This is a genomic window from Sphingobacterium sp. (assembly GCF_032065005.1).
In the GTDB taxonomy this organism is placed as follows: Bacteria; Bacteroidota; Bacteroidia; order Sphingobacteriales; family Sphingobacteriaceae; genus Sphingobacterium.
In genome coordinates, this window is sequence record NZ_DAMBMM010000003.1 from 428,813 (window position 1) to 486,483 (window position 57,671).

The following is a 57,671-nucleotide window of genomic DNA, read 5'->3' on the forward strand; positions in this document are numbered from 1 at the left end:
AACCAGTTTAGGAACTCTGACCCATTGAGAAATTTTTCGAAAACATTTCCCATCTTTAGGTATTCCAACATCTTTTCCAAGAGAAAGGATGAGATTTTGTCGTCATCAACCAAAATGATCCTAAACATCTTTCTCTCCTTTTTGCTCTTCTCGATCAACTATCTGACGTATTATCCTATCCAGTTCATTTGCTGAATCTAATAAAGCCTCAAGTAAAAATTCGGATCGCTGATCATGGCTACCTTCTCTCCTGAGGTGTTCAGCCAGGCCGATGATGCGGGCAAGGGGAGCCCTAAGTTCATGGTTATGGAGAAAGTACATTTCCTTTAGTATATTTTGGTCCTCATGCTGCTTGGTAACATCTATTGCAGTACCATGGATACCGATGCACGCGTCACCCAAATGATCTGGTTTTCCCACCACCTTAAGCCGCCTCAATTTTCCACTCCGGGTCCTTACGGAAACAAAAGTCTTAAGTATCCTCTTGTTTCTAATTGCTTCAAAGAGCTGTGCCATGAATAAAACTTCATCGTCAGCATGGAGATAAAATTGTTTCACGTTTTCAAAATTTGGCAGAAACTCTTTTCCTGTCTCAAACAGCTCATTCATACCAACCGACCATTTGATTGTTCGTTTCTCGATATTGATCCACCAATTTCCAAACCTTACGTCAAACTGCGCCTCGCTCAGGAGTCTCCTGTCTATAATATAGTCAGTTACATCAATTAATGAACGAACAATAACCAATACTTCTCCATCCTGATCAAAAACAGGGAAATGGGTTATTTCGAAGTATTTCACATTTTCAATTGATGTCTTCTTTTCATGGGGATCTAACCAGGTCTTAATTCCCCTGGAAACAAACCGTTTCTCCTTGAGGACTTCATCAAAAAGTGTTTCCCATTCCAATTCGTCTATAAATTCTGAAATAGGGAATACAGAAAAAAAACCTTTTGAAATCACATGCTCACTATTAAGATCGACCAAGTCGAGGTACGCCTCATTGGCGTCAATGATGGTGAATTCAGGTACATTGGGAAGAATGATCACGCAGGGCACTCCCAGCCATTTGAACAAATTCGAATACTCAAAATTCAATATATTGCTTAGTTATGTTAATGGATATATATCTTAAAAAATCATTAGAAAGCATATCTTCTAAAACTAAGGAAAACAATTCCTAAGGAAGTTCCTCCAAGCCTTATTTGTAAATTAATATTGATAAAATCACTAATTGAACGCGACAAAAAAATATTTACAAATAATAATCAACAAAAATTAAACCTCTGTGGTTAAAAAGGCAAAGCAGCCATAAAATCGCAGATATCAAAGGGTTTTTCAATAAATGCATTGGCTCCCGCTAACATGGATGCTTCTTTTCCATTGTGCGATGCCGAAATACCGAGAACAAATACATTGTTTAAAATTTCAGATTTCCGGATTAATCTTATTAATTCAGAACCCGAGACAATTGGCATCTCAATGTCACAAATTAGAACATCAGGACGGATAGTAAGCATTCTCTCCAATGCCCTTGTACTATCCAATTCAGCGATTAACTCAGCTCCTGTCACCGAAAGAACATCCATAATAGCATTAAGGACATGAATATTGTCCTCACAGATAAATATTTTCTTGTTCATATCCGTATGAATAATAAAAAATAAAATGACGCATGGCGATTATTTGTTATCATATATGCACCTAATAATTAATTATAGTCTTTGAAGTATTTATCAATTTTACTTTTCTAAACCATCAATCGCGTAAATTAGTTAAATCGCAAATTAACCATTACCTAATAACTATTGATAATAACAAATTGCTTAAATCAAAATCTGCGTCAAAAATTACTTTTCAAGTAAACAAAATTAAATTGCTTATCAATGTATTTATATTCAATTTTCCAGAATAGTTAATTGATTTTCCGAAATCTGTACGCCCTAAGAGTCTTTTCATGAGCTCGGGAATTCAATTTGAGATTTTTTGTAAGATCCGCAATATAAACTTTTAACCTCTATCAAATCATATAAGCCCCTTAATTACCTTAACTAGAAAATACTTTACTTCTCTAAATACCTAATTGATTTCAAGATAACATTGCAATTTCATTTGAGAATTGTCGACAATTAGACCTAAATTATTTCACCTATTAATAGAAGATGAAAAGTTAGGTGGCATTTTTCATACAAAATTTTGGCCAGAACGGGATGTTAAAGCCAAATAAAATAAGTATTTAGAAAAACAATAAACATATTTCACATAAAAATTATGATATCGTAAAATAAATCTATCAGGCTAGATTTTATAAATGGGGCTGGTCTCCTAGCATCCATTTTCTATATGTAGAAGGTGGATTTCCATATATTTTTTTAAAGTACATGCAGAATCCGTTGGGTGAGATGAAACCCAATTTCTGCGAAATTTCCTTAATAGATAATAATGGATCTTCGAGCATTTTTTTTCCTAGATCCATGATAAATCCATCTATTATTTCTTTAGGAGTACAATTAAGGACTTTTTTCGTAACGGATGACAATGTCCTAACGGTAATGTTAAGAGACTCTGCATAGAAATGAATTCCTTTATGCCTTGTTGAGTGGAGAGAAACGAGTTTTTTAAATTTATCGGCAATATTTACGTACGTCACTGAGACCATATTGACTTCAGTATCGTCCATCCTCCAACTTTTTTGCTTTTCAAATGTATGCTTCAAATGAAGAACGTTGTTTTTTAATAGGTTAGATATAATCAAATACCTGGATTCCTCATCACTTCGCTGATAGGTTTTGATCATATCATTCATAGCCCTTAAGTGTTGGAACTCCTTTTTGGATATTCGGAAATAATGGACATCACTTTCCCTGCCTTTAAAAATCGCTTCTATATGACTGTCTTGGAATAATGCAATATCAAAAAAGAAATACTCGGAAATAGGACAGATACTTTCCCTTTCAAGAATGGGTGGACAAAAGATCCTAGAGTCGAGCACATATTGGGACGGAGCAGTTTCCAAAATTTTTGAAACCTCAAGAATATCATATGTAAGGAAAGTAGCTAGATTATTGTCCTCCATTTCAATCAGGTCTTTTCCATTTACCAGAAAACATAGGTTCTTTTTACTCATAAACAGGCTAAACTTAATTGCTAACAAAAATTTAACCAAAATTGATCTTTAATATAAAAGTCCAGTCAATCCTCCGTATAACATATCACCAAGACATGATAACCTTACCAATAGTTTGAATAGATTTCTAAGTTGAAAAATAGAATGCAGTTAAGATTTTTAATTGATTATGGGGTTTAAAATTTATCCAACATTAAAATTGCACCAGGATATTATCATGGAATTAGAATTTTATTTAGATTTATTATAAGCATTTTTTAAGTAGGACAATATTAAGATATTTTAAAAGAATGAACCTGGACGTATGGCTCAAAAAATTAAATAATCAATAAACCCAAATTGATAATGGTTATTAGTTTTGGAAATCAACTATGACTTGAGCAATTAAATAACGTCAAACATTTGCTGAGATTTAAAGAATCCGACCTAAATTGAAATCATATTAAATGAAATCAGAAATTTATATGTTTAGGCTTGGCTATTTGACTATAGAAGTATAAACTATGGTTATGTTTAGATATAGCTAATTACACTACCAGAGTTCTTTTAAAGAAAATCCAAAACCATTTCATTAAAAATGCTGTTTTCTTTAGAAATAATGATGTATTTGACTCCAATGCCACCTAAAACCCCAAAAATAGGTGGCATTTTTTATAGAACTTGCACATGGTGTTAGTTTTTTTTATTCCTAGTCCCATAAATTAAGATAAATATATAATCGTAGGTTTTGTCTGATTTATGCGATATGGCAGAAATATTAAATTTCAATCCAATGAGAAACTATTAATTTAGTTAAACCAAATTATCAAAAATTATAGAGACATACCTGCAGCGACCTATTTTCCGTCTTGACTAAGTGATATTAAGTTTGCCTGTAACTTTTTAACCTCTGCTTCAAAAGTTTCCGAGCAGTGTGTATTCGAGTCTTTATAGTTCCTTCCGGCAATCCTAGGTGGTCGGCGATTTCATAGTATTTATACCCTTCAAAAAACATCATAAATGGTATGTAGTGTTTTTCTGGAATCGATCTTAAAACCAAATTCAAATCTTCTCTCATAAAATTATCTAAGCATTTGTTATTGCTTTGTTGCTTTAATGTTTCTCCAATAGATTGAACTTTTGACAAGTAATTTTTTTCTAAAACCTTTTTTCGACACCCATTAATAAAAATGTTCTTCATAATAGTATAAACCCACCCTAACAGGTTAGTATTCTTTTCAAAGCTATCCTGGTATTTCAAAACTTTAATCAAGGTTTCCTGGAGTAGATCTTCAGCTTCTTCTTGATCTTTGGTAAATTTGTTCGCATATTGTAATAGGGTGTCTGTATGAATCAACACCTCATTTTTAATAAAATTTTTGTTCATGATAAAAAAGATTATTTAAACCTGATGCAAAACATCCCTTGACAGGGATGGTTTTGATTATTCAACACTAAAATTAAACTGCACGTACAAATTCCAGTCAAAAAAAGTTTTTAAAGGTTGTATTGTAAATACTTTTGCAATCTATGTGCCAAAAGAAAAAACCTGCAGTTCAATCCCTTCTTAAGCTTTGATAATATGAATAACATTATTCATATTATCATTTGTTAACAGAGAATATTGCCAAGGAAGAAAGAGGGTAAAATGAGCAATCTTATTAACTTGATAAACGATTATCCCTTCAATGATAAAAAAAGGTATGAAACAAGTCTGATTTTGATATTGGTCGAAGTTAGGAATTAAGACGATTATTATTAATTGACCACTTAATTTTTTTAATAATTAGGCCGTGGGCAAATTCCACCACCAGGGTAAATAAAAGATCGCTAGAGGATAGAGTCAAAAAACAAGCAGGAAATGGAGTAATCATGGCACTTTCCTAAGCTTCAAATAAATCTCCCTGGACAAAATTTTATCCGATTTTAGAGTACTTACCCTATCAAATTACACCTTACACAAGTATTGAAAATACTTGTATCAACAATTTTTTGTTCAGGAATTCCCGAATTCCAATTATAAACTTCGTTACCCTAAATAAATAGATTTAGTATTTCCCGTTTTTCGATGAATTATTAACAATATTAAGGAAATAGTAGCCATTGGACTACACGGTTAAAATACTATTTAGGCTTGTATAGAGTATTCTCTTATCTTTCTTAAATTAATAAAGCTTGAATTCACTATAAACATAATTTAGTAACTCTTTGAAACTCCATCCCAAATGGTGTGTTTCAAGGTTTCTTCAGCCCAACAATGGTCCAGGTGTTGGGCTTCTTTGTATATTTTTATTAACTTTAATGACTTAATCGTTTATCTGATTAAGCTCTGTTTCGACCCAATGGATAGGAACTCCATTGGGTTTTGTTATTTATTTCCTATATTTAATAACGTTAATTATATTATAATTGTTGGGAAACCAATAGCGTCCCCTGCTGTTGGTTTCTTTATTTGAATAATAATTTATATCTCATATTTTCTTTGATAATATATGATTCTTAAAATGCAAGCATAATGTTATGCTAACTTACAATAGATCTGATTATCTTAATTCATTGAAAACCTTCCATCATTTTTTTTCTGATACCTTTAAATGACATTCATATTTGTAGTTTATTGTAAGTCATGCCCAATGGAACAGGGTGATCCATTGGGTTGAAATTTGTTATATGTCTCCTTGCCATTTCCCCAAGGTTTTTTATCTTTGAAAAAGATAAGGCAGATAATATGCCGATATTCGGTTTGAATTCCCAGTGGAGAGGGAAAACCACTGGGTTTTTTATTTTATGTTGATACCTCTCAAATGTCGAGCTCTTAATCACCTTACCCTCTGCTCTTTATGAACACAATCGTTTTCACCAAGTAGCCTCATGATACTGTCCAATAATTTAAAGCGTATATTATTTCATAATGGAATTAGTAGGCTTAATTTTATGATTAAGCTAGGACTCATCTTAATATGATCATAGTACTTTTCTTATTTCATTTATTTGCCTTATCTTACTTCCATATAAGATTATTCCATAGTCTCATAAGTACCAGAATTGTTTTTATTAACCCAATAGATATATTTCTATTGGGTTTTTGTAATTTATCAACATCTTTTTCATTTAATCCCCCATCAATTGATAAGATTTAACTAGAAACATTTTCAATAGTTAGAAACTTAACAACCCTTCACCTACAATAGGACATTTTGAAAGTATATTTTTTGCATCTAGATAGTGACAAAAACCTCAGATTATCATATTGAAATTTGAAAATAAAAATACTTCTTAATATTAATGGAGTAATGGAAAAGATTGGATTTGAACTTATTTCACATGCCAAAAATTTCATAGGTAAATTTCCCTTGAACAGATTAAATGATCCTTGTACATTCAAAAAGATTTTTTAAACAGGAACTATTACTATTGATACCATATTTAAGTATTTCTTTAAGAATGTTTATATTGACCGCTAGTTAATGGTTGGTAGCTCCTATCGCAGGAAAAATCCAAAAAATATCCCAAAAGCTTATGAGATGCAAGATAATTACCTGATTTTTAAATGATTTTTCGGTTTGATTTAATTAACCCAATTATACACATATTCCTCTTAAATCCTCATATAGTTTAAAACTTAAATTGAAATTGGTGAAATCCTATATGTACACTCAATTTATTAATTTTGACAAAAAAAGTATGATTCCTAATCGATCTGATCAATTCTTAAAATTGTTCAAGCCTTGTTATGTCTATTTCTGTACTGTTTCTTAAAATACACTTCAATTTGGGGATTCAGTTGATTTAAATTATCTTTTTATACAAGTTTAAGGTTTATAAAAAAATGAAAAAACTATAAAAACCAAATAAATCAATAAAAATTCATCTGATTGCTCAATTTTAGAAATATCATGAGACGTTAAGGTTAATACCTCTTTTCCTTCGGGAGTAAAGGATTCGAATTCATCAAACTATTTGCGATATATTGAGAATTTCTCTAGATTAAAACGTGATGATTTATTACAGTCGCCAACAATCTCACTCATATAAAATCAAAAAAGAAATATGTGGAAATCCTTCTCACCATTTACTTTTGGAAAAATATGTAAAAGAAATATCCTATCCCGTTTATGGACCTTATAATTTACAGATCACAAAATAGACTCCTTCTTTATCATAAAATTTCATCGCTCTAAATTCTGTATACCGAGAAATATCATGAATCATTTCCTCAAGAAGAATAGAGTTAACATTTGAGTTAATTTCTACCGGTCTAAATTTAAAATTTCTTTCCTCGTATCTTGTTTTGTAAAAATCATTAAGGAAATCTATTTTTTGTTTCTTTGAACCATTTACAAACATCTCAGTATATTTTGAGGCAATTTTATAAAATAATTATCGATTTTTTCTTCGTTAACAATTACTTAATGTACTGATGTTTAAACATGTAACCTAGATTGTTGATTATCAATATTATTATTTTTCAATTAAATCACTTTAAAAAAATCACGTAAGCTACACTTTATCATCAAGAGATAAAAACTCTAATTTTCTAAAACCTATTTGGATTTCAGATTGTTATATCTATTAAATTAATTTTAAATAAGCAGTACAAAATCACATATTAGCCCAATCAATTTCCCCGGCTAGGTCATAGAGCTGGGGCTTTTTTGTATATTAATTTTAGAGTTTTCGGACATGATCAATTTTTCGTTGACTGCCATAGGTTGTTTAAAAACAATTTTACTGCTTTTTTATTCCTAGAAATAGTCAAATTCCTCAAATCCAAATTTAACCCGAAAATTGGTAAGGATAATATTCTATTATCTTTTTTAGTAGTTTCATTAAAAACCCTTAAAAAAATATCATAACAGAATTCTAGCAAAAGCTGGCAATAAGCATATATTAAATTTTGGATTCTCAATTAACTTTTTTAGCTGTTTTAATTGTAGGAGAATGGAATTTCGAGCGCAAGTTATTAGCTAATAATCTGTAAGGTCAAAATAGTTTTTTTGCCTTATTTTGCCTTCCGACTTAAATTGTATTGAACTGGATGCGAAACATCTCCAACCCTTTTCGAGGACAGTAAATACATGAATACAGATAAACTTACTATTCCCAACAATAACCATAGAAAATCTACAATGAACAAATCCATCTTTCCACTTATGAAATTATCCCAAAACCAACATCCGGTTTTTATTCCATTAACAATGGGTACTAGTATGGCTGCGACAGCCCCTAGAAACAAGGTTTCTCTATTCGTCCGGTTTAAATTCCTGCGAATGATATAGTATAGAGAAATTATTAGCCACGATCGAAAATAAAATGCATATATAAATTCCTGTGTAACAGGAGAGGCTATTTTTATGGCAATAAAAGTAAAAGCCGTGACAGGCAGCATACTCAAACAAATGGACAAAAATACATTAGCGGTCCAAAAATTAAATTTTCTCTTCCTTGGGATCACATTATTTTTATCCCGGGCTACTAACCATATCAATATCCCGGATACTATCACTAAGCACCCCAAGACACCCAATATAAAATAGACAGCTTTTACAGGATATCCTCCAAAATCCCCAAAATGTAAACGATAAATCAAACTACGGACTCGATTGATGTAGTTAACATCTATATATGGAGATTTTTCTTCCAAAACCTTATTATTGAGAACCTGAATAGCCAGAATGCCTGAGCCAGCAAAACTCCGGTTATAATGCGGTTCAACCTCAATTACTAGGTACATGTTTTCATCTCCAAAATTCTTGATGCTTATACGTTTATATTCACTCAGGGGCCATTTTTTCTTGGCTTTTTCCAAATAATCCGACAGCCTAAACTCTTTTTCCAATTTTTTATAGCTGTATTCTAATGGATAAGTATGGATGGTTTCTAAATCCTCATACAATTTATCGGTTTTCTCTTCATATAAAACGTTGGCAAAAGGGGTAATTAATACTGTATTTATGATCAAAACCACCCCAGTAACCGCAAACATGAATTGATAAGGAAATCCAATCACGCCCAAAGCTGTATGCATATCTGTCCAAACTGTTTTCCATTTATTAAACGGACGGAAAACAAAAAAATTTGAGACAACTTTATCCCAATGGAGCAATAATCCAGTGATTAGAGCAAATAGAAATAGGAAAGATGTAATTCCAGCGATTAAATATCCAAAAGGAGCTATTCCCACTCGAATAGGGACCTCATTTAATTGAGCCAAAAAATGTAGGCGGTACAGGAATTCGCCCATATCATAGTTTGCCGAATAGTCACCGGTTTTATTATGTATAAAATCATGATTTAAATACTTACTATCACCATCTCCCCCACGGCCGCGCCTTCCTTTGCCTTTACTAGCTCCTTCCGGTTTCTTCGCTTGTGCAGCTAAGTTTTCCTTATTAATAATTGTATCCTTAGATGCACTAAAATTGACATATCCCTTTGCCCCATTTTGTTGAAGATAAAAGATAATATCTCTACCTTGTAAATTGTAACCATTGGAAACAGAATCTAAAAAATCACTGTATTGCTGAGCTTCAACTTTTTGATTATAAAAACTGATATTGTTTTGCCAGGCTGAAATTTCCTTTTTGAAAAATGAAAATGAACCTGCAAAAAAAATAACATACAAGAGAGCACAGATGATTATTCCTGAAATGGTGTGTGTATTAAAATAGATATTATAGTTTCTAATTTTCATTTTGAGATTTACTTGATTAAAAATGGAAGATAAAATAGTGTTGCTAGCAGAAGATATAGAAACCATATTTTCCAACCATTTTTAGCTAAAAAAGCAATTAAAAGTAACGTGGCCCACAATATGTAACCTGTAATGCCTGCTGTAACAATGACATTCTTCTTCTCAAAGAGATAAGTCAAAAACAAATGAAAGCTAATCATCACTAAGTATCCACCAATAAATCCGGCGGAAATTTTTAGAAACCGTTGGAACGGACTACTTAAATATTTTTTATTTGCTGGCATGGCTTTATTGTGATGATATATAGGTAAAGGTTAGTTCAAGAATAAGGCAAAAAATAATTAGAAGAAGCACATGTTTATACTTAATGTATTGATAAGGAAAAAGCAAGACTACTAAACTGAGTAGTCCCATACAATAAATTATCCAGGCAAAAATACCCGCCCCAATGCCTTGTAGACAAACAATGAATAGTAGACTAAAAATCGTTAGTATTGTGCATATAATTTGAGCTCTCCTCCTATTGGATACTATTTTTTCGAGCCATGCTGTACGCCTAGGAAACTTTACCTTTTTACTCGTATTAAACCAAATAAAAGCGGCAACTAAGATCATTCCTAAAATAATGCTATACATAATTGATAGAGAATAATATTGCCCATCTATAAATTTTAGTCCTTACAGATAGGCAATAAATGGTTGATAATTAGCTTAATTTAAATGTTCTATTGCGGTTAATGTACCACCTTCAATTTTTAGACCTTGTGTTGCTGTTGCTGAATTTACATCCACTTTATATACATAACCTATTCCAGAAGTTAAGTTCACACCGACATAGCCAAATCGGCCAGCTCTATCTGAATAATTATTATCTGTAATTCCCTTAACATCTGTAGTCTTTGGTAATCCGGTAACTGCTTTCCAAGTTTTTGCAGATACATCAAGAACACCAATAATATTTCCTATATTGTATGCACCTTTAGCATCTTTAGTATTTGAAAAAGTAATAAACTTGTTATTCCCAACATATAACCAGTTAGTAATATTTAATCCGCCGGATAGCTCTTCGAAATTGATATAAAATGATTTGTCAAATTCTGTACTTCCTGAATTAATTCTCGTTACTGCCGAAGGTTTTGTACTGTTCATCGTAGCATTTGTTCCCATAGATGTTGCTACAGATGCAGAGAACGCATATATATCTCCATTTTCTACAAGTTCCAAACCATCCGTAAAATACCTTCCAATAAAGCTTGTTCTATCATCTTTAATAATCTTCTCAAGCTTCATGCTTGGATAAGAATAAACTGCTACCCAAGCCTGATTAGGATAATCAGTTCCAAAGGTCGCTGAACAACATCCCTTTACAGAAAAATAAGGAGCGTAGACCTTTGAACCTACTTGCTTAATCCAACTGAAGAAAGCAAGTTCACCATTGTTATTTAACTCCGCTGTATTGATATTCCCTTGGCTGGAAATGTTGAGCGTGTTTGTATTAAACTGATACCAGTTCGTTACTGGATTAGTAATACTTCTTGAAATCTTCATCATCAAGATATCATCATTTACTGGAGCAAATGCTTGTACTGTTTCCGTGACCGAGTTTGCTAGCTTGGTCAGATTACCATCCAGGATATTGTAAACCGTAACAGCTCCAGGATTCCCTTGTCCATAAAGCATACTAAAAAACTTGTTGTTATGCGTAACATAGTATCTATAGGTTCCGTCTTGCTCAACTCCTCTGCCTGCAGTGGATACCTTGCCGGTATCTAAACTACTTGTTGTAAGTAGATAATCTGCAACACCAGTTTCTGCAACAGGTGTCACAGCAACAATAAAATTACCCTTCGCCGCAGGTTCTGTTTTATCCTTTGTACAAGCAATAATGGTACTTAGTGTAAAGGCCGTGAATAATAAATTTTTAATTTTCATGTGGAATTATTTTTTAATTAGATTGTTATTTTTTATTGATAAAGTATCGTAGATTCAGATAGAATGCTCGTCCTGGTTTTTGCATACTAAAATTGTCATATAATCGCTCGTTCGTAATATTTCTTGCTTCAAGCCCTATATTATATCGGCCTTTTTTAAAGCTGTAAACAATATTAAAATCATGACTCAACTGTTGAGGAATCGTATTTTTGGTCTCTCCTCGACTAGGCCAATACAGATAAAAATCATGAATATATTGTAGATTGTATCCGGTTTTAAGCCTATCTCCAGAACCAGAAAAAACTGGCAAATGAACGTTTAGATCTAGGTTCCCAAATAAGTAAGGTATATTAGGCATTTGATCTTTATAAACTGGGCTCACCTCAGTATACCCATTCTCATATTTCTGCATATTCTGCAAATATTGATAGGTCCAGCTTGTAGATGCTGACAACCATTTTTTATGAAAATATTGCAACTCAAAATCTGCACCTAATGTTCGTACTCCTTCACGGTTATCAGCCATGTACTTACTCTGATTCTGATTTAATCGCTGGTAAATAAAATTCTTGGAATTTCTATATAACACCCCGGCAGTGATCCCAAAATGATCGTTCCTATCTATATCAAATTGATACATAATACCAAAGTTGATATTATTGCTGCTCTCAGGTTTTAGATTTGTATTCGCGTCTTGGTTTTCCACGTCCCCAAACAATTCATATGGCGTCGCCATTCTGTTGGTTAACTCATAACTTGCCTTCAATTGTAAGTTGGTATCTAAGAAATAGGATAACGCAGTTCCGTAACCGAACCGACTTGAATTGACAGAACTTGAATTACCATTCTTATTATTTTGAGATAAAAATTTTCCAAAAATATTGGCACTCCAACGTCCCTCTTCATTTATTTGATAGCCAAAACCTAATACATTTTTTTGTGATAGCTTGGCATATTCATATTCATTGTTTTGAGGATTTAATTCATCGGAACCACTTCTATTGAATGTGTTGAATACATTATTGATCGTGAAAACATGCTTATCACCTAAATTATAATTTGCGTTTGCCGTGATAATACCATCCCTATTCTTGTATTTATACATGGTCCTTGAACGCTCTCCTGATGTGGATGGAAGGCCTGCATGTGTGTCCCCAAACCAATCAAATCGCTTTGCAACTGTGTCTATAGTTTGTTCCGTACCCAGGTTTATATTCGCATTCAACATAACATCTAATCCCTTGATAAGGTTATTCTTGCTATATCTCAAACTCGGCATTACAATATTTCCTTTTCGATGCCAGGCTCCAAATACCGACTCCATCCTGGCGCCAGTTTGTATATCTTTATAGTTATGACCAAGGGTAATCCCAAATACCAACCGATCTGCAAATGATTTGTTAACCAAACCAAAATTTGCAATGATAGATTCGTTATGAAATTGATCATGAAATCGCTCTACCTCAGTATCATTTGCGTAGTTGTCTCTCCTGTTATTATGCTTTTTAATGAATACTTTGTAATTGTTGTCAGAATAATTCTGAAAGGCATTTAATTCAAAGGTTAACCCACTCTTATTCGTTACTGCTGTATTGATTGTAGTCCTATGGGTATTGAATGATCCATATGAATAAGAAGCATCAATATAATTTCTGTTAGATTTATTAGTTACTATGTTTATTGCACCTCCAAGTGCATCTGATCCTAACCAAATTGGAACTACACCTTTAAAGACTTCAATATTCTCCGCTAAATTGATTGGAATGGTGTTCATTTGAAAGGTGGATCCCATGTTATCCATTGGCACGCCATCAATAAAGAAGCGAATATGATTTCCTGAAAATCCATTTATTGCTAAATTCAGATTTGACCCTAATCCTCCTTGTTCTCGGACACGTACACCAGGCACTTGATCTAAAGCATCAGAAATATTTATAGTACTGTTATAATACTTTTTAGCATCAATGGATGTCACGTTAAAGGCCATGCGATTGGTAATCTGGGGCTTGGTTAACCCAGTCACTGATACTTCTTCAATTTTTTGGTCTTTTTCAAAAAGTAAAATATCAAGATGATTATTTCCCTCTTTAATCTCAATCTTCCTCTTAAAGATATCATACCCAATCGCCTTAGCTATAATCTCAAAAGAGCTATTTTTGATTTTTTCAATTTTAAAATTGCCGTAACTATCGGTTAGGACCGTATGCCCCGCTAATCGAATAGTAACACCTTCAATGGTTCGATTATGATTATCCCTAACGGTCCCGGTTAGGCTGAAGTTACTCTGTGAGTGGACCATATTGCTTAAGAGCAAAAATAAGAGTAAGATAAGCTCTCTGCGAAATCGATTAAGCACTTGTATATTAAGATTAATATCAGTGATTAACAGCGACGTTAAACCAAATAAATTCATTTGTTAAGTTTTTAGAGATTCGTGCTGTTTGTGTTAGTTAACAAGAATTAATGAAGTGTTTGTGCTCCAATGCTTATCGATGGATTTGCTACACCTGATTTTCTTTGTATTCTCCGTTTCGGCAACCTCGTACTTTCCGGCTTTTAGAGATTTAAAGCAGATCTTTCCTTTGCCATTTTCTTTGAACTTTTTAATCCATCCACTCGGAAATACCACATCTACTTTAGCCTCTAAAAATGGTCCATCTTTGGGTTTAATGTCTTGGAAAACATCCTTTACATAGTGATACTTTGGTTCAATATCTAAAGTCGACGATAGCTCGGTGAGAGTTGCTGACTTTCTCCTTTCTTGAATTATTAAATTTACAGTAGATTCAGAAGCTGATGTTCCAAAGACTTCTTTTGCTGGATGTCCAACCTCAAGGATATAAACAGCTTCTTCCGTTGGAGAAATAGTTGCGCTAAAATAATCTGGATGTTCAGTTGCTTGGATTGCTGTTGTTTGCTGGCTTGGTGAAATTAGATATAATTTAAATTCGTGAACATCTGAATGCCAATTCTCGATTGGGTCAATAAAATTATGAATGAATTCACCGAAATAAACTCTAACATTTTGGGTTTTATTCTTCTCGCCAAAAGGTGTTGTTTCAATCCACAGGGAGTGGGCACTAACCATTTTAAATCCGAAAATGGCAAAAAAAATAATTAATAATTTTATGGTTTTCATGTTTTTATAAGAATTTGTCGTTCTGTAATTTTTAAAAAAAATGCTTTGGCATTCTTTTACGTTTAATTGTTAATTATCTGTTCTCTATTCTTCATTGAGATTATCAATAATCGATCTGAAGAATATGAAAGGACAGCATACGACAAATTATCAAACAGCTATAGATTTGTTTGAATTTTCCTATATTGCATGTCCTTCCATAATTGCATGTTGAAGGTCCCATACGAATGAGTATGGATTCTTAAACTAGTTACCGCTGGTTTAAGAAGGCGTCATACGAAGATTACCGTCTTACGTATGGCGCTCTTTTGTTTAAATAGGAATTGGATCAATCTTATTTTACATTCAAATTACCTAATAAACGAAACAATTGTTTTTATTTAGACCAATTATAAACAGTTGCAAATATAAAGTATTATTTCAGCAAAATTCAAATATTTTTTACGATTTATTAAAATCTAACGAGAGCCGTAATCCGTTAAAACTATAGAATTTTGGGAGTTAGAATAGATGAATAGATATAAGACTAATTAATCCTAAAGCCTTATGGCATAATTTTATTAAAACAATACACATTAGGTTTAAATAAAGAACTATGCGGCAAATTCCATTCAGTTTATCAATAATCTGAAACTTTGACAAGATGAAAGTAGAGGATTGAAATCAAAGATTATTTTAAGTTTTGCATATATTACCTACTTAAGTTGTCCAGTTTTTGTTTAATCTTATCAACTAACGGGAATATAATTAAAATAGATAGGACTTTTTACTAAAGATATTATGTTGTATTTTTTCTATATTTAAATCTTCAAAGCTTTCTGATTATTTCAGTTTAGGTCCAATATCAATCCAGTTATTGGACCTTTATTGTTGTTTTTCTTTAACCTTTAAATATATGTGCATTAATAACCAATTATTTCAATTGAAAAACAAAAGAAGTTAGCCTTTTTAGATTCACCTGAAATATCAAGAATTAATCAAAACATTACAAAAATACCCAATATAAACACTGAAAGTTCCTATTACTCCTTTTACCATCCATGATCATTTATTTTCTTGAATTTTTTCAATCTTAGCTCCACATCAATCATGTAATTACATCTAGTTTTTTACCAACCTTCAGGGGCCAATAGTTATTTTCATATGGAATAAACACGTGACAATATTTTTGCTAATGGTAGTGAAGCACCTTCATTGGGAACTATTAGCTAAGTAATTAGATAAATTTTTATAATTGAGATGGTCTACTTAGGATCTTCAAAAAATCACTATATATTTTAGAATATATATTCTTTGAAAGTTTGAAGTTTATATTTGATAACGAGTCGAATAATGACCCATACCACTATTATTACGAAAATATCTTGTCCAAAAATATGAATGGAGCCATAATCGTTTTAAATTCCGTCAGCAGATTATTTAATAAAATGCATGAGAAGACCGAATACGATGAGAAAAGTTCCTATGAACAAAAGAGTTGCTTTACAATTCCTATATAAAAATCTTTTCATTCCAATAAATGTAATACCTACGTTTTAAAAATCCGAAGATAAATATTCTTTTTTAAACTATGTTAAATATTCACTATAATACATAAAACATAAGTTATTTCACAGAAGTGGAATACTCTCTCCATTTCGCTGCATGGACTCTTGAAACCTATGAACTTCAAATCTTATTAATTCTGGCCACTTTCCTAAACCTTCAATTATTAATTTTTCCCCTTCTAAGGATCCTGCTAACTCCCCTATTTTCAATGCTTGAATCTGTAAAATATCCAAATAATCTTGGTTTGGAGGGGAGTAAACCTTAGAAAGATTTTGACCCTTATTGTAATTTTTCATAACTAATTAATAGTTTTATTAATGGTGATTTCTTTGCAAAATAAATAATTGCGAACTGATTATCAATATTTTTGCAAAAAAAGCAAAAAATATGGGGCAATGGTGAAATTTAACCAACAAACACCTTAGCTCGCTAGTAAGAAAATTCAAATGGTATCTTTATACTTTGATATACAAAAAAATTGAAAATTACACTTGGTAAAAATGTAACACCCTCATATTTTTAGAGTTATTTTATGGAAAATATCCATCAAAAAAGTAAGCCAACAAACTCTTCTTTAAACATTAAGCCACGTAATTATCAGGCATTTTGATGACTAGAATATAGTTCTGTGAATCGGGTTGTAAAAATTTAATTGACCCACCTACGGATAATACTTGGTGCTTAGCTATGAAAAAATCCACGGTCATTACTTCTTTTAATTTTTCTGCCGCAACATTATAATTATATAGATCCATTTCAGATTGGTTATTGGATTTGATATGGAGTTTCAATGTTTTTTCAGATTCGTTAAACAATAGCGATGCCCTATTCTCACTACCCGTTTCCTTTATGCTGCACAAAATGACATATTTAAAAAGAGTTTTCAAATATTTCATTGGGAAAAAAAACATTGTGCGTTGTGATTGTTTAATAATATTGAAACCACTACATTTTATTTGCTTTTCCAATTCATTTACAGAGTCCTTAAAAATAGAATTAACTTCATTCCATTTAAACTTATGATCCAAGGAATCCAAACTTTCCAAAAAATCAATCATCCTACCTAAATGATTTTTGAATTTGTTACCACTCAATAAAATCATGTTTAGGTACTTCCGATCCTGCCTAGACTTAGTGCCAGTTTTTAATTGTTCGGTAATCATTTCAATATTTGCAAGAGGCGACCTTAAATCATGTGCAAGCACTTGGTTTATCGTTTCAAGCTGTTTAATCTTTATTTCCAATTCAAAATTTATTTTTTCAAGGGCCGAATTCTGGAATTTTAATTTCTTCTCAATTTCCTTGAAATCAGAAAGATCCTGGATTTGACAAATAAAATAAGTTACCTGTCCGTCTTGATCTTTTACAGAAGAAAAAGAAATTAAGCACCATAAGTATTTTCCATTTTTAGTACAAACCCTAGTTTCAACAACAGCTTTATGAACAATTCCCAACCTTAAATCCGTAACTGCGACCATTAATTCCTTAATATGGTCTTGATGGATGTAATCAGAAAATCCCTTGTGCCGGAAAGTCTTTTCATCCTCCATCCCTAACATTTCCAAAAGAGCTCGGTTCTGTTCGACAATTCTCATTCTTCCGTCCAACAAGAGCATTCCAATGGAAGAATGCATAAAAGCTTGATTGAACTTCTCTTCTTCCATTTCAACCTCGTATTGAAGTTCGATCTCTTTGGTAATATTAGAAATAACAACCATCACTTTTCCAGGAAAGTTCTCCATAAATCTAGTCTTCAATCTGAACCAACTTCCCTTAAAAGCCTCTACAGGCGATTGATAAATTATTTGGTGACTCTTCTTCGTCCTGATGGTCTTTTCAAGTATATCCACCATAGTTGAGGCAAATTCTTCCGGAAAAAGGTCTTCAATCGGAATGTTCAAAATTCTATCACGGTCAAAAAAAAGTTCCTGTGGTTGAAGAGTCCAAGAATCCAAAATTGTACCGTCACTAGAGACCACAAAAACTATATCATCAAAGCAGGAAATAATTGATTCTAGCTCAAGGATCCTCTCCCTTAATTTATAATTTTCTAGACTATAATTTTCATCTTTCATAATTTTTGGAATTTCCACGGAAAAGCAAAAATATATAAATTTTCAGATTTAATGCCAAATTCGGGCTATTCTAACGAAAGTTTGGTCCTTTCCATAGAAATAAATAAGGGTTAAAGTTTTAGTTCAAAATCCTTCCAGAAAGTATTTCTTTTAAGGAATATTAACCAGAACGAGATTAAAATTTCAGATTGTATTCAATATCAAATCTAATAATCAATTCATTCAGCAGTACCTCAGGGTTCCGATGGTATCTCAATTTTATACAGAGAATTAACAAAGTGGCTAATTGAAGAAAAGTCAAAATGATCATATGATTAATTACAACAAATCACAAACATTATTTTAAAATGAATTAACTAATTATAGAAACCAAAAGAGAAGTGTGTTGAGAATATCTTATCTTAACCACTATTTAAACCAAATCTTATAAACTTTTAATTATTCTGTGCCATTCAATTGGACACATTTAATGCTTGAAAAAGTTGCTCTGCGGTAAAGGGTTTTGTCAAGTACCTCTCTATGTAAGGAATTTTATTTGCACGAGCTAGGTCTTCCTGGCTTACAGAAGAACTTACGATAAGGACCCTTGGTACATCGATTCCAGCAGAGATTTTCATGCTTTCAAGCTCTTCCAAAAACTGCCAGCCATTCATTAGTGGCATATTAATATCCACTAATAAAACATTTGGAAACGCGACTCCCTTGATATGGAGCGCATTTAGATGGTTAAGAGCAATAATTCCATCTGAAAAAATTTTCAGGTCAATCTTCATGTTGGTAAATGATTGAATCATTTTTGAAACAAGGAAGCAAAATATACTATCATCATCAATCAAAATAATTTCGAAAATCTTTTCCTTTTCTGCCGATAACTCTGATTTTTCCATCATTAAACACATTAAGTCTTACCAATTTTTTAATAAAAATGACTTTTCAAAAACTCATTCTTTTCTAATTTATAAAGTTTTAAATATATTGAATTCTTACGATACATATATTAAAGAGAAGTTAGGACAAAAGATCCAATGAAATATTAATCATTATTTCACAAATTATAACTATACTTTTTTGTTCACAAGCTCTGTTCTCAATAATGGAAATGTTAACAATACCTCTGTAATTTTATTTATATTTGTATAAATAGCTAGTTGCATAATTTACATTTGGTAGGACCCAATGGAGTAGTCCATTGGGTTATTTTTTATAATTTAATTTCATTGGTCTTTTATATTTATTATATTTAGGCTCCTTTAGAACGACATACTCTAAATATTACGCCTTAGCCTGACAATTCCTCGATCTGTCAGGTTTTTTTTATGTATTAGGTCATTGAATGAAACAATCCTCATAATCCGAATTAAGTAATAGTAGGAACGAAAATGATTAACAATGAAAAATCGATTTTAGAAAAACTATTCATGATAATTTACATACCTTTCGATTCAAATTCATTTTCATAAAAGAATATCCAATGCTGAGTTTAATAAATTATTTCCAGATTTTTAAATATTAAGAACACTGCCATCAATCAATTAAAGGAAATTTCAAATCAACAATTTATATTTTATATAATCGGTCTGTATTGGTTCAATTTCCTGTTTACGAAGTTCAGTAGCAATTTGAGCCCTGTGGTAGTTTGAATGGTTAATAATGTGAAACATGATATCCTTAATCATGCAACTATAATCATTATTGTCCTTCATTTGGAAATCAATCATCTTTAAAGAATTATGCTTTAGCAGCATATGTTTTGATATCGAATGATTAGATTCATCTAAATCACCCATCATAGGTACAGAGTGTATTTGCCAGATTTCCCAATGTTCATTATTTTGCATTATTCTGTTATTCCAGATTCGATGTGCATTCAATATGTGACTTAAAAGTTTTATTGATTGTTCTGAAACCTGATCTTGATAAAGCAAGAATAATTTAATCAATTCATGATTACAATGACGATTATAATCAAACATTTCATTTAGAAAACAATCCGAAGTTTGATGTAAATGCATTAATAAATATAAAAGATATTACTCAATAAAATAGTCATGATAATGAATTTACCTTATTTTACATGGAATTTTCAACTAAGTTGGTCAAGTTTTAATGGTATAAATTGGTATAAATTTCAAAAAAACATAGCTCATTAAAATTTTATTTGTATAATCATATTCGTCGTTCGTTACCCTTTTATTGTAAAAATGGATAATATGGTAAAATAAATCATATTTAAAATACTATAAAATACATCATACTTTTATTTCAATTCATCTTCTTTTAAGGTATAACAAACATTTAGAGTAAAAAGTGCATTTAGTAGTTTCATTATTATTTTTTAATATTGTCTATATCAATTGCCAATAATTATATCTTTTTGTATTTGATAATTAAGTTCATTAACCTCAATATATATTTAATAAAGGGACTGATGTTGAATTAATTGTTTTAATATATTTTGTTAACCTTTATATTTGACCTTAAAAATAATATACATGGAAAATAATTTGGACCTTCAAAATAAACATAATGATTATTTAAGCCCTGATATTGAGAATAGAATTTTAGAATTACTAAAGGATTGGGAACAAACGAATGGATTTATACAAAGAGATATTAAATTAGCATATTTAGCAAAAGCCTTAGGTTTTAATAGAAAATATATCTCTTATGTTATCAATAAAAATTTAAACAAAAGCTTCCCAAATTACATAAACGACCTTAGACTTAGTTTTATTGAGAATATGATAGGTGAATTTGAACCAAATTCAAAATTAAATCTGACCTCATTGGCAAAATTGGCAGGTTTTTCAAGCTATTTTAAGTTTGCTCACTATATAAAAAAAACCTATGATATGAATCCAACCTATTATTTTAGGAGAAAAAGATAACGACCATTTTTTCTACATTAATAAAGTATTTTTAAATCTTTTTTTAAATCGGAGACCGGTTAATATTAAAAAGTAAAAGTAATTTAAAAATTAAATTACACACATATATTATTATGAATTAAATTTGACATCTCTAAAAAAAACTTTATAGAGAAATATATTGATAATTTTTAGGAAAGATAAAAATCCTTTGGATTGAATTGATTTTCTGCTTATTTTTAGCTATCCAAAATATTGATTTGTAAAATTACTTTATTAATTAGTAGTTTAGGGTTAACACATATCCCTCGTCTAATACGAGGGATTTTTTTGCTGTTTAATATATACTTATCTATTCCTTATTTTGAGATCATTAATTCCATAATTAAATAACTGAATCATTTGGGTTTTCCTTTATGTCACCGAATCCAAAGCAAATAATTAAATTTAAAAATGATTATTTAATTGTTCCTAAATTAATGAATAATCATTTTTCACTATGACTTATGTCTTTGAATATTTTCCCATCCTTCATGATAACAATAAACTTCATTTTTGGTTGAGTCAGCAGCGACAAGTCCTTGAAAGGATCTCCGTCAACCAATATTAAATCTGCCAAAGCATTTTCCTCAACTACACCTAATTTACCTAAATAAGGACTTCTCAAACCAGACATTTGCAATAACTCGGCATTATCTTTTGTGATCATTTTTATTATTTCTGAATTTTCAAACCATTGCTGCAATCTTAAAATATAATGATTTTGTTGAGCGTTTAATTCCGGTTCAAACAAGAAATCAGTTCCCCATGCCAATTTTACACCTAATTTCTTTGCCATGGGCCAAACTTTGGCCTGTCCCTCCAACACAGGTTTCCTTTTGGCTTTTCTTTCCTCACTCATGTCATCGGTATCACCCACCAAATTTTGAAGGCTTAACCAAATTTTTTTATCGGCAAGAATTTTAAGTGTTTCTTCATCTAACATTTGCCCATGTTCAACGCATTTCACACCCGCATTAATTGCTCGCTGTACAGCCTTCGGGGTATACGCATGAACCGTCACATAAGTTCCCCAATCTTCAGCAGCTTCTACAGCCGCTTTCATTTCATCAAAGGTGTATTGAGTTACATCAATAGGGTCATATGCCGAGGAAGTGCCGCCACCTGCCATTAGCTTTATCTGGCTTGCACCAAATCTCAAATTCTCTCTAACAGCTGTAAGTATTTCATCACGACCGTCAGCAATAAAAGTAGCTCCAAATCTTTCAGCCCGAGAAACCACCCCGGTAAAACGTCTAGAAGGTTCAGACGCCGAACGGAAGTCTCCGTGTCCAGAGGTTTGGCTTATTGTTGCCCCGGAGGGCCATATCCTAGGTCCTATCAATTTTCCATTGTCTATGGCTAACTTAAGAGGAAATATTGGCCCTCCAGCGTCACGGACACTTGTAAAACCTCTCATTAGCATTTTTTCCGAAGAAGAGCCAATTTTTTCAATAACAAACTCTTCAGAAAGGTCATTTGTCATCATTTCTCCCATGGTTAAAGATCCAAAAACTAAATGAACGTGAACATCAATGAGCCCTGGAATTAATGTTTTCCCCTTTCCTTGGATAATTAAAGAATTATTACCATTTTCAGGAATCTTGCTACGACTAATTTTTTTTATGGTATTTCCTTCAATTAAAACGTTAAAAGGTCCTGATAAAGCGCCCTTCTCATAATCGTATAAATTAACATTTTCAAATAATACATTTGCATGTTGTGAAAATGCTGGATAGATATTAATTATCAGGAATAAAGTTATAATAATTGCTTTCATATAGTTAAGTTTTAGATGGCTTACGCAGGAATCCTGCTGTCAGGAATAATATAATAAAATTCACATTTTAAATCAATTATTTGATTAAAATTCATTTAAAGCGATTTTTTTATAAAAAGACTTTCAGAATTATTACTTATATTTTTAATTCTGATCTTTTAACTCTAAAATCAGCCTTATAAATGAACAATACTACTATAAAAATATTTAAGAAGTGTGAGGGCTATAAACTTTATTGACAAATTAATAGTATTACCATAATGACCATAGAAAATAATGTTAAGATGATAAATGCATAGAAAAATAATCTTACTGTCCTATTTTCTCTATCCACTTCAAAGCCTGCGGACCAAAAATATTCTTTCAATTTGCATAGGTAATAGTTAAATTTTGATCCAATTCTATCAAAGTATTTCATTGATTATTTTTATATTATCTCCACTAACAATTGATATTCAATATTTATTGAGGTACGTAAATTGGGCCAAAATTAAATGAACTATCTAACAAAGAATATACCTACCCTTAGGTATATTTCAAAAAGGATTACTAGCTGGATAACGATACACAATCGAATTTATCTAACCTAAAAGTAAGAAAATGCTTGTGTGATTTAGTTCGAATTAAAAGAACTCATTTTTAATGATTCGTTTTCTAATTTGTATTTTCAATTCTTTATATATAATTTAGATTACTAGCTTGAATTAAAATTTAATATTAAAATATTATTTAACTATCACTAGCTATCGAATCCCTGGTCAAATTTAAGTTGTGACTTCTTAAATAGACTAGGGATTCAAATATGTTCTTATTTAGAAGAATTTCCAAAATATCAAATGGCTCCTATGCACAATGGATAAAACAATTTCTAAACAAATTATTAATATTTTTGTAGTATTAATAAGTAAATAAAAAAACAGTTAGAATTTAATGCCACCATTCTAAAGAAATGGTGGCAATTTTTATCAAAACAGTTTTCTTTGGTACAGAAGAAAAAACTCTACTTAAAAAGAATTTCATACATACCAACTTCCTTCAAAATGATAATTTATCATTTACTTTCGAGAAATTCTAATATCTTAATTTCTTTACCGTCACTTGGAAAATAATATTTCATCATAAAAATAATATTTCATTAAGCAGATTATTTATTCCCCACCTTTATTATTTATTCATGTATTATAAAATTCCCCAACCTAACTAAATATTGAACCCTTCCAGAAAAAACAATATTGAATTAATAATTTCACTTTTATCCTCATCATCTCCACAATCAATACTGATAATCAATCAGTTACAAAACTTACACCACAAAATGCACCACCTTTAGGGCGGTGCATTTTTATTTATAAAAATAGTATCAAAATATCATGATTCAAGAAGTCTGATAAACCATAATTTTATTTTTCTAAATTTTATAGTGACTTAATATAACTGTTCATATATTATTGTAATTAATGTTATATTCGTTAAAATGTTCTATTGATTCAAATTCTATAATTTAATTTTAATATAAGAGTGCATAATAATCATCCACAATTAACGTTAGTAGATTTTTTTTGCGGTGCAGGCGGATTTACCGAGGGTTTCCGACAGATGGGTTTTCAAACTTTATACGGGTATGATTATTGGCTGCCTGCGACTCAAACCTATAACCATAACTATCAGCTAAACTGCGAAACAAAGGATATATCTGTTTTCTTAAATTCAATTGAGGAGATAGACAAAGTTCCTAATACAACAGTTATTTTAGGAAGTCCTCCTTGCGTTAGCTTTTCTTCATCAAATAAATCAGGCAAAGCAGAAAAGGGACTAGGTATTACGCTGATTAAATCTTTCCTAAGAGTCGTAGCCGTAAAGAAACATCAAAAAGATTCGATCCTCGAGGGTTGGTATATGGAGAATGTAGCCAATTCGAAAAAATATCTTCAACGGTATTATACTTTCGCTGATCTTAATCTTTCAGAATGGGCAATATCTATTGGGAAAAATCCTAATGAAGAAGCTCTATACGTTGGAACTAATACAGCAATTATTAATTCTGCTGACTATGGCTCTCATCAAGCTAGAAAAAGATCCGTATCAGGTGAAATATTCAAAAAAGGAGGCTTCTTACTACCTACTCCGACACATAATGAAATTGGTGTCGGTTTAAGAAAGTGGAATACATTGGGTAATTTTCTTGAGAGAATGCCTTCCCCTACTCTCACTAACCCTATTGGTTACTTTATAGACCCTATATATCCACAAATTAAAGTTAGTGCTTTAGATCTTACAGATCACTTCTACGATAGCGGTCTTTATGAGTGCGAATGGAGGCAATCAAGGGAGCTCAAAACTAATCATCATTGTATGGGAAAAATGGCTTTCCCAGAAAATATGGAAAAACCAAGTAGGACAGTAACCGCTACAAAAAGTGGCACATCTAGAGAAGGTCTTATCTATAAGTCTGGCTATAACAGAATTGGAGATGGTGAATATAGATCACCAACAATACGTGAGATTGCCTCAATCATGGGTTTCCCAATTACTTATCAATTCACAGGAAACTTATATGCTAAGTGGAGACAAGTCGGAAATGCAGTTTGCCCTTCTGTTAGTCGAGCACTTGCAAAAGAATTCTTAGAACAAAATGGCTATACAACACCTTCAGAGATAAAACTGCAGACAAAAGTTAATCTTGAGGGGATAATCAACCTAAATGATTTTAAAGAGGCTGTCTTTGATAATCCTCCTAAAAGAACAAAAAACTCAAAGTTTAGAAGGCATCCACTTAAGGATGGTAACTTAACAGTGACATTGTCTAATTTTGATATAAAAGAAAAAAACACACCTGATGGTAGGTGGTTAACTTCCATTCAGTATGGCACTGGTGCTAACTTCAAACATCAAATTATAGATGATGGTTTCTACAAATCGCTTGAAGATTTTATAAAGAAGGAGATTAAAGAGGGAGAAAAATTTTTAAAATTCATTAATAATGGATTCTCAGAAAAAATCGCTGATTCTGCTTTAATGCAAAAAATGTACGAGCAACAAAAATCAGAGTATAACAAAAAAGAGCCCACATATCTAATAGATGATTTAAGAAGTATCATAAATAATATTTCAATAGAAAATGAGCTATTTGATCAACAACAATTTAAAAAAGTTTTTCATTTCAAGGACAAGGTTCCATTGAAACAATTTTTGGCATTATATGGTGTAAATAAAATCTCTTCCATCATTAATAAATTAGATTAATTCAAACAAATAAAGAGATTTAACTATTTTCTTAGCTTCCTTATTAGAGTCTCCATATTTTTCATACAATTTTTTAAAATATCCCAATTCTTTTGAGTCGGGATATTGAAACTGCAATATTTTATTTTGAAGAATTGATGTAGTTCGTTGATCAAACATTTGCCTTTCTTCAACATACTTTAAAATATCCATAAACGTTGATTCGTCACTAAGTCTAATTATTTCTTTTACTTCAGAAATACGATTTTGATATTCCAAATGAAATCTTTTCATTTGTATACTATCTTTAAAATCTAAAACATCGAGGTGAAATGGAGAATACTCCATATAGACGAAATTGTCAGCTAATTTACTATTTACAAAATCTAGAAATTTAAGATGTTCAATGGCTACTTTTTCTGTTTCTACATATTTACTCAATTCTCGGTAAAAAACAGCACCACGTACACTCTGCAAACTACGATCTAAATAATACTCTTTCCAAATCTTATTAAAAAGCAAAAAAATCCAAAATTTTTCATCATTTTGTCTTCTTTCATCAACTAAAGTAGTTACAAAAGACTTAATGATTTGATTTGATCCTGCGTTAAAAGAAAAAAAATCCTTAACGAAACTTTTATTGCTTTCATCTAAATCTTCGAGAAAAATCAAAATATGCTTCAGTGCTATCCTTTTCTCTTCTACTTGATCCAAATCTCCTCTTCTAGATCTTTCGCTTTCAATAGATTCTAAAAAAGCAGTTATTTCATTATTAAATTTAAAAGTTTTTCTATTTTCCTTCATATTTAATAATAATTTCTTATACAAAGAAAACCATTGTGATTCTATTAGAAGATTCATTATTATATAATCTCCTTCATACTCACCTAAGACATCAAATGCATCTAGATAGAATTGTTCTTTATCGCTATGAGATTGTTCATATGATTTCCTTAATCTTATTCTAGTTTCCGCTTGAATTAATTTGTATAACTCGACTTTTTCTAGAGAATTCAAATCTCTCATAGGACGAATTAATTCATGATAAATAAAGTTTTTATTTAATGTTTTAAAAGCCATATTACTTAAGATCTAAAACTTCCTTAAAAAAACCGAAATCCTGGTCAACAAGTAATTTTCTATCTAAATATAGATTCCGTTCTTCACAAGAAGTCTCGCTAACCAATCCGCATGAAAAACAGGATGCAAAATTTAAATTAAATAAACCCTGCCCTTCTGATGTCCAACACAGAGGATCACTTTGACAAATTGTAGCACGTGTTAAAGCACTTTTTATTAAGCTATTTAGATTCTTCTCGGTCGTCTGAGCTATTAATCCTCCCATACTACCCTCCGAACCTTCTACTGTATAAATTAAGAATCCTGCCATTTTGTAAGACTCATGGTTTGAAACATACAACCTTTCTTGGAGTGAAGCCGTTGGATATCCAGAGCGAAACTCTAGCTCTCTCATTATAATATGAGAAAGAGTATGTATCATATACAATCTCCAGTTTTCATTCAAAGCTTTCTCAATAATCTTACGACTAAAACTACCTCTAATACTGGGTAATTTTAATATCCACTCATCCAAGTCTTTTCTATATACAATTTCGTATTCATCAATTAGCTCTTGATTTAATGAGAAAAATATCCCTTCACCGTAATTCTCGATCGCAGGATATGAAATTACCTCCTCTGGACGACGCCTAAATATTTCCTGAACTATCATACCTTGGTCTGGATCAAACGGTTCAACACGAGAAAAATCCAGTTGAGTAGAAGTCATCTTCATATTGTCTACCCGTAATATTTTTGAAAAATATCCCCTAATATGATCATTCAAATTAACTGTTGTATCTTTAACCTTCAGATGTTCAATGTCAATATTTATTTCATCATCAGTCTTGCTATTTAAAGCAGAAAATTCCTCAAACTTATACTTTAAGTCTTGTTCAGCTTCATCCACTTCTTTCACATCATTTGGCAATGCTTTCAATTCTATAATTCTATTTTGCAAATCTATTGCTAGGGCAAAATCTTCAGCATCGGCGGCTGCTTTCTTCTCTCGTTCCAACTTTTCGATATCCAAATCAATTTGATTTTTAAATAAGGCCGAAGGAAGATAAATACTAGACATTATCCTGGAGAAATAAAGATTATTTCCTGTAGTAAGTGCAACTTTCATTGCCTTTGTACTACTGCACTTTTCTCTTGGTGGCTCATTTCTCCTAGAATTTGTAGATCCTGAATAAAGAAAACTATTATTATTTGCGTCTGAAACACTTGCTTCCCAAGGTTTATGTCCTGGACATAATACTTTAATGCTAAACAAACCTTTTAATGAAGTTCCTTTAGAACCACAACAACCTTTGTTTTCACATTTTAACCATTTACCATCAAAACCAGACGCATTGGAATTTGCTACTCTAATTGATAATTTCGGAGCGATACAACAATTTTCGTAACTAAAAAGTTCAATTTCCCTTTGGAGATCATGGGGGTTTTGTATTCTCCATTTTAAATATTTTGACCAAGGAAAGTCACTAATATGACCATCGGGACATATAAGTACGAGATTATCCTGCTTCAACTGTTGAAAGAAAAACTTTCCGTTCTCCAACTCCACCTTTTTCTTAACTGGGAAAAACTGTTTAGCATATTTATCATCTTTGTTTTTTTCAATCCATTCTGAATGCCAACTACTATATGATTTTAGAATATAATTAGAATCGGAGAAAACTTTTGGCATGTATGTACTTGCTATAGTCAAATTTTGACTTCCAAAATCCACTGTATTGGATTTTTCATTTAAGTCTAAATCTGGTATAAGTACTAAATATTTAAGATTATCAATCTTCTTTTTTTCTTTAAGCAAGGAGATGAATCTATCGTCATTAGAAAACTCAATTCCTCCCTCTCTTGGTAATGCCGCTTGGTTCCTCACATAACGATTTATATCTTTTTCATTAATCGTTATCGCCTCAACATGTAATTCATCAATTCTGTTTAGAAAACCCCACTCTTCAATGCAAGAAACAATAATACTTCCATATTGGGTATGCAATATGGACCCTGCACCTCCATAAGCCGAAAGCAACTTAAACTTACTAAGCGATTCATTCGCCTGAGTATTCTTATTTAATGTAAACATTAGTCTTTTATTTATTGTTGAACAGTTCTAATTACTACTTCTGGAGATACTTCTCTTAGTGAATATCCTACCTTCCATTTTAATGGACGTGAACTATCAGTTAAAGAGGTGAATAGCGAACTATTTGGAGCTGTATCATTCCTGAAAAAAAATTGTTCTTCTACATTACTTGTTACTAATTCTATCCAATTATTTAAAAGTGTCTTACATTTAGTAATAATTTCTATAGCTGATTCTTCCGAAATAACACCATCAATTGATGAGGAAAACCCAGGTTTATTGGAACCTTTTAAATAGTTCTCTAGTTTTACTGCATTATTTAATATTTCACTAATCTCGATTTCAACGTAACTTAATATACTATCTACTCTTTCATTATCTATTTCTATTGCATTCGTATTATTTGTTAATCCAAAATCAAGGTTATGACGTACAATAACGGCGAGATACATGGCTAAATATCTATCCAACGCCTTACTTGCAAACGGAGTAACCGATATCGGTTCAACGTAACTATAAAATTTCTCATGAAACTCTTTAAACCTTTGATAATGTGATATATCTCTTGATCTAAAAGGGTGATGAACTGTAAACACAATTCCATCCTTATCTCTAGCTACGCGACTTGATGCTTGAATATACTCAGCCACATTCCTTGGCATCGAACTAATGATCATCGTATTAAACCTAGAAACATCAATTCCTACAGAAATCATGTTTGTTGAAATAACTAATTCAGGTGGTTGAAAAGTATTCAAAATAATCTTATTAACATCAACATTAACTATGGTGAATTTTTTACTGATTTCAGATAAATTAGTTTTAACTTCTTCACCAGTCAAACGTCCTGTTAATTCAGAATAAGAGATTTGATCTTTATCTCTAATGAGTTTATCTATAAAGGTCCATGGAATAGTATTTTTTATTACATAGTTTACATCTCCTGGTAAATAATGACTAATTTGAGACTGAGTCTTTCCAACCTCTTTTAAACTATTAAAATAGGATAATACCGTATGGTAATAATCTAAGATTGTTTGTGCATCTTTAAATTTTTGTTTTCTAGTAAATATTTCTTCCAGGGAAAAGTTATCCTTGATATATTGCAGTCTATGAGCTAAAGCAATTGATGCGACTCTTAATTGCATCCAAACCTGTGTTTTACCTACAGGTAAAATACCAACATATCTCCTATTAGATAGAAATACGTTGCTTGCATCGCGTTCATAATATGCGAAAAAAGAATCGTCTGCGGTAACACCTTGTTTAGGAAATATTTCACTTCTTCGACCAAATAATCCAAAAATTTGCTTATCGGTGTTTCTAGTCGTAGCTGTTGAGGTGACGATTTTTGGCTTAACGCTTATACCATTATAATCTTCATACGTACATAACGAATCTATAGCTTTTTCAAATAATCCTACGGCACTTCCCAAGGGACCTAATAACAAATGAAGCTCATCTTGAATAATAAGATCTGGTGGTATCCTTTCAGTTTTTCCTTTATATCTTCCGAAAAATCTACTCGAATCTTTACTTCTTTCATTATTAATAATTGATACATTATTTGCTAAAGCTGCAAATTTATCTACAGTACCAAAAAGTAAAGTGGGTGGAAATTTATAAATATCTTCATCGAACAATAAAAATGGTATACTTTCACTCTGATCAAAAAAACGATTCTTGTTATGAAAATCACAATTAACATTATTACAACAGATATTAAGAGTATCATTAATTCCATAACTATCACTTAAATGATTAGGTGAAATATTTGGTAATGATTCATCAATAAATAGATCAAAACCACACCAAGGACACTCAGTAAATGGTAAGTTTGTTTTTAGAATAATACTTTTTTTGTCTGTTGAGCTACTATATTCTGAAATTTGAGTAGAAATATCTCTCAAGTTTTCTTTCATACCTTTACGCTCACCTGTTTCAGTCCATTTATTAGGCAATGAGTCACCTCCTACAAACAGGCCAATTGCAATTCTTTCGGTACCAAGAGAATAATTATGTGGTATGGTAAATTTAGTCCTTCTAATAACTTCTAAAGCACAAATTAAAATTGTGGCTCTTTGAAATTGTTGTAAAGTAAGTAGCCTTAATGTATATCGCATTAAAACTGTTGTCCCATTTCCCGCCTCACCCTTTGAAATTCTTCTATAATTAATACAAAAAGCTATAATTCCTAAATATGCTTCAGTTTTACCTCCTCCTGTTGGAAACCAAACCAAATCTGCAATTTCATTTCTTTCGGGCCAACCTGTTCCAAATACATCTTGAATTGTTGTATCCCCTACTGGTGGCTTAACAAAACCATCTATATTCAAGAGAACAAAAGCCAATTGGAAAGCTCTCCAATTATAAGGTTTTTCAATATCGACTGTGGTGTAATAATGTTCATTTAGTCGATTTGATTTTAAATCTAATGAGTTATTTTTCTTTAAAACTGTGTTATGCAGTTGCATAAACATAGCTGTATTCATTAGTCTAAAAGATGTCATCGCCGCTAAGTTTGATTTTAACAATCCAACATTTCGCTTCAAACGATTATAATCAACTTCACAAGCTCTCAACTGATTCAATAAGAGCTCCCTACTCACATCATCGATTATTTCATTCCTTTTGTCAATGATCCAACTTTGATAGTCATCGACAAACAATTCTAATTTCGAAATAATTTTCGCATCACTAGCAGATGACAATGTAGATAATTCTCTCATTGACAAGATTGATTCATCTGTTAATAGTGAGACAATCTGGCTATCCTTAATTTTGCTAGGGGAATACCCAATTCTTGGTGAATCCTGAGCAGGTAGGAAATCTGTAATTATAAACTTTTTCCCATTTGATTCTGACCAATTAACTGAGGTGTTATAACCTTCACCAAAATCCTTAAAATTTCGATACAATAATTTGTTAAAATTATCTTCTTGATCAAAATCTATGAGTTGAGGAGAATTGTATGGAATTAAAGTATTTATATTTTTTTCGATGACCTTCAGTTCAACACCAAAGTAAGACATTAGATTTGCTGCGTCCTTCTTATTCAATCCAGGGAATTCGTTCGGTCTGAGAACTAGCTTTGCTTTATTTGACACTATAATTTTAACATAAATACCTCCATTTTTACTATCACGAAGATATTGCACAGCAAATTTTAATTCAGAGTAATCTTTTGAGACAGGAATAGGCTTGGGACGTTCAACACTCTTTCCAGTGTATTTTGGCAAATCTAGAACTATCGATTCTGAAATAGATTTCCAAACATTGTTTGGGGTGTTCTTTTTTAAAACATCCTTAAAATCTAATGTAATATCCTTGATTTGATTGTATAATTCAAAACCTTTTATTAAATCTCTAATTCCATTATATGATTCGCAATTTACAATAAGTCTTTCTTTTAGAAAATCAATAAATTGGTCTTCATAAACTGTATATATATTTGAAAAGGATTCGCCATTGTAACTTTTACTTCCAATTGAAAAATATTTCCTTCCATTACTTTTAAGTTTATAGTATTTTAGATCAGATTTTTCTTCCTGTAGTTCTTCTACAAGATCGTCTTCAACCAATAGCTTAAAAGGCTCAACAATTATCTTATTAATTAGATAATTTAAGTTAATGTAATCTATATTATAAAAATTCGCTACATCAAAAGCATCTTTGAAACCTATGTAGGTTAAATTATCTCTTTTTATTACTTTAAGATAATCTGAAAGATATTGATTAACAATATTCTCGAGGTCTATTTCATTTTCTGTGATTAAAATGGAGTAACCTAACTCTCTTATATTTTTTTTTTGTGAATTTTTCGTAACGTCTAAAAGAGAATATTACATCTAAATCCTCATTAATATTAGCGTTTTCCTTTATAACAAACGATAAACCAAAATCTGTTGGATAATTCTGTTGCTTACTTGATAATGACTCAACTGTATCAGATTTCATCTCATCACTATCTGCTGAAGTATTTGTATTTCCTTCTAGGCCATCCCCTTCAATTTCATCACTTTCTTCTTTAGATCCATCTTTTTCCTCTGTTTCAGGAAAAAGAATAGCAGTACTATATTGGTATGCAGGAACCTCCGGAATTATCTCATAATCATTTAAACTTACATCCTCATTTGCATCAAACTGAAAATGATATTTAAACTTATAGGATCCTGGACCTATGAGTTGTTCTCGTACAAAACCTTCGAGTTCTTCTCTTTTATTTCTATGGGTTAATTTCATTCTGTATATTCGTAATTGGTTCTAAATAATCTACTAGTTTGTTTAATATACTCTCTACAACATTTGTTGCAAACTCCTCCACACTATATTCCTCTGAAAAATCAATTTTACTAGAACCTAATATATTCATAATCGAATCTATTGCTTCATCAGAATTCACTCTATTAATATAATCTCTATCAATAATAATATCTAAGATTTCAGCATATAATCGCTTAAACTCTTTACTATTCTTATATTTTGCCACATAGGCTATTTGCATTTCTGAAGGTGCGATATTTAAAAATTCGCATATTAGGTTGCGATCTTCTTTCCGCGGCAGTTTAAATGATTCTAAATCAAACTCTCTTTCTATAGATATGTAGGAGTTATTAAAGTAATCCTGTCCCTTAATTTTAAGTCCAATTTTCGTTAATTTATTAAATGAATTACCTTTCAGATACAGATCATGTTTAAAATATTTTACACTGTTAGGAATAGTATCTAATTGAAATAAAAAGTCGCTTCTCAATTTTCTCTTTATTTTTCCAATATTTAAAAATAAGTCGTTTACAACCAGATTAAAGGCCTTAATTTTTAAAAAATTTTCTCTAAAAACATACACCATAGAATCGGATTGATAATGCATTATGTCCTCATTTAAATGGATTGATATTTTTTGCGAGCTAGCGGTCTTACCTGGTTTCGAAATATTGAATTTATCAGCCTCCTCCACTTCATCTAAAATTTCATCAAAAGAGGTTTTAGTCTCATCAGCAATTAATGCGGTAAAATCTTCCTTAGATTTGATGGATTTGAGGTATACCTTTAAATCAGTTCTACATTTATCTAAAATAATATTTTTCCGCTCAATACATCTGGCTTTGTATTCACCTATTTCAAGAAAAATTTCCTCACGAATAGCAGTGAAGTATGATATAAATTGATAATTATATAATTGATAAATTCCAAATGGATTAATATTATAAAATAAAAAATCTGGTACAACAACCTTAACTGATGTTCTTTCGTTTAGAGGAATTTCATTCAGAAGGAAATTAATATCAAAACTGTTTAAAATAATATTCACCTTATCTGCAACCAAAGAGCTACTGAATGTAGATTCTTCATTAATTTTATTTTGATATTGTTTGAAGATTCCATAGGCAACTTTTAGCATAGTAGATCTACGTGTATTCTTATTTAGATCCGGAAAAACAAAATGTTGATTTTTATCTACAAAAATAGATGACCAATCTAACTCGTAAACTAAACTTAATAGTTCAAGTATTTGTTTATAAATTGGCTTATCAACTATATAAGGATAGTTTTTTTCGAAAAGTGATCGCCAGAAATCAATTGTTTCGACTTTGCAAATAAATAGGAAAAAATATTTAGGAAAGGGATACAAATATTTATTAACGCCTAAATCTTTCCAATCGAGCAATATATTTGCAAGTAACTCATGAATTTTAGCTCCTGCATTTGTTTGAACAATATTAAAATAAGAACTAAAATCAACCAATGGGTTATCCCTATTTATAATTTCATTGGGTACAATTATTAAATCATTACTTAAGATATCTTTTGCATCTCTTATCGTAAAACGATTTCTAAATGACACATGGAAACTATCTACATCATTTCTAACCAAACGATGGTCAATATTTGAGTAATATGGATATTTAACTAATATCTGAACATTAGAATTGGAATCATTAATTTCTTCATATGTGTTATTAAAATATTCAATATTTCCTGCCGAATCTAGGCGAATATCAGTAAACAGGCCATTATTAAAACATTCTATGGCCTTATTCTCTTCCTGAATATAAATATTTTTATTATCCAAACTAATTATCACAGTTTCAGCAAGAAGATTTTCTTCACGAATTGATTTGTATAAGGGAATGTTATTTTTTATAAAACTCAATTCATTTTCACCAATTGCATGAAATGCTGGTGTAAAAATATTGTCAGGTGTATAGATAGTATTAGATTCATTAACCCATTGAGAAACATGCTCGTGCTTTTTACTGAAGTTCAAAATATCATTTTCATTATCAAAAAAGTCAATAATAAATGAGTCATATAAACTTATTGACTTATCTTGATAATAAACTCTAAAAGAATGGTCTAAATACTTTATATACTTTTCAAAATGCCGAATATTTTCTTTATCGAAAAAAGGCAGGTTCAAATACAGTGATCCTACTTTAAATTTCGTGAAACGGAAATAAAGCTCACCAATATAACTTAATTGATTTTGAGTTAAGTTATCAGCTAAATTTAAGCTCTTTAAAACTACATTGTTAATTTTTTTAAAATCAATTAACTCCATATCATCACATTTAAACTTGACATAGCCCGAGTACTTCCTATATATAATTGAGTACGATTTAAATCTGAAATTGTACTACTAATTAAAAGTACATCCTCGTTTTCTAACCCCCTATACTTGATAGGGGTGGTAAATTTTATCTTCTCAGAAAATACATTAATATTGTTTTCTGAAAGTTCAAGTATATAGCTATCAAAATAATTCGTTAATAACTCTTTAACGCCATCATATATACTTTTCTCAATTAAAATCACTTTATCTTTAGGATGAACCCTACTATTTTTAATAAAGCGTGAGATAAACTCCAACTTCTTTATTGTATCAGAGTCTTGAAAATACTTTTCTCCCAGTTCTTTGTTAACAAATTCAAAATCTAATCTCTTAATGGCATTACAAACTGAATAGATTTGTGGGTGTTGAGCTGTTCTAAAAACATTATCAAAAAAATAATGACTAAATCCATCCTGAATAAAATAGTCTTCATAAAAACCTAAATCAGTAGTATCGCTCAAAATTGTTTGATCAATATCATATAAAATAAAAAACGCGGGTGCATTATTTTTCTTATCAAACTTATTTACATATTCATAAAAATCTTCATCAAAATACTCTTGAGCTTCGTCAAAGATGAAGTAATCTAATTCTTTGGCTAAATACTCCTCGGCTTTTGTCTTTGAAAAAATTTCAAATGAAATATAGCTTGAGTTAATTCTATACTCAGAAATGAGCAGATGTTCGATTTTCCTTTTTACGAGTAAATTTGCACAAAATATCACCCCCGTCTTTTGGTTTAAATAATTCTCAGCTATTACCTTTAGTGCTAATACTGTTTTACCCGTACCTGGCTTTCCCTGGATTAAAACTCTTCTATTCTTTTTTAAACCTTTTAAAATGTCATAATTGGTATTTAGGATTAATTCAGAATTTAAAGTATCAACATTGTAACTGTATGCTGCTTGGTTCGGGAACAATTGATTTTTAATCCTTCTCAACTCTTGAAGTGACATTCTTGGAAAATTATTAAAAACATGATTATTTCCCTTGTATGCATTTATTGAGTTACTGACAACTTTCTTGGTCTCATTAACAAGTTCATTAAGGAACTTATAGAAACTTTCTGTTTTTGCAAAATCCGTTCCAAGGTTTATGTAATTTGAGTATGAATAAAAGCAGTGTTTATATCCTCCTAACTCTGGTCCGACTAACTGAAAATTATTTGTATGAGGAAATACTATCGCCTTACAAATAAATAGCTTAGAATTCCCAATCAAATCTTTTAAAGTTCTTACATACTCTTTAGCTTGAATAAATGGATTTTGAGCTTTGTAGAAACCTTCATCTTTAAAAGAGTAAAAGCAACCATTTTCAACTTTTACACTTCCTCCTTTTACTTCAATTACAATTAATCCATCTCTATTCAGTAATAAAAAATCAATCTGTCCTTCGACCTTTCCTTTACTCCCTGGATGTTTCGAGAGGTTATAATTGTGGTAAAAATACCATTCGTCATTTTCATGAAATTCAACTTGATTATTAATGTTCAACATCTGCTGATAAAGCCAAATCTCACCATTTAAAGCTGATCCGTCTTTTTTAACTATAACTTTATCAAGATTATTCTCTGGATAATTATTTAAAAATTTAATTGGCATTTAACAACTACAATAGATTAGGATAATAAATTACATATAATTGTAAAATCGTATATTAAATATACTTTCTCTAATATAACCATATTATTGAATAAATGTTAACAAAGAAAAATCTTCGTGCGGGGTTGTGGGCAGAAACAATCCCTCCTGTTAATACTGTCTCCCATTTTCAATTACCAAAAACTTGAATAAAATCTATTTTTTGTGATCCATCCAAATCTTGAATAATCAATTTACAATTGATTAAATATTATAATTAAACTTTCATTGGCCAAATTCTTATATCTATTGTAAAAATACAGATAAATGGATGAATCGGATTTGAACATTAATTTTCAAATTCGGTTAATGCATCCCAGTTATACCTAAGAAATGATTCTGCCTAAAATCTCAATCTCCAATATTACAACCTATCGCTAGTCAAATACTCCTTAATTGCATCAACATAATTCTCAAAAGTCAACAGCCGATGCGTATCATCAATGATTAATTGCTCCACCTCAGGACCTATTTTCATTTTGGAATGATCAATGACTTCATCTCGATTACTCTGAAGAAGAAAGCAATGGTCTATTTCCTTTATTTTTTCCAAAGTCTCTTCAAGTTTCTCCGGAAAGGGAAAATTGGCAATCCTGTTAGAAAAGTCTAATAAGGGATTTAGAAGAACTAATTTAATTTTCACTCCAAAGACTTTTAACCGTTCTCGTAATTGGTAGGCATAATTCCCCCCTGTGGAATCACCTATTAGGACAAGTTCATCTTTGTCTTTGTAAAGTGACCATAAATCAGTCAATAGTCCAGATATATCAGTATCATTCCTCCATTCTACACAAAAACAACTGTGTGTACTTTCAAAGGCATTTTCAATCAGTTTAAATTTTCGAGAATCTTTATTGGATCCCAAGCCATGAAAATATAATAAATCAATCATGAGTATTTTTTTTATAGGTGAATAAATCTTTAATTATACAAAGGGGCAAAACTAATATTAACCAAGGCAAGGCATAGATCAATTGAATTGAAAATTTTATCAATTTATTGACCATTCGAAATATTGAATTATTCATATCAATCAACTTTTAATTCCCCCAGAAGTAGATTAATAGACCATAGAAGAGTATGTTCAATTCTAGCTTTAAATGCCGGTATTTTATTTTAAATGGACCTTTATAAAAACCTTGAAGCGATGTTTTAGAATAGAATTCTATTTTAGGAAAATAACCCTTCGGCTTTCCGTAGGTTATTACAAATAATTCAGTGAGAACTGTATAGACCAATTGAATTAAATTTCCAATAAACCAAATTAGCAGTCGATAATTATCACTTCTATAATATCTTTCCTGCAATGGAAGTAGAATTCTGTCAAGAATAAGTTTAGGAAAAAATTCAAGGAATTTAATCTTATAATAAATGTAGTATGAAATAACCATAGTCGTTTTTTTATACATAATACGACGAGTGGCACAAAAATTTCAATAACAGTGATATTTATTAAGTATTCTTTTGGATAACACGATTAAACAGTGATTAAAATGATAAACAGTTTTTATTAGGATTAGCTCGGTTCCTTTAATCAGCAAGATTCTTCAGCAGTATCAATAAAGCGATCAAGAAGCACAATGGCACAAAATATCTATTATCATTTCTTGAGAATGTCGTGTTTTTCACTTTTTTAAACAGGCCGACATAATTAAAATCACCTATTACACGTAATAAGAACACTCACATTACAATCCAGAGAATACCGGTCGAAATCGTATCAGAAACTAAATCCAGACTTGGTAGGTACAGGAGAAAAATCAAAAACAAGAAACCAAGGCCAACAACAAGGCAAGGCATGAAACCAGGCTCAAACAATAGAGTTCCTTTTTCAGTTACCGGCACGCTTTCCGTTTTACCTACGGTGCCTCCAAAAGCCCAATACAAATGAAAGAGGGAGATAATTAAGAAGATAATGGTTAAGACGATCAATATTATAAAAAGCACGCTTTTCATCCTTATTAAATATAATTAATGCAGTATTAAAGTACGATTTTTTCACTGCATAATTTAAAAGGTTTTGGAAAACAGAAATCACGAAATGCTGAACGAGAATAGGGTTCAGATAAATTGTTAAAGGTTCATAAAATATTTACCCAAGTTTATCCTTATTTATTAATAAATTAGTTCGTCGGTAGACCTTTCACACTATAATTATGAAAACACTAAAAATCACATACACTATTATAGGTTTTGCAGCATTTCTATTAACCCTAATTTCCTGCAAGAAAGATCAAACCGTTCAAGAAACTCCAACAGACCTGATCAGCAAGCTGGAAATCATCAAACTTCAGGCATCCACTGGATTTGGCAATACCGTAGAATTAAAGTATGATGAACAAAGCAGGTTAATTGAATACGGTTTGGAGAAGTTTTCCTATAACGCTCAAGGAAAGGTTGAAAAAAGATCATTAACCGATGAGAACAATAAATTAATCCGTGAGTACGGATATAATTGGGATACAGAGGGTAGATTGACAGAAGTTCGTTTAAACTATTATCAGGACAATCAACCGGCAGCGACAGATATCGCCAAAGACAAACCTGTAATTGCCAAATTTGAATATCTGGGAAATCAACGTAATCCAAGTAAATTGACCTGGAAAACCATCGTGACTGGATACGCTGCGGGGAGAATTACTACAAATTTATCGGCTGAAAAAACCATGAAATATTACTATGAATCCGACAACCTTCAAAAAGCAATATATTCAGGCAGCAATGACTTTTTTCCGAGCACCGGAGGCTCAAATAACTTTGAAGATATTGAAGCCCATATCTTCTTTAAACCTGGAAATAAAGCCCATTTCTTAAATAAATTATATAATCAATTGGGATTCAACCCAATCGAACTATCAGACATCATTACGGCCAAACAACCTATTCAAAGTATCACGTACGTTTTTAAGGAGAAAAACGTAGAAGTCCAACCAGACTGGGAAAAAGCAAGTTATTATGAGCTAGCTTACGATAATCTTTCCCGCCCAACCCTGGTTTCTATCAATCAGAACATCATAGGCCTTTCCAGCATATTCCCTGATTTCAATAAATTAACATTGATCTACAAGATATCATACTAAATTGAAGGCCTCCTTCCCTTTCAAAGAAAATTAATTCCTATTTAATACCAGCTACTAAAATTTTCTCCAAATATCCATACTTTTATCCTATGGCCGAGAAAAACCCTTATCTCATCTATCTGCGCGTCATCGCGACGATATTTGTGGTACTTATTCATGCTTCCACAGGTTTCCTCAATCGCATAGACACTAATGCCTTTGATTGGAATTATGCCAATTGGATCAATGCGGCTACACGATGTTCAGTGCCTATTTTCGTTATTATTTCTGGTACATTATTAATTCCAAAAGATGAAGATACTTGGACCTTTTACAGGAAACGACTTCCTAAAATCATCTATCCCTTTCTTTTCTGGTCGATTATCTACTTGATCTATTATTTCTACCGTTACACGAAATTTGATCAATTATCCAATGAAAAGATATGGTCCATCATTGTAGATAAGCTTTTGCACGGAGCCAATGCACACCTTTGGTATCTCTACATGATCATCGGCGCCTACTTGGCCATTCCATTTTTGAGAAAGATCCTAATCCATTCGACGATTCGGGAAATAGAATGGTTCCTTGTGCTCTGGCTCCTATCCTCTTGCTTCATGAGCAAACCCCTATACGCCTACATGCCGAAATTTGATCTAACTTTCTTTTCTGGCTATATAGGCTATTTGGTATTAGGGTATTACTTCAGCATCAAAACTTTCAAATTCAGCAACAGACAGATAGTTTGGGCCTTAACCTATCTATTGATGGTTGCTATCGCAGGCTTCGGAACCAATCTGCTCAATCAAAACGCAAGCAAACTGAACACCTTTTTCTATAACTACCTTTTCATTACAACAGCATTAGCAGCAGCCGGATTATTCCTGTGGGTAAAGGAAAGCATGCAAAATCTAAAGGTCCCGAATTGGGTATCAATCACCGACAAGTATAGCTTTGGAATTTATCTTGCCCATATCATTCCGCTGAATTACTTCCATCCCCTAATCGCAAAACAGGTGGGAACAGTCTGGCTGATTCCACTAGCAACCATTTGTACCATTATTGCATCTATCCTGATCACCTATATCTTAAGGAAAATCCCATTTGGAAGATACGTAAGCGGCTAGGCAATTTGCAGAAAACTATGCTTTTACAGTAGTAAATGCTAGATGCAATAAGGTAGGATGTTCGGATTCTTCTTTCTCGACCCCATCAATAACCTGATTGAGAAATTCATGATCAGTTAGAAGCTGATATCCTGGAAAAATCCTTAATACATAATCATGGATCAATTTAGCTTCCTCCGGAAATCTGTCCTGGAAACTAACAAATTCTTCCTCCCAAGTATCAATTCTCAAGGTTCGAATAATATAGAAAGGAATAATATAGCTAATGATCAAGGAGTATATCTCATTAGGACTTTCTTCTTTATAAAATGAATAATGATGGCAAAAATAACCAGCAGCAAAGGAATAAGAATGAATATCGGAATTCAACATAATACTGAGATCCTTGTTTACCTTTTGTGCCAATTCTATTCCTTTATGATATCCTTCAGCCAAAACAATCCTATTGTTCTTAAATTCAGCTGATGTTTGGTAACTTTCATCCAGAAAGGGTATTCCGAAAGGATAATACTTCTTTAGCTCCAGTACAATTTCTTCTAAAGTCATATTTGTAATAGCTAATGCATCCTTATTCTTCTTAACCACAGGATTTCTCCTTCCCTAACTACTTTCCATCGTTACGAACACCTTACTGAAATCCCCTTTAGCCAAATCACTTTTATGGATCACAAAAAACAGTTCACCGGCATCGCCCCATTGAAAATTCCCCTTGGAACCTACTAAAAGCAAGATAACCCAATCCTGAGGATCACCTTTCCAGGTCAATGCTGCTTGCAATTCGGGAGATTCATGTTGGGTAAATGCATAGGCATTCATGGCATGGTCAAATCCATGCAGGTCTAGCACTGGTTTTTCAAATGGCTCATACAGGTCATATGTAAAATCATGTTGATCTTTTAAAGATTCCGCTTTCCCTTCAAACAAATAGGTATTGACATAACTGGCATAAAAAGAAGGAGCGGAAACCGTCAGGAATGCATCCGCCTTATTGGCTTGGTATTCCCCGTCCATCAGTTCATAAAAATCTTCCTCCTGAAAATCAAACCTAACTCCAGAAGCCAGCTCCTTATTGTCTTCTACATAAATGACCTTTCCGATATCCTGATCCTCAGAACCAAAAAACTGAAAACTCTTAAAAAAGAAAAACAAAGTCCCTGTACGCGGTAAATAATCCTGGAGTGCGGCAATCTTTTCACAGTTGATTTGCGCGATAAATTCATAGTTTAACTCTTGGTTCCTATAATCAGAAAAGAATTTTGGATAGCTTAGGCTTTCTGGTAAATCTGGTTTTCCACCAAACCGATGATTTCCCACTTCAGCATAATCTTCTTCAGAGTTCAATTTAAAGCCTACAGTTCGCTTTATCAATGATAGCAATGCTTCCTTATGGTCATATAAATCATTGTCCTTTATTATTTTCTCCACTCCAGAAATCAATAGTTTATTATTTTCCGCCTTATACATCGATTCATCCCATTTAATCGATCCTCCTCCATCGGCACCAGGATATGTCGTGTCCAGCAGTCGTTTTTTCTCTTCCATGGTCAGACTCAAGCCTTTAAAGGAATTATAGGCAAAGGGAAGATCTTCCAAGGGATTAAAGCTTGCCTTAATGGTTCTCAGATTAGGCTGTTGAAGTAGCGATTCGGGAAGAGTTTTAAGAAGGTTATTTTCGATGTCCAAATATTCTAACCAAGGCATTTGTATGTCTTCAGGAAGGCTTTCGATCTTATTCTTGCCTAACAGGACATATTCCAGTCTAGGCATTTTCCAGAATCCATCAGGTAGGGTGTTTAGCTCACAGTCAATAATACTCAGTCGATCCAATTGCAATAGATTGGCAAAGGATTCTGGAAGGCTGCTAATCACCGCTTGATTTACGGTTATCTGTTTTAAGTTTTTTAATTCAGCGATTCTTTCTCCAAAATCAGCAAATGGCAATTTAGCCTTATCCCAATAATTCCCAATTCTTTGGATGATTAGGTACTCCAAATTTTCAAACGAATAAATTCTTTCAGGCAAGGTACTGAAGGTTGGATTAGTGATTTCCAGTAGCCGTATGGTTTGAGGATCTGCACCTTCGGTTTCCTCCAAGCTCTTAAATTTATAGTTGTTCCAATCCAAGTTTGCTGGGTCAAACTCCAATGCCGCTTCCAAAGGAAAACTAGGAGAAGGATCACCGTATCGGTTTTTTACATCCCCCTTAATTAAAACCCAACCCTCCTTATATTCAATGGTTCCATAAAAAAACAGCAAATATTCCAGTCCATTCTTACGGAAATAGGTATAATCCTCAGGATTTTTATCCTCTTCATAAGAACATATTCCAGTTGGAACGCCATCCTTAAAAATTTTTGAAGCCTCAAAATCAATTGATATATTCCCATCATCGGAAAAATCACTCAGCAAACCCTTCTTTTTATCTGACTCCACATCCGGACTCAGGATGCTGATCTCTGTATATAAGGTTTTACTTAACTTTCCAATTACCCATTTCGTTTTCTTTGCTTGAATAGCATATACTTGACCATCAATCTTAAAATACGGTTGCTTAATTTGATCGTTTTCCATAGTGAGATTCAATTAGGATATTGTAAACCTAATATAATCAATTTCACTAGAATTTAACCATCACCTTAAAAAACATAAAAAACCCATGAGTAAATTTATTGGTTCGATAATAGTATATATTAAAAACAACAATTTATTTCAATTGAAATTTATTTTTCCTTCAACAAATGAAAGTCACAACCATCACCTCCACCTCTATACTCAAATTGCCTTGACAGCACAATTTCGCAAACATGTACAACTGAAATGCAATATTGGTACTGGATAGGTAATATTGGTAGCAATCTCCGTAATCTGTATACCTAATTAGTAAGCTACTATTAAGAACTTTGTATATATCAAAGGAATACAGATGAAAACAAATATGCTATACTGTTTTATACTAAGCATTTTCCTTGCCTCAATCTCCTGTACAAGAGCTGTTGAGTCAGCGACTTCCAAAAACGAAACTTTCTCAGGAAACCAGGACTCCTTAGGAAATAAAAATATATTGATCGTTTATTTATCAAGAACAAAAAACACAAAGGTCTTGGCAGAAATTATCCAACAAAAAACTGCCGGTAGAATAGTAGCAATTGAAATTGAAACACCTTATCCAGAGCATTATCCAACCATGGTCGATCAGGTGGCTGAAGAAAACAGAACAGGCTATCTACCCCCTCTTAAAACAAAGATCCAAAATCTGGAATCTTACGACATCATTTTTGTAGGTTTTCCAACATGGGGTATGCAGCTTCCCCCTCCAATAAAAAGCTTTCTTTCGAAATACGATTTAAAAGACAAAACTATTATTCCCTTCAACACGAATGCCGGATATGGAATTGGCTCCAGCCTGGCTACTATCAAACAATTAGCTCCAAACAGCAGAATCGTTGATGGATATTCCACTAAAGGTGGTAAAGAACGCGATGGGATTTTCTTCGTCATGGAAGGATCCAAAGCAGAACAGGTTGATAAAGATGTTGAGATTTGGCTGACTAAAATAGGATTAGTTAAATAAAGAATAGATAAAATACATAAAAATGGAACAAATAAAATATCTTATAGTTGCTCTGTTCATGGCAAGTGGAATCATTTCCTCTGCCCAGGACAAATCAAAAAATCCTTATGGATTAGTCTATATAGACGCGATAACTGAAAACCTAAAAGGCCAGGTAAATATTCATCCAGTTACCTATAAGCTGAATGGAAATGACATAGCAGCAAATGTTTATACCCCTGCAGATTATGACAAAACAAAAATATACCCGACGCTTATCATAGCACATCCCAATGGTGGAGTTAAAGAACAGACCGCCGGTCTTTATGCTCAACGCTTAGCAGAGGCAGGTTTTATTACCATCGCCGCTGATGCTTCTTATCAAGGTGCTAGTGGTGGCTTACCCAGACATACCGATAAACCCCAGTTTCGGACAGAAGATATTCATGGCATGGTAGATTACATTGCTAATTATGCTGGAGTAGACACTGATCGTCTTGCAGCATTGGGTATATGTGGCGGGGGTGGATATACCATGAAGGCTGCCCAATCGGACAAACGCCTTCGTGCAGTTGCTACCTTGAGTATGTTCAATTCGGGTGAAGTAAGGCGAAATGGTTTTCAAAACTCCCAAATTGGAACCATTGAGCAGCGTTTGAAACAGGCATCAGAAGCTCGGGCTCAGGAAGCATCAGGTGGAGAGATCAAATACTCCGGTGTCGCTAGCATTAGCGATGAAGAAATCGCCAAGACAACTACAGATTTATACCGCGAAGGTTTTGAATACTATTACAGATCTCATGCACACCCCAATTCAACTTTTCTGTACACGACCAGTAGCTTGATGGACTTGATGACCTGGGACGCAACGGATGGTATAGAATTGATAGACCAGCCTCTTCTCATGATCGCTGGTAGTAAGGCAGATACCAAGTATATGACTGATGAAGCTTTTTCAAAAGCCAAGAATGCTGGCAACAAAGAACTTTTTGTGCTGGAGGGAGCTACGCATATCGAAACGTATTGGAAAAAAGAATACGTTTCACAGGCTGTAAACAAGCTTGTAGAATTTTACGGTAAAAACCTGAAATAGACACTAAATATTATTTACTATGAAAAAATTATTGATCGCCCTTTGCATTCTATTCGGAATCCAAACGGCATTTTCCCAAACCAATGATGATTCAGAAATCATTAAACTTTCAAAAGATAAATGGCAATGGATGGCAGATAAGAATGTCGACATCTTGGACAGCTTATTTCATGAAAAATCCATGTTCATCCATATGGGCGGTTCATGGGGTAAACAGCAGGAACTTGATGTCATCAAAAGTGGAGGCATCTGGTACAAAAAAGCAGACATACATGAAGTAACTGTCAACTTCATTGGCAATACAGCTATTTTACTAAATCGCATTGATCTATTAGCAGTTGTCGGTGGGAACGAAGTGACCAACCCTTTCATGGTGACCGAGGTCTATTTGAAAGTAGATAATAAATGGAAACTAGGCTCCCTATCATTCAGTAGATTACTCAGCCCCGGAAACAGATAAATTAAATTAGAACTATGAAAAGGATAGCATTTTTTGGTCTTTTACTGATGTATGGTTTACTATCAATCGCTCAACCAAACAAGACATCAAAAGCTTCAATGCTTGGGCCAAAGGTCCAAATAGTTTCCGGAATTGTACAGGGAATCAGTGATGGGAAAGTGGATGCCTTTAAAGGTATTCCTTATGCGGCAGCGCCGATTGGCCCACTCCGCTGGCGTGCACCACAGCCTGCAGTTAATTGGAAAGGGGTTCGAGATGCCAGTAAATTCTGTGCGGATTGCGCTCAGGCCAGTTGGCCAAGATCCAATTCCAATGCAAAAATTCGAGAAAACACTTCGGAAGACTGTCTTTTCATCAATATATGGCGACCTTCAGAAGTGAAAAACAAGAATAAGATCCCAGTAATGGTCTGGATATATGGTGGTGCCTTTGTTGGCGGTGGCAGCTCTTCCCCCAATACCTCTGGAGAGCAATTCGCAGAGAAGGGAGTAATCTTAGTGAGCTTCAATTATCGCTTAGGAAGACTCGGACATTTTGCCTTTCCAGCCCTGTCTGAAGAAAACCCTAACGAACCTAAGGGAAGCTATGCATTTATGGATCAGATAGCCGCCCTGCACTGGATAAAGGAAAATATAGAATCTTTTGGTGGAGATCCTGGTAATGTGACGATATTTGGTGAGTCTGCGGGTGGCGTGTCTGTGCATTCGCTGTTGACAATACCTTCAGCACAGGGTTTATTCCACAAAGCAATTATCGAATCTGGTGGAGGACGTGACGGTGTACTTACTGGCAGACCCATTAGGGAAGAAAATGTAGATCCTTATTACCCAGTTTCCGCAGAAACGATCGGGATCAACTTTGCTCGCAAACATGGAATACAAGGAACAGATGCCTTGGCGTTAACTAAATTACGTGAACTACCTGTTGAAGTTATTGTGGACAATGGATTAGAAAGCGATCCCAAAGATGGATCTATCATCTATCCAGGTCCGATACTTGATGGAGGATTGGTTGTTGAGTCTGCTGAAACCGCATATAAAAATGGAAGGCAGCCTGACATTCCCATCATAATTGGTTCAAATAGCGCTGAAGTCTCCTCAGGTTTTGTCAATGCACAATCAAAGGAAGAACTCTTTGCTCAATTCGCACCTTATGAAAAAGAAGCAAAAAATGCTTTTGACCAAAATGGAAATAAAGCCTTTTCCGATATCCTCAACATGGTAAATACCGATAAGGTATGGGCAGAACCTGCCCGCCTGACTGCTAGAGCATTTTCCCAAAAAGGAACAGATTCATATATCTATCTTTTCGATTATGTGCAAAATGCTTTTGAGAAGCAATTTGAGTTAGGGGCCCCGCATGCTACTGAAATACCTTATGTATTCAACACCCTTTCTTCTAGACCTGATAATCAACTAACCGAAAGAGACTTAAAGGTAGCTTCTCTAATGAATACTTATTGGGCAAACTTCGCAAAAACAGGAAATCCTAATGCAGACGGCCTCCCTCTTTGGGAAAAATACAACAAAGAAAACGACATTTTACTTGAAATACGTCGCGATGGTACTGCAATCTCCTCCCCCGATCCAAAAAAAGCTAGATTGGACGTTATCGAAAAAGCGACCAAAAACTTAAAATAATCATGAAAAAACAAAAGATCACTATAACGATATTAATGACAATATTTTGCTTGTTTGGGATAAAAAATGCACATTCAAGCCCAGGAACAGATTCACTAAGTAATAAAGAGAGAAACTTTGTTGCTATTGCCGCAACCACCGCCAAAGGTGATCTTTCCAAATTACAGGTGGAACTGAACAATGGTTTGAATGCTGGTTTAACTATTAACCAAACAAAGGAAGCTATCATACACCTCTATGCCTATGCAGGTTTTCCACGCAGTATCCGAGGATTGCAAACTTTAATGTCTGTAATAGATGATCGAAAAGGGCAACAGATCAATGATGCTATTGGAGCTGACGCTTCAAAAATCAATGAAGAGGATAGCAAATATCAACGTGGAAAAGAAATACTGGAACAGTTAACTGGAATTCCTGAAAACGACAAGAAAACAGGCTATGCAGCTTTTGCCCCGACAATAGAAGTATTTTTAAAAGAACACTTATTTGCTGACATATTTGAACGCGATATCCTAACCTACGCCGAACGAGAACTGGTAACAGTTTCTGTACTGGCGAGCATTGGAGGCGTTGAACCTATGTTAAAGTCTCATCTCAATATTTGTTTAAATGTTGGGTTAACTGAAAAACAATTGCGTGAGTTTATTACTATTATTAATGATAAGATAGGCAAGAGTGAAGCAGAAAGTGCAAAGAAAGTATTGGAAGAGGTTTTAGCTTCACGTAACCAGAAAAATTAGTCACACAAGATCATTCTTACTTTTTGAAAATCAAGCAAATGCACCTTAAGCATAATACTTTTTAGAGTCTGAATGACAACCAATTTCAAGTAAACTAAGTTGTGGACCTATAATATAAAATCATTTAAAAAATTAGCACTATGAACATAAAAAATAAAACCCTCCTCTTTCTTTCTGGCATGTTGGCACTATCATGTAGCCAACATCAATCTGAAGCCCTGAAAAAGGAGGCATCACAGGAACTGATCTTTGCCAAAGGAGAAAAGATCACGAATGATAACTTTACAGGTACAGCTTGGTTAAATAATCTGGTTAATGCGGACAGTGTCAACCAAAATGCGGTTGGAAGTGTAACGTTTGAACCTGGAGCCAGGACCAAATGGCACTCCCACCCTGCCGGACAGATTATTCTGGCATTGGATGGTGTCGGCTACTATCAGGAAGAGGGAAAGGAAAAAGTAATCGTTAGAAAAGGTGAAGTCATAAAATGTCCAATTGACGTTCCTCATTGGCATGGCGCAAGTGCTGATACGGCATTTGTTCAGATTGCGATAACAGGCAGAGAAAAAGGAGAAACCGTATGGCTAAAGCCAGTAACAGATGAAGAATACAACCGTTAACATAAATTTGCAAAAATGAAAAAATCAATCATAATTGTCGGGATAGCAGCATTATCATGCTCAATTTCCGGAAAATTAAATGCCCAATCCCAATCAACAAAACAACCCATTGTCCTCACGGACCAAGGAAGCTTTACAGTTGGAGGCACTGTCATAAAGACCCCTGGTACTTATGACCCAATTAAACGTACGGCAGAAGGACAGACCTTTCATGGTGACCATGCTTATGTCTTTTATCAGATTCCCCAACAGGCCAAAAAGCTGCCCCTCATATTTTGGCATGGAATCGGTCAGTTCTCAAAAACCTGGGAAACCACTCCTGATGGTAGAGATGGATTTCAAAATATATTTTTGAGACGAAATTACGGCGTTTACTTATTAGATCAGCCTAGAAGAGGAAATGCTGGACGTAGCACGGAGCCTTCAACAATTGACCCTACTCCTGATGAACAGACCTGGTTCGGTACGTTTCGAATTGGGGTTTGGCCAAATTACTTTCCAGGGGTACAGTTTTCAAATGATCCTGAAACCCTGAATCAATACTTCCGTTCCATGACCCCAAATATTGGCCCTATTAATATAAATCTCAACGTCAAGGCAGTTTCAGCACTTTTTGAAAAGATAGGTCCGGCCATTCTAGTGACACATTCTCACTCCGGTGGAATGGGCTGGTTAACGGCCATAGTTCAAGGAAATGTGAAAGCAATCGTATCATATGAACCTGGTAGCGGTTTTGTATTTCCAGAGGGTGAAGTACCACAACCCATCGAAAGCTCCTCAGGACCATTAGAAGCAGTTGCAATCAAAAAAGAAGAGTTCTTGAAATTAACCAAACTCCCTATCGTCATCTATTACGGTGATAATATTCCGTCTAAACTGGACAATGACAATCCAGGTGCAGATGGTTGGAGAGCTCGACTGGAAATGGCTCGGATTTGGGCAAAGACCATCAACAAATATGGTGGTGATGCCACCGTTGTACATCTACCCGAAGTAGGAATAAAAGGCAACACACATTTTCCATTCTCAGACCTAAATAATATGGAAATTGCTGATTTAATGGAAAATTGGATCAATAAAAAAGGAATTTTGAAATAGGAATAGTTTGAATAATTAGAATTCTAAACCATAAATTAAGCAAACCTTTTTCTTGCTTTCGGAATATACAATAATCAATTCTTTGATGAAATAAGATTTTGGCTCTTCATATTATTTGGAGAGCCTTTTCATTTTTTTAAGTTCTCTGGATTCCAAAAAATTCTGGCTAGGCCCTTAACAAATTAGGAACCATCTTTTTACAAACATTTTAACCAAAGATTAAACCAAAAAAAGAAAAAGAACTAAAAAACACGCATTGACTACTGCAAACCCAACCTTACAATTATTTCATAATCCCTTAACTCACAATTGTCATTTTCCTTAATCTGCCTCTCTAAATTCATATAAACAAAAACTAATTGATTATGAAAACTTTATTTTTTTGCAGCCTTTTTCTGCTATTTTCTTCTTATGTCTCAGCACAAGAAGACTCTGAAAAAGTCGAAATCGCCATTATCAACGATTCTACGACATTAAAAATTCAAGATACCCTAATCGTTAATATTCCTACATCCTATGAATTTACAACGATTGAAGAACAGAAAAGGAATATTGGTCTGGGTAGGCTCAAGCAAATTGGGGATATAGGAGGAGCGCTGGGTTATGGTGTAGCCATGATGGGCACAGATCTATCTTCACTCGAGTCGGGCATTAAAATAGTAGGTGCTTCCAGCATCATAACATCAGCAGGAATGGCCTCAGATGCCATTGATGATTTAAATGTGTCAAAGAAATCTAAGAGTATTATTGGCAAAAAACTTATCATTACAGAAATCCATAAATATCCGATAAGTGCTATTGATCACGCTTATTTTGCCATAACAAAAATGCTAAAGTCGAAGAAAAAATACAAGATCTATCTTGTACCTGCACTATATTCCAAAGAAGTGATAACCATGCCTGAACTGAGGAGATTAACCCAATAAATTATTCTCCATTTATCGGCAGTAAGATTGTATTGGACAATCATCGATTTCCAATACAATCTTTATGAGCAAATTATTCCCTAACCAGATTCAGCTTATCTGGAAGGCTTGTTTTTGAAACTTCATCTAAAATAATCTCATCATCTGAAACGAAGGTCACACCATAAATAGCTTCCAGCCCAGTAGATCGCAAAGTCAATAAATAATCCCCATAGCTATAATTGCCCTTTAGACTCATGGGTTTAGGGACCTCCACGCCCATTTCAAAGGATTGGTCACTTTTCAGGTTAATAAAAACCGCTGGTTTATCATTGTCTATCACCCAACGGCCAACAATATTTTCCAGGTGCAATTCCGGCTCTTCAGAACAGCTTATCACACTCAAGGAAACCAACAATGCTATTAAAATTCTTTTCATGATTTTTGGATCTTATTTCTTTAAATAGTCAGGGTCAAAAATAAATTTAATTAATTATAATTATCAAATATTATTTCAAATACTATATAAAAGCAACAGCTTGAGCTAAGCTTGTAAAGGAATTTTCTTTAGTTCTCCTTGAACAATTCTTCTGTCAGGATATTGTTATCCTTTTGAATTTTATAGAAAACCTTTTCAATTTTTTTCAACAGGCTTATTAGCTTTTTAATATTCTTGTCCTCGCAATCCTCGAAATGCAATAATTCAAAATCATAAGAATCGCCATTCTCAAAAGCAGACATAATATTTTTCATCTCTCCCCTTGAGGCTAAATTCAATACTTCGGCAAATAAATAGCCTCGAGAGTCGACAAGAACCTCTAAACTTTTAATAACTGTTTCTCTATAATCACTCATATTATTTATTTATTATTTTCAAACCCCTGTTTAATATTCTTAAGAACTTTTTCCTTTAAATGAAAGGGTTCAATGATTTGTACGAACTGGATAAAAGACATTATTTTGTTGATTAAATCATTAGTGACTATTATTTGGAATTCAAATTCCACATATTTAGAATTTTCACTCAAGACTTTTTGTGAATAATGCCAAGGGATTGATTTAATATAACCTGCCATCCCTGAATCGACCCTTAAAATGATAATTTCTGATTGCTGCCCGGCCATTCCCGTCTCAATGCCCAAAGTATCTTCCCACAATTTGGTACATTCAGCAACCGGAAAACGACTTTTTAGTCTTTTAAACTTTATTTCAAGATTGTCCATTCTATCAAGACCATAAACCCTCAATTTCTCCTTTTGCATATCTTCAGCTAATAAATACCATCTTCTATTTTGTAATTTCAAAAGAATAGGTATTACCTCACGAATGCTTATGGATGTTTCTGAATATTTTAAATATTCAAATCGAAGACTGAAGGAATTATCGATTGCTTCCATAATATCAGTCAAATGTACTGCACCTAAGCCTTCATCTTCATTCGTAATTAAGTGAGCACGTTTCTCAGATTTACCGAACCTAAGGACCAATACACCTAAGGCATTCAAACATTGTTTGGCATGTTCCCGATTTAATACTTCATAGGCAAGCAAAACTTGGTTATACTTTATTTCCACGGCAAACAAGTCGTATATGGCTTTAATGTCTCTTTGAAAGGTCCTAATATGATAATCCTCCGCAGAATCATCCCCTTTATCCATTATTCTATTTTTAACACTATTCCAATCCTTCGGCTTTATGATTAGATATGAAATAATATGATAATGCCGTAATAGTTTGTCTTTGTAGCTCATCAGAAAAAATTTGATAATGCAATAGTAAAAATTACTAACGACAAAAAGTGTCGCTAACAAGATTAATATTGCATCAACAAACAAATGATTATTTAATTTATATTAGAACCATGAATACAATTACACGTTTACCACAAGTTTTAAATGGAAGAGAAATTTTCTCAAAAGTTGTTCCTACAGTCAATACCTTAAAAAATCTGTTCAAAAGCCTTGAAACAAATGGTTGGGATATTAATTCGCTAAAAACGTGGGAAAAACCAATTTTTAAAGCTTATAAATTGGAATGCATTCTTTCTAGTCTTCGGATTGCTGATGAAAATGATCGATCGAAATTAATTAAACAACACCTAATAAAACAGGATAGTCGCGATCTTGGAGCTCATCCAATTTGTATTTATCTATTGGCATACTTCTTTCAAGAAAGTAAGTCAAATGAATTTAAAGAATTTGAAAAATTTGTTCAAGACAATGGGATTTCAAGCAAGAAATTATCCGCTCAGGCAATTTGGTCTGTAGGCACAAATGATGGTAAATTCTTAGGGATTTTTGATGAAAATCTAAAAGTGATTGACTGGGATTTTTTTATTTCTTGGATTAACCACAAAAATATTGAGGATTTTCAGCCAGAACCTTTAGTCGAAAAGAAAGTAAAGAAAACATTAAACGGAAAAGGTGAAATAAGCCATAGAATACATTTTCTAAATAGCCCAATTGAGGCCAAGGTATTTAAAGGACCAAACTCCCTTTCTTGGAGCCAATTTGTTCACGGTAAAGGGATAATAGATGAAGATTTGTTGAATAGAAATTTCTATCGAGATGAGTTATTGGCTTTTTGTTCTGATAAATCTAATTCGGACATGCTAACGCTCCTAGCTATTCTTTCTTGGGGAGGTATGAATAGAGAACATGGGAAAAACTTATTCAATAATACAGATCCAATTTTGGATATTGTCTCTAAACTAAGGAATTCACATTTTAAAACTCGGTCCGAGGCTTTCAACTATATTCAAGAGAAACGGAAATCTAAACAATTACCCGGTCTTGGAATAGGTTACTTCACAAAATTGATTTGTTTTCTGGCCCCTGAATTAAAGGGCTATATCATGGACCAATGGGTAGCAAAATCAATTAACCTGATTGCAGAAAAGAATATTGTCCACATTAACAAAAGTCATTGGGTAACGGATGAAAACAATGGAGATGCATATGAAAGTTTTTGTGATGAAGTGGACAAAATTGGAGCCCAATTAAATTTAAGCGGTTATAAGGCTGAAGAAAAATTATTTTCGATTGGTGGGAAAAATAAAGGTGCTTGGCGAAAGTATGTCATTGAAAATTATGTGATTTAATGTTGACCCTCCTAAAATACAGAGCCCTAATGACAATTCATTAGGGCTTTTCGCTTTTTATAGCATATCACCATTATTTTGATTACACTAATTATTTCAAGCCTCATACCTTCCAATCATATTTTTCAAAATATTTAGCATTTCCAACCTTAAGGATTGAGGTTCAATAACGACCAATTGTTCTCTATTGGACAAAAGTGCCTGAATAAAATCGTAGGTAGGCCGAATAAATACTTCAAAATCCGTATAGCCATCACCTTCTTCCAACATTTCTTGGGAATGGTGTAATGGGACATCCTTTAGATAGGCATTCTGAGGCCAAAATGCCCTAATTTTGATGAGTTCAGGTTCACCTTCATTAATTACACCATAACTATGTACGAAATAATCTTTGGGGTTTATTTTAATATTTTTCTTTACAATTTTTGAATCTTTTCCAGATTCTATTTTTAATCCTTGAATTCTTTCAAAGGCATATACCCTTTCTTTGTTATCTGCGCAGTTCACACCGACGACATACCAACGCTGACCACACAATCGAACAAAAACCGGATAAAAAGTCACCTCTTTTGCCTCCTTATAATGGGACTTATAAATCATTCGCATGATTTTTTTGCTTTCAATACATTCTAGTATAGGTTCCAAAAGATCGGCTGAAGGTGGTGCAGGATCCATCACCACTATGGATTTGTCCCTAATTTCTCTAGATAGATTCCCTAATCGGAAACTTGTCAGTTCCCAACTTAAAAACCGATCATTTAAGATTTCTTCTTTGTTTTCTATCTCATACCGATTGCCTAAACTTCTATTACATTTTATTTGGACCTGATATTGTGATTCAGCCATTCTCCTATACCTATTGAAAGTTCTTTCGGATAACTCAATCTGCTCAGGGTTACAACTAGCATACAACCATTTCGATTGTATTTCCTGTAGATTCAACGGCTTTCTCTGCAAGATATCCAGCAACCAAAGACAAAATTTACTTTTATGATTCACGTTATGCTATTTAAATAATCCGATGATAAATCCACTGATATCCCTACTGGCGTTAAACATCAGCTTTACTGCCAAAATTCCTACAATCAATAAGACGATATTAAATGCCCATGCCCAGTCGGTATATAAAAATATATCTTCATGTCCCAAAGACCCATAAATGATCAATAATAAATAAATCGCTGGACCAATAGAACCACTGATCATTAAAATGAAGATTATTACCGTCAATATTTTACCCATGACCTTATTTTATGATAAATAAAATAATATGTTTGACCATGGCCTGTGTAAAAATAAAAGCCAAATAGGCAATTATCAATATGACCAGTCCTACAACAATTGCCGAATATTCTATGGAATAGTGCTGGTATAAAGCATACCAATATAGCGCAACCCAATACCCAGGAATTAAGCAGAGCAGTAAAGCAGCATAGGTAGCAATGGTTTCTTTTTCTTTGGCAGCTGTTCCTACTTCTACTTCATTAACCTCAGTTTCATTTTTTTCAATTTTTGTCTGTTCCATTTTTTAATTGATTTGATAATGGTCCAAACATAAAACACAAAACCGCCAAAAGTTGGCGGTTCAAATTGCTTAAACCAGATTCGAATATTTTCAACACGACTGAAAAATATAAAAGGTATTTGAACGCTCATTACGGAATACCGTAAGAACGGAATCTTTCATTCCTTTTTCCCTCTTTACTGGTACGATTTTCGCTCCACACTGCCTAGTCACACTATATTATTATTATGAAAAGGAAAATTTTATTTGGAGCTGTATTAGCTTTTTTTACACTATTAAATTTAGGTTGTAGTAAAGATGAGGGCGTTTCTGGAGAATTAGGAAACAATTATCTAAAAGTCAAGGTTGATGGCGTTGAAAAAATCTTCGCTAATGTGAGTGCCAATTGGGTTGAAGGAGGGAATTATCTGATGATAACCGCGATGGACCAAGGTAAAGAGTCCCTAATGATCAATGTGATGTCTGATGCCACTCGAGTACCTGCGGGCGAATATCATTTAGACGATGAATCAGGTTTTAAATTGTTGATAGCTCATAATACCACAAATGAATCAGGACAAGTGAATTCAACCGCAACTGATGATACCGTGGCTCCCGAAGATTCATTTGACCTAAAAATTGACAAGATCAACAACAATGAGGTTGAGGGAACTTTTTCTGGCGTTTTAGTGCGTACCCAAGGCTTAGTGACCTTAGCTACACTTAAACTGACGGAAGGCTCTTTTAAAACTTCAATAAAGCCTAATTAATAATTAGCGGCTTATCAAAATATCATCATGGTCGGAAAAATTCTGACCATTTTTTTTGATCAAATTTGACCTTTCCCTCTTAACTTCCTTTTACCCTTGTTCGAGACATATTCGGAAATTTCAAAATATGCCTCGAATGAGACCAAAATAAGGTCCGAAGGAATTGATAAAATTTTGTCCAAAAATTAGATAGTTC

General features: G+C 32.9%; 43 protein-coding genes and 1 pseudogene (1 of these 44 cut by a window edge). 14 read left to right on the top strand and 30 right to left on the bottom strand.

Annotation, left to right across the window (positions count from 1 at the left end):
• From RT138_RS07115 to RT138_RS18880, 13 genes are all read right to left on the bottom strand, one after another.
• Window positions 1-128 carry the 5' portion of a response regulator gene (locus RT138_RS07115; protein ID WP_185211775.1) on the bottom strand. It extends 253 nt beyond the left edge of the window, so 128 of the gene's 381 nt are visible here — the first part of the coding sequence; it begins with the start codon at window positions 126-128; its stop codon lies off the left edge, out of view.
• Complete coding sequence (locus RT138_RS07120) at window positions 121-1,059, bottom strand: histidine kinase dimerization/phospho-acceptor domain-containing protein (protein WP_185211774.1); 939 nt, start codon at window positions 1,057-1,059, stop codon at window positions 121-123. Before RT138_RS07120 ends, RT138_RS07115 begins: the two co-directional genes overlap by 8 nt.
• A gap of 233 nt (window positions 1,060-1,292) precedes the next feature.
• Window positions 1,293-1,643, bottom strand: coding sequence for a response regulator (locus tag RT138_RS07125; protein ID WP_093095659.1), 351 nt, complete (start codon window positions 1,641-1,643; stop codon window positions 1,293-1,295).
• 662 nt (window positions 1,644-2,305) lie between these two features.
• Entirely contained in the window at window positions 2,306-3,127 is an 822-nt protein-coding gene (locus tag RT138_RS07130; RefSeq protein ID WP_185211773.1) for a helix-turn-helix domain-containing protein, read from the bottom strand.
• Window positions 3,128-3,989: 862 nt separating this feature from the next.
• Window positions 3,990-4,493, bottom strand: coding sequence for an RNA polymerase sigma factor (locus tag RT138_RS07135; RefSeq protein WP_093095656.1), 504 nt, complete (start codon window positions 4,491-4,493; stop codon window positions 3,990-3,992).
• A gap of 3,615 nt (window positions 4,494-8,108) precedes the next feature.
• The gene (locus tag RT138_RS07140) at window positions 8,109-9,800 is read right to left on the bottom strand and encodes a PepSY domain-containing protein (protein WP_185211772.1); all 1,692 of its coding nucleotides are present in this window, start codon (window positions 9,798-9,800) and stop codon (window positions 8,109-8,111) included.
• Between the two features lie 711 nt (window positions 9,801-10,511).
• Window positions 10,512-11,732 carry a DUF4374 domain-containing protein gene (locus RT138_RS07145; protein ID WP_185211771.1) on the bottom strand — a complete coding sequence of 407 codons (1,221 nt, stop codon included), beginning with the start codon at window positions 11,730-11,732 and terminating at the stop codon, window positions 10,512-10,514.
• A 25-nt stretch (window positions 11,733-11,757) separates the two neighbouring features.
• Window positions 11,758-14,145: a TonB-dependent receptor domain-containing protein gene (locus RT138_RS07150; RefSeq protein ID WP_185211770.1), complete on the bottom strand. Its 2,388-nt coding sequence runs from the start codon at window positions 14,143-14,145 to the stop codon at window positions 11,758-11,760.
• Between the two features lie 33 nt (window positions 14,146-14,178).
• Entirely contained in the window at window positions 14,179-14,871 is a 693-nt protein-coding gene (locus RT138_RS07155) for a hypothetical protein (protein WP_312696096.1), read from the bottom strand.
• A gap of 1,610 nt (window positions 14,872-16,481) precedes the next feature.
• Window positions 16,482-16,715, bottom strand: coding sequence for a hypothetical protein (locus RT138_RS07160; RefSeq protein WP_093095646.1), 234 nt, complete (start codon window positions 16,713-16,715; stop codon window positions 16,482-16,484).
• A gap of 285 nt (window positions 16,716-17,000) precedes the next feature.
• Window positions 17,001-18,494 (bottom strand): PAS domain S-box protein, encoded by a 1,494-nt coding sequence (locus RT138_RS07165; RefSeq protein WP_185211768.1) that lies wholly within the window; start codon window positions 18,492-18,494, stop codon window positions 17,001-17,003.
• A gap of 452 nt (window positions 18,495-18,946) precedes the next feature.
• Window positions 18,947-19,384 carry a response regulator gene (locus RT138_RS07170; RefSeq protein WP_312696095.1) on the bottom strand — a complete coding sequence of 146 codons (438 nt, stop codon included), beginning with the start codon at window positions 19,382-19,384 and terminating at the stop codon, window positions 18,947-18,949.
• A gap of 654 nt (window positions 19,385-20,038) precedes the next feature.
• The gene (locus RT138_RS18880) at window positions 20,039-20,506 is read right to left on the bottom strand and encodes a DinB family protein (protein WP_409529446.1); all 468 of its coding nucleotides are present in this window, start codon (window positions 20,504-20,506) and stop codon (window positions 20,039-20,041) included.
• Between the two features lie 480 nt (window positions 20,507-20,986).
• Here RT138_RS18880 and RT138_RS07175 point away from each other — a divergent pair, with 480 nt between their 5' ends.
• Entirely contained in the window at window positions 20,987-21,382 is a 396-nt protein-coding gene (locus RT138_RS07175) for a helix-turn-helix domain-containing protein (RefSeq protein WP_185211766.1), read from the top strand.
• Window positions 21,383-21,848: 466 nt separating this feature from the next.
• On the opposite strand, the gene RT138_RS07180 is transcribed toward RT138_RS07175, so the two are convergent.
• Window positions 21,849-23,180, bottom strand: coding sequence for a metal-dependent hydrolase family protein (locus RT138_RS07180; RefSeq protein WP_185211765.1), 1,332 nt, complete (start codon window positions 23,178-23,180; stop codon window positions 21,849-21,851).
• 1,518 nt (window positions 23,181-24,698) lie between these two features.
• On the opposite strand from RT138_RS07180, the gene RT138_RS07185 reads away from it, so the two are divergent.
• The gene (locus RT138_RS07185; protein WP_313190112.1) at window positions 24,699-26,423 is read left to right on the top strand and encodes a DNA cytosine methyltransferase; all 1,725 of its coding nucleotides are present in this window, start codon (window positions 24,699-24,701) and stop codon (window positions 26,421-26,423) included.
• Here the strand turns inward: RT138_RS07185 and RT138_RS07190 are convergent.
• The 8 genes and pseudogenes from RT138_RS07190 to RT138_RS07225 all read right to left on the bottom strand — a co-directional run bounded on the left by RT138_RS07190 (window position 26,415) and on the right by RT138_RS07225 (window position 39,765).
• Complete coding sequence (locus tag RT138_RS07190) at window positions 26,415-27,482, bottom strand: hypothetical protein (RefSeq protein ID WP_313190113.1); 1,068 nt, start codon at window positions 27,480-27,482, stop codon at window positions 26,415-26,417. The genes RT138_RS07185 and RT138_RS07190 overlap by 9 nt on opposite strands.
• Before the next feature lies 1 nt (window position 27,483).
• A complete protein-coding gene (drmB, locus tag RT138_RS07195; protein WP_313190114.1) occupies window positions 27,484-29,556 on the bottom strand; it encodes a DrmB family protein in 2,073 nt (690 codons plus the stop codon).
• 11 nt (window positions 29,557-29,567) lie between these two features.
• Window positions 29,568-33,137 (bottom strand): helicase-related protein, encoded by a 3,570-nt coding sequence (locus tag RT138_RS07200; RefSeq protein WP_313190115.1) that lies wholly within the window; start codon window positions 33,135-33,137, stop codon window positions 29,568-29,570.
• Window positions 33,138-33,315: 178 nt separating this feature from the next.
• Window positions 33,316-33,798 carry a hypothetical protein gene (locus tag RT138_RS07205; protein WP_313190116.1) on the bottom strand — a complete coding sequence of 161 codons (483 nt, stop codon included), beginning with the start codon at window positions 33,796-33,798 and terminating at the stop codon, window positions 33,316-33,318.
• Window positions 33,782-36,118, bottom strand: coding sequence for a hypothetical protein (locus RT138_RS07210; protein WP_313190117.1), 2,337 nt, complete (start codon window positions 36,116-36,118; stop codon window positions 33,782-33,784). The genes RT138_RS07205 and RT138_RS07210 overlap by 17 nt, the downstream gene beginning before the upstream one ends.
• Complete coding sequence (locus tag RT138_RS07215; protein WP_313190118.1) at window positions 36,109-37,770, bottom strand: NERD domain-containing protein; 1,662 nt, start codon at window positions 37,768-37,770, stop codon at window positions 36,109-36,111. Before RT138_RS07215 ends, RT138_RS07210 begins: the two co-directional genes overlap by 10 nt.
• Before the next feature lie 403 nt (window positions 37,771-38,173).
• Window positions 38,174-38,701: a YqiA/YcfP family alpha/beta fold hydrolase gene (locus tag RT138_RS07220; RefSeq protein WP_313190119.1), complete on the bottom strand. Its 528-nt coding sequence runs from the start codon at window positions 38,699-38,701 to the stop codon at window positions 38,174-38,176.
• Between the two features lie 638 nt (window positions 38,702-39,339).
• Window positions 39,340-39,765, bottom strand: a pseudogene (locus RT138_RS07225) (DUF3995 domain-containing protein).
• Window positions 39,766-39,965: 200 nt separating this feature from the next.
• On the opposite strand from RT138_RS07225, the gene RT138_RS07230 reads away from it, so the two are divergent.
• On the top strand, window positions 39,966-40,889 hold the full coding sequence (locus tag RT138_RS07230) for a hypothetical protein (protein ID WP_313190120.1): 924 nt from the start codon (window positions 39,966-39,968) through the stop codon (window positions 40,887-40,889).
• Window positions 40,890-40,978: 89 nt separating this feature from the next.
• Window positions 40,979-41,995 (top strand): acyltransferase, encoded by a 1,017-nt coding sequence (locus RT138_RS07235; RefSeq protein ID WP_313190121.1) that lies wholly within the window; start codon window positions 40,979-40,981, stop codon window positions 41,993-41,995.
• A 15-nt stretch (window positions 41,996-42,010) separates the two neighbouring features.
• Here RT138_RS07235 and RT138_RS07240 read toward each other — a convergent pair whose 3' ends face one another.
• Both RT138_RS07240 and RT138_RS07245 read right to left on the bottom strand, forming a co-directional pair.
• Window positions 42,011-42,541 carry a hypothetical protein gene (locus RT138_RS07240; RefSeq protein ID WP_313190122.1) on the bottom strand — a complete coding sequence of 177 codons (531 nt, stop codon included), beginning with the start codon at window positions 42,539-42,541 and terminating at the stop codon, window positions 42,011-42,013.
• Between the two features lie 54 nt (window positions 42,542-42,595).
• Window positions 42,596-44,566, bottom strand: coding sequence for a DUF1963 domain-containing protein (locus RT138_RS07245; protein WP_313190123.1), 1,971 nt, complete (start codon window positions 44,564-44,566; stop codon window positions 42,596-42,598).
• Between the two features lie 490 nt (window positions 44,567-45,056).
• Here RT138_RS07245 and RT138_RS07250 point away from each other — a divergent pair, with 490 nt between their 5' ends.
• From RT138_RS07250 to RT138_RS07285, 8 genes are all read left to right on the top strand, one after another.
• A complete protein-coding gene (locus tag RT138_RS07250; protein WP_313190124.1) occupies window positions 45,057-45,566 on the top strand; it encodes a flavodoxin in 510 nt (169 codons plus the stop codon).
• Between the two features lie 22 nt (window positions 45,567-45,588).
• Window positions 45,589-46,638 (top strand): alpha/beta hydrolase, encoded by a 1,050-nt coding sequence (locus RT138_RS07255; RefSeq protein WP_313190125.1) that lies wholly within the window; start codon window positions 45,589-45,591, stop codon window positions 46,636-46,638.
• Between the two features lie 19 nt (window positions 46,639-46,657).
• On the top strand, window positions 46,658-47,098 hold the full coding sequence (locus RT138_RS07260) for a nuclear transport factor 2 family protein (protein ID WP_313190126.1): 441 nt from the start codon (window positions 46,658-46,660) through the stop codon (window positions 47,096-47,098).
• 14 nt (window positions 47,099-47,112) lie between these two features.
• Window positions 47,113-48,738, top strand: a complete 1,626-nt coding sequence (locus RT138_RS07265; protein ID WP_313190127.1) for a carboxylesterase/lipase family protein — start codon at window positions 47,113-47,115, stop codon at window positions 48,736-48,738.
• Between the two features lie 2 nt (window positions 48,739-48,740).
• Window positions 48,741-49,478, top strand: a complete 738-nt coding sequence (locus tag RT138_RS07270; RefSeq protein ID WP_313190128.1) for a carboxymuconolactone decarboxylase family protein — start codon at window positions 48,741-48,743, stop codon at window positions 49,476-49,478.
• A gap of 140 nt (window positions 49,479-49,618) precedes the next feature.
• Window positions 49,619-50,098: a cupin domain-containing protein gene (locus RT138_RS07275; protein WP_313190129.1), complete on the top strand. Its 480-nt coding sequence runs from the start codon at window positions 49,619-49,621 to the stop codon at window positions 50,096-50,098.
• Between the two features lie 15 nt (window positions 50,099-50,113).
• A complete protein-coding gene (locus tag RT138_RS07280; RefSeq protein ID WP_313190130.1) occupies window positions 50,114-51,196 on the top strand; it encodes an alpha/beta fold hydrolase in 1,083 nt (360 codons plus the stop codon).
• 365 nt (window positions 51,197-51,561) lie between these two features.
• Window positions 51,562-52,122, top strand: a complete 561-nt coding sequence (locus RT138_RS07285) for a hypothetical protein (RefSeq protein ID WP_313190131.1) — start codon at window positions 51,562-51,564, stop codon at window positions 52,120-52,122.
• A 73-nt stretch (window positions 52,123-52,195) separates the two neighbouring features.
• Here RT138_RS07285 and RT138_RS07290 read toward each other — a convergent pair whose 3' ends face one another.
• The 3 genes from RT138_RS07290 to RT138_RS07300 form a co-directional block, all read right to left on the bottom strand.
• On the bottom strand, window positions 52,196-52,540 hold the full coding sequence (locus RT138_RS07290) for a hypothetical protein (RefSeq protein WP_313190132.1): 345 nt from the start codon (window positions 52,538-52,540) through the stop codon (window positions 52,196-52,198).
• 128 nt (window positions 52,541-52,668) lie between these two features.
• Window positions 52,669-52,956, bottom strand: coding sequence for a hypothetical protein (locus RT138_RS07295; protein ID WP_185217009.1), 288 nt, complete (start codon window positions 52,954-52,956; stop codon window positions 52,669-52,671).
• Between the two features lie 5 nt (window positions 52,957-52,961).
• A complete protein-coding gene (locus RT138_RS07300) occupies window positions 52,962-53,852 on the bottom strand; it encodes a WYL domain-containing protein (protein WP_313190133.1) in 891 nt (296 codons plus the stop codon).
• Window positions 53,853-53,962: 110 nt separating this feature from the next.
• Here RT138_RS07300 and RT138_RS07305 point away from each other — a divergent pair, with 110 nt between their 5' ends.
• Window positions 53,963-55,201: a hypothetical protein gene (locus RT138_RS07305; RefSeq protein WP_313190134.1), complete on the top strand. Its 1,239-nt coding sequence runs from the start codon at window positions 53,963-53,965 to the stop codon at window positions 55,199-55,201.
• A gap of 96 nt (window positions 55,202-55,297) precedes the next feature.
• Here the strand turns inward: RT138_RS07305 and RT138_RS07310 are convergent, their stop codons facing one another.
• The 3 genes from RT138_RS07310 to RT138_RS07320 form a co-directional block, all read right to left on the bottom strand.
• The gene (locus RT138_RS07310; RefSeq protein ID WP_313190135.1) at window positions 55,298-56,047 is read right to left on the bottom strand and encodes a WYL domain-containing protein; all 750 of its coding nucleotides are present in this window, start codon (window positions 56,045-56,047) and stop codon (window positions 55,298-55,300) included.
• Between the two features lie 159 nt (window positions 56,048-56,206).
• Window positions 56,207-56,443: a hypothetical protein gene (locus RT138_RS07315; protein ID WP_313190136.1), complete on the bottom strand. Its 237-nt coding sequence runs from the start codon at window positions 56,441-56,443 to the stop codon at window positions 56,207-56,209.
• 4 nt (window positions 56,444-56,447) lie between these two features.
• Entirely contained in the window at window positions 56,448-56,726 is a 279-nt protein-coding gene (locus RT138_RS07320) for a hypothetical protein (RefSeq protein ID WP_313190137.1), read from the bottom strand.
• 227 nt (window positions 56,727-56,953) lie between these two features.
• On the opposite strand from RT138_RS07320, the gene RT138_RS07325 reads away from it, so the two are divergent.
• Window positions 56,954-57,475 (top strand): hypothetical protein, encoded by a 522-nt coding sequence (locus tag RT138_RS07325; protein WP_313190138.1) that lies wholly within the window; start codon window positions 56,954-56,956, stop codon window positions 57,473-57,475.
• Window positions 57,476-57,671 lie beyond the last annotated feature (196 nt).

Coding starts and splice junctions, on each gene's coding strand:
- RT138_RS07215 (WP_313190118.1), bottom strand. CDS start 37,770: ATGCCAATTAAATTTTTAAATAATTATCCAGAGAATAATCTTGATAAA.
- RT138_RS07295 (WP_185217009.1), bottom strand. CDS start 52,956: ATGAGTGATTATAGAGAAACAGTTATTAAAAGTTTAGAGGTTCTTGTC.
- RT138_RS07190 (WP_313190113.1), bottom strand. CDS start 27,482: ATGGCTTTTAAAACATTAAATAAAAACTTTATTTATCATGAATTAATT.
- RT138_RS07150 (WP_185211770.1), bottom strand. CDS start 14,145: ATGAATTTATTTGGTTTAACGTCGCTGTTAATCACTGATATTAATCTT.
- RT138_RS07160 (WP_093095646.1), bottom strand. CDS start 16,715: ATGAAAAATTACAATAAGGGTCAAAATCTTTCTAAGGTTTACTCCCCT.
- RT138_RS07275 (WP_313190129.1), top strand. CDS start 49,619: ATGAACATAAAAAATAAAACCCTCCTCTTTCTTTCTGGCATGTTGGCA.
- drmB (WP_313190114.1), bottom strand. CDS start 29,556: ATGTTTACATTAAATAAGAATACTCAGGCGAATGAATCGCTTAGTAAG.
- RT138_RS18880 (WP_409529446.1), bottom strand. CDS start 20,506: ATGCATTTACATCAAACTTCGGATTGTTTTCTAAATGAAATGTTTGAT.
- RT138_RS07165 (WP_185211768.1), bottom strand. CDS start 18,494: ATGAAAGATGAAAATTATAGTCTAGAAAATTATAAATTAAGGGAGAGG.
- RT138_RS07290 (WP_313190132.1), bottom strand. CDS start 52,540: ATGAAAAGAATTTTAATAGCATTGTTGGTTTCCTTGAGTGTGATAAGC.
- RT138_RS07155 (WP_312696096.1), bottom strand. CDS start 14,871: ATGAAAACCATAAAATTATTAATTATTTTTTTTGCCATTTTCGGATTT.
- RT138_RS07220 (WP_313190119.1), bottom strand. CDS start 38,701: ATGATTGATTTATTATATTTTCATGGCTTGGGATCCAATAAAGATTCT.
- RT138_RS07300 (WP_313190133.1), bottom strand. CDS start 53,852: ATGAGCTACAAAGACAAACTATTACGGCATTATCATATTATTTCATAT.
- RT138_RS07135 (WP_093095656.1), bottom strand. CDS start 4,493: ATGAACAAAAATTTTATTAAAAATGAGGTGTTGATTCATACAGACACC.
- RT138_RS07180 (WP_185211765.1), bottom strand. CDS start 23,180: ATGAAAGCAATTATTATAACTTTATTCCTGATAATTAATATCTATCCA.
- RT138_RS07280 (WP_313190130.1), top strand. CDS start 50,114: ATGAAAAAATCAATCATAATTGTCGGGATAGCAGCATTATCATGCTCA.
- RT138_RS07270 (WP_313190128.1), top strand. CDS start 48,741: ATGAAAAAACAAAAGATCACTATAACGATATTAATGACAATATTTTGC.
- RT138_RS07310 (WP_313190135.1), bottom strand. CDS start 56,047: ATGGCTGAATCACAATATCAGGTCCAAATAAAATGTAATAGAAGTTTA.
- RT138_RS07170 (WP_312696095.1), bottom strand. CDS start 19,384: ATGATGGAAAAATCAGAGTTATCGGCAGAAAAGGAAAAGATTTTCGAA.
- RT138_RS07265 (WP_313190127.1), top strand. CDS start 47,113: ATGAAAAGGATAGCATTTTTTGGTCTTTTACTGATGTATGGTTTACTA.
- RT138_RS07260 (WP_313190126.1), top strand. CDS start 46,658: ATGAAAAAATTATTGATCGCCCTTTGCATTCTATTCGGAATCCAAACG.
- RT138_RS07245 (WP_313190123.1), bottom strand. CDS start 44,566: ATGGAAAACGATCAAATTAAGCAACCGTATTTTAAGATTGATGGTCAA.
- RT138_RS07315 (WP_313190136.1), bottom strand. CDS start 56,443: ATGGGTAAAATATTGACGGTAATAATCTTCATTTTAATGATCAGTGGT.
- RT138_RS07240 (WP_313190122.1), bottom strand. CDS start 42,541: ATGACTTTAGAAGAAATTGTACTGGAGCTAAAGAAGTATTATCCTTTC.
- RT138_RS07130 (WP_185211773.1), bottom strand. CDS start 3,127: ATGAGTAAAAAGAACCTATGTTTTCTGGTAAATGGAAAAGACCTGATT.
- RT138_RS07175 (WP_185211766.1), top strand. CDS start 20,987: ATGGAAAATAATTTGGACCTTCAAAATAAACATAATGATTATTTAAGC.
- RT138_RS07235 (WP_313190121.1), top strand. CDS start 40,979: ATGGCCGAGAAAAACCCTTATCTCATCTATCTGCGCGTCATCGCGACG.
- RT138_RS07205 (WP_313190116.1), bottom strand. CDS start 33,798: ATGAAATTAACCCATAGAAATAAAAGAGAAGAACTCGAAGGTTTTGTA.
- RT138_RS07325 (WP_313190138.1), top strand. CDS start 56,954: ATGAAAAGGAAAATTTTATTTGGAGCTGTATTAGCTTTTTTTACACTA.
- RT138_RS07230 (WP_313190120.1), top strand. CDS start 39,966: ATGAAAACACTAAAAATCACATACACTATTATAGGTTTTGCAGCATTT.
- RT138_RS07305 (WP_313190134.1), top strand. CDS start 53,963: ATGAATACAATTACACGTTTACCACAAGTTTTAAATGGAAGAGAAATT.
- RT138_RS07210 (WP_313190117.1), bottom strand. CDS start 36,118: ATGGAGTTAATTGATTTTAAAAAAATTAACAATGTAGTTTTAAAGAGC.
- RT138_RS07255 (WP_313190125.1), top strand. CDS start 45,589: ATGGAACAAATAAAATATCTTATAGTTGCTCTGTTCATGGCAAGTGGA.
- RT138_RS07320 (WP_313190137.1), bottom strand. CDS start 56,726: ATGGAACAGACAAAAATTGAAAAAAATGAAACTGAGGTTAATGAAGTA.
- RT138_RS07145 (WP_185211771.1), bottom strand. CDS start 11,732: ATGAAAATTAAAAATTTATTATTCACGGCCTTTACACTAAGTACCATT.
- RT138_RS07140 (WP_185211772.1), bottom strand. CDS start 9,800: ATGAAAATTAGAAACTATAATATCTATTTTAATACACACACCATTTCA.
- RT138_RS07125 (WP_093095659.1), bottom strand. CDS start 1,643: ATGAACAAGAAAATATTTATCTGTGAGGACAATATTCATGTCCTTAAT.
- RT138_RS07285 (WP_313190131.1), top strand. CDS start 51,562: ATGAAAACTTTATTTTTTTGCAGCCTTTTTCTGCTATTTTCTTCTTAT.